The 57,671-nt window shown below is 34.1% G+C and carries 54 protein-coding genes, 3 pseudogenes, 1 riboswitch and 3 other annotated features (1 of these 61 running past the window's edge); of the genes and pseudogenes, 22 read left to right on the top strand and 35 right to left on the bottom strand.

What is annotated here, in order from left to right:
* On the bottom strand, positions 1 to 837 hold the 5' portion of the coding sequence (locus HW423_RS02920) for a helix-turn-helix domain-containing protein (protein ID WP_218930452.1). Its footprint begins 327 nt before the window's first position; the window shows 837 of its 1,164 coding nt (coding positions 1–837); its start codon is at positions 835 to 837; its stop codon lies beyond the left edge, outside the window.
* A 214-nt stretch (positions 838 to 1,051) separates the two neighbouring features.
* Here HW423_RS02920 and HW423_RS02915 point away from each other — a divergent pair, with 214 nt between their 5' ends.
* The 9 genes from HW423_RS02915 (at position 1,052) to HW423_RS02875 (ending at position 13,733) form a co-directional block, all read left to right on the top strand.
* Positions 1,052 to 1,513 (top strand): PTS sugar transporter subunit IIB, encoded by a 462-nt coding sequence (locus tag HW423_RS02915; RefSeq protein WP_218930451.1) that lies wholly within the window; start codon positions 1,052 to 1,054, stop codon positions 1,511 to 1,513.
* A 163-nt stretch (positions 1,514 to 1,676) separates the two neighbouring features.
* Complete coding sequence (locus HW423_RS02910) at positions 1,677 to 2,300, top strand: thermonuclease family protein (RefSeq protein ID WP_218930450.1); 624 nt, start codon at positions 1,677 to 1,679, stop codon at positions 2,298 to 2,300.
* 26 nt (positions 2,301 to 2,326) lie between these two features.
* A complete protein-coding gene (locus HW423_RS02905; RefSeq protein ID WP_218930449.1) occupies positions 2,327 to 5,824 on the top strand; it encodes a pyruvate carboxylase in 3,498 nt (1,165 codons plus the stop codon).
* A gap of 112 nt (positions 5,825 to 5,936) precedes the next feature.
* Complete coding sequence (locus HW423_RS02900) at positions 5,937 to 7,013, top strand: CapA family protein (RefSeq protein WP_328803113.1); 1,077 nt, start codon at positions 5,937 to 5,939, stop codon at positions 7,011 to 7,013.
* Between the two features lie 153 nt (positions 7,014 to 7,166).
* The gene (locus HW423_RS02895; RefSeq protein ID WP_218930448.1) at positions 7,167 to 8,786 is read left to right on the top strand and encodes an LPXTG cell wall anchor domain-containing protein; all 1,620 of its coding nucleotides are present in this window, start codon (positions 7,167 to 7,169) and stop codon (positions 8,784 to 8,786) included.
* A gap of 65 nt (positions 8,787 to 8,851) precedes the next feature.
* Positions 8,852 to 9,214, top strand: a complete 363-nt coding sequence (locus tag HW423_RS02890; protein ID WP_218930447.1) for a thioredoxin fold domain-containing protein — start codon at positions 8,852 to 8,854, stop codon at positions 9,212 to 9,214.
* Between the two features lie 89 nt (positions 9,215 to 9,303).
* Positions 9,304 to 9,510 (top strand) — a binding site (T-box leader).
* A gap of 108 nt (positions 9,511 to 9,618) precedes the next feature.
* Positions 9,619 to 10,266 carry an amino acid ABC transporter permease gene (locus HW423_RS02885; RefSeq protein WP_218930446.1) on the top strand — a complete coding sequence of 216 codons (648 nt, stop codon included), beginning with the start codon at positions 9,619 to 9,621 and terminating at the stop codon, positions 10,264 to 10,266.
* A 91-nt stretch (positions 10,267 to 10,357) separates the two neighbouring features.
* Positions 10,358 to 13,072, top strand: a complete 2,715-nt coding sequence (locus HW423_RS02880; protein ID WP_218930445.1) for a LysM peptidoglycan-binding domain-containing protein — start codon at positions 10,358 to 10,360, stop codon at positions 13,070 to 13,072.
* 64 nt (positions 13,073 to 13,136) lie between these two features.
* On the top strand, positions 13,137 to 13,733 hold the full coding sequence (locus tag HW423_RS02875; RefSeq protein ID WP_218930444.1) for a hypothetical protein: 597 nt from the start codon (positions 13,137 to 13,139) through the stop codon (positions 13,731 to 13,733).
* Positions 13,734 to 13,742: 9 nt separating this feature from the next.
* Here the strand turns inward: HW423_RS02875 and HW423_RS02870 are convergent, their stop codons facing one another.
* On the bottom strand, positions 13,743 to 14,252 hold the full coding sequence (locus HW423_RS02870; RefSeq protein ID WP_218930443.1) for a GNAT family N-acetyltransferase: 510 nt from the start codon (positions 14,250 to 14,252) through the stop codon (positions 13,743 to 13,745).
* 88 nt (positions 14,253 to 14,340) lie between these two features.
* Between HW423_RS02870 and HW423_RS02865 the strand changes: the two genes are divergently transcribed.
* The 3 genes from HW423_RS02865 to HW423_RS02855 all read left to right on the top strand — a co-directional run bounded on the left by HW423_RS02865 (position 14,341) and on the right by HW423_RS02855 (position 16,613).
* Positions 14,341 to 15,015, top strand: coding sequence for a uracil-DNA glycosylase (locus HW423_RS02865; RefSeq protein WP_218930442.1), 675 nt, complete (start codon positions 14,341 to 14,343; stop codon positions 15,013 to 15,015).
* Between the two features lie 70 nt (positions 15,016 to 15,085).
* Complete coding sequence (locus tag HW423_RS02860; RefSeq protein ID WP_218930441.1) at positions 15,086 to 15,553, top strand: hypothetical protein; 468 nt, start codon at positions 15,086 to 15,088, stop codon at positions 15,551 to 15,553.
* A 64-nt stretch (positions 15,554 to 15,617) separates the two neighbouring features.
* Positions 15,618 to 16,613 carry an NADPH:quinone reductase gene (locus tag HW423_RS02855; protein ID WP_218930440.1) on the top strand — a complete coding sequence of 332 codons (996 nt, stop codon included), beginning with the start codon at positions 15,618 to 15,620 and terminating at the stop codon, positions 16,611 to 16,613.
* 34 nt (positions 16,614 to 16,647) lie between these two features.
* On the opposite strand, the gene HW423_RS02850 is transcribed toward HW423_RS02855, so the two are convergent.
* Entirely contained in the window at positions 16,648 to 16,815 is a 168-nt protein-coding gene (locus HW423_RS02850) for a hypothetical protein (protein WP_218930439.1), read from the bottom strand.
* A gap of 190 nt (positions 16,816 to 17,005) precedes the next feature.
* On the opposite strand from HW423_RS02850, the gene HW423_RS02845 reads away from it, so the two are divergent.
* Positions 17,006 to 18,001 (top strand): ornithine cyclodeaminase family protein, encoded by a 996-nt coding sequence (locus HW423_RS02845; protein WP_218930438.1) that lies wholly within the window; start codon positions 17,006 to 17,008, stop codon positions 17,999 to 18,001.
* A 52-nt stretch (positions 18,002 to 18,053) separates the two neighbouring features.
* Here HW423_RS02845 and HW423_RS02840 read toward each other — a convergent pair whose 3' ends face one another.
* Positions 18,054 to 19,010 carry a glutathione S-transferase family protein gene (locus tag HW423_RS02840; RefSeq protein ID WP_218930437.1) on the bottom strand — a complete coding sequence of 319 codons (957 nt, stop codon included), beginning with the start codon at positions 19,008 to 19,010 and terminating at the stop codon, positions 18,054 to 18,056.
* Positions 19,011 to 19,681: 671 nt separating this feature from the next.
* Here HW423_RS02840 and rsgA point away from each other — a divergent pair.
* Positions 19,682 to 19,984: a GTPase RsgA gene (gene rsgA, locus HW423_RS02835; RefSeq protein ID WP_268951458.1), complete on the top strand. Its 303-nt coding sequence runs from the start codon at positions 19,682 to 19,684 to the stop codon at positions 19,982 to 19,984.
* Positions 19,985 to 20,439: 455 nt separating this feature from the next.
* Here the strand turns inward: rsgA and HW423_RS11090 are convergent.
* Positions 20,440 to 20,741, bottom strand: a pseudogene (locus HW423_RS11090) (diguanylate cyclase); the annotation flags it as partial.
* Positions 20,742 to 20,855: 114 nt separating this feature from the next.
* On the opposite strand from HW423_RS11090, the gene HW423_RS02830 reads away from it, so the two are divergent.
* Entirely contained in the window at positions 20,856 to 21,476 is a 621-nt protein-coding gene (locus HW423_RS02830) for a carbonic anhydrase (RefSeq protein WP_218930435.1), read from the top strand.
* Positions 21,477 to 22,047: 571 nt separating this feature from the next.
* Here the strand turns inward: HW423_RS02830 and HW423_RS02825 are convergent.
* The 4 genes from HW423_RS02825 to HW423_RS02810 all read right to left on the bottom strand — a co-directional run bounded on the left by HW423_RS02825 (position 22,048) and on the right by HW423_RS02810 (position 25,705).
* Positions 22,048 to 22,302, bottom strand: coding sequence for a cytochrome b5 domain-containing protein (locus tag HW423_RS02825; protein WP_218930434.1), 255 nt, complete (start codon positions 22,300 to 22,302; stop codon positions 22,048 to 22,050).
* Between the two features lie 364 nt (positions 22,303 to 22,666).
* On the bottom strand, positions 22,667 to 23,605 hold the full coding sequence (locus HW423_RS02820) for an IS30 family transposase (RefSeq protein WP_218930433.1): 939 nt from the start codon (positions 23,603 to 23,605) through the stop codon (positions 22,667 to 22,669).
* A 230-nt stretch (positions 23,606 to 23,835) separates the two neighbouring features.
* Entirely contained in the window at positions 23,836 to 25,011 is a 1,176-nt protein-coding gene (gene gltS / locus HW423_RS02815; protein WP_218930432.1) for a sodium/glutamate symporter, read from the bottom strand.
* 25 nt (positions 25,012 to 25,036) lie between these two features.
* Entirely contained in the window at positions 25,037 to 25,705 is a 669-nt protein-coding gene (locus tag HW423_RS02810) for a 4-carboxy-4-hydroxy-2-oxoadipate aldolase/oxaloacetate decarboxylase (RefSeq protein WP_218930431.1), read from the bottom strand.
* A 182-nt stretch (positions 25,706 to 25,887) separates the two neighbouring features.
* On the opposite strand from HW423_RS02810, the gene HW423_RS02805 reads away from it, so the two are divergent.
* The 3 genes from HW423_RS02805 to HW423_RS02795 all read left to right on the top strand — a co-directional run bounded on the left by HW423_RS02805 (position 25,888) and on the right by HW423_RS02795 (position 29,851).
* Positions 25,888 to 26,811, top strand: a complete 924-nt coding sequence (locus tag HW423_RS02805; protein WP_218930430.1) for a LysR family transcriptional regulator — start codon at positions 25,888 to 25,890, stop codon at positions 26,809 to 26,811.
* Between the two features lie 225 nt (positions 26,812 to 27,036).
* On the top strand, positions 27,037 to 28,389 hold the full coding sequence (gene trkA, locus HW423_RS02800; RefSeq protein WP_218930429.1) for a Trk system potassium transporter TrkA: 1,353 nt from the start codon (positions 27,037 to 27,039) through the stop codon (positions 28,387 to 28,389).
* A gap of 10 nt (positions 28,390 to 28,399) precedes the next feature.
* On the top strand, positions 28,400 to 29,851 hold the full coding sequence (locus tag HW423_RS02795) for a TrkH family potassium uptake protein (protein WP_218930428.1): 1,452 nt from the start codon (positions 28,400 to 28,402) through the stop codon (positions 29,849 to 29,851).
* Between the two features lie 550 nt (positions 29,852 to 30,401).
* Here the strand turns inward: HW423_RS02795 and HW423_RS11390 are convergent.
* From HW423_RS11390 to HW423_RS02755, 10 genes are all read right to left on the bottom strand, one after another.
* Positions 30,402 to 30,587, bottom strand: a complete 186-nt coding sequence (locus HW423_RS11390) for a DbpA RNA binding domain-containing protein (RefSeq protein ID WP_328803115.1) — start codon at positions 30,585 to 30,587, stop codon at positions 30,402 to 30,404.
* Between the two features lie 80 nt (positions 30,588 to 30,667).
* Positions 30,668 to 30,805, bottom strand: a complete 138-nt coding sequence (locus tag HW423_RS11385; RefSeq protein WP_328803112.1) for a hypothetical protein — start codon at positions 30,803 to 30,805, stop codon at positions 30,668 to 30,670.
* A 21-nt stretch (positions 30,806 to 30,826) separates the two neighbouring features.
* Complete coding sequence (locus HW423_RS02790) at positions 30,827 to 31,858, bottom strand: DEAD/DEAH box helicase (RefSeq protein WP_328803111.1); 1,032 nt, start codon at positions 31,856 to 31,858, stop codon at positions 30,827 to 30,829.
* A 122-nt stretch (positions 31,859 to 31,980) separates the two neighbouring features.
* Positions 31,981 to 32,382 (bottom strand): universal stress protein, encoded by a 402-nt coding sequence (locus HW423_RS02785; RefSeq protein ID WP_218930427.1) that lies wholly within the window; start codon positions 32,380 to 32,382, stop codon positions 31,981 to 31,983.
* Between the two features lie 166 nt (positions 32,383 to 32,548).
* A complete protein-coding gene (locus tag HW423_RS02780) occupies positions 32,549 to 33,379 on the bottom strand; it encodes an energy-coupling factor transporter transmembrane component T family protein (RefSeq protein ID WP_218930426.1) in 831 nt (276 codons plus the stop codon).
* Entirely contained in the window at positions 33,379 to 35,106 is a 1,728-nt protein-coding gene (locus HW423_RS02775) for an ABC transporter ATP-binding protein (protein WP_218930425.1), read from the bottom strand. The genes HW423_RS02780 and HW423_RS02775 overlap by 1 nt, the downstream gene beginning before the upstream one ends.
* A gap of 5 nt (positions 35,107 to 35,111) precedes the next feature.
* Entirely contained in the window at positions 35,112 to 35,666 is a 555-nt protein-coding gene (locus HW423_RS02770) for an ECF-type riboflavin transporter substrate-binding protein (RefSeq protein ID WP_218930424.1), read from the bottom strand.
* Positions 35,667 to 35,670: 4 nt separating this feature from the next.
* Positions 35,671 to 36,522: an SAM hydrolase/SAM-dependent halogenase family protein gene (locus HW423_RS02765; RefSeq protein ID WP_218930423.1), complete on the bottom strand. Its 852-nt coding sequence runs from the start codon at positions 36,520 to 36,522 to the stop codon at positions 35,671 to 35,673.
* Positions 36,523 to 36,588: 66 nt separating this feature from the next.
* Positions 36,589 to 36,838: a binding site (T-box leader), on the bottom strand.
* A 127-nt stretch (positions 36,839 to 36,965) separates the two neighbouring features.
* A complete protein-coding gene (locus tag HW423_RS02760; RefSeq protein WP_218930422.1) occupies positions 36,966 to 37,361 on the bottom strand; it encodes a hypothetical protein in 396 nt (131 codons plus the stop codon).
* A gap of 20 nt (positions 37,362 to 37,381) precedes the next feature.
* Positions 37,382 to 37,744, bottom strand: a complete 363-nt coding sequence (locus HW423_RS02755) for a Spx/MgsR family RNA polymerase-binding regulatory protein (RefSeq protein ID WP_218930421.1) — start codon at positions 37,742 to 37,744, stop codon at positions 37,382 to 37,384.
* A gap of 592 nt (positions 37,745 to 38,336) precedes the next feature.
* Here HW423_RS02755 and HW423_RS02750 point away from each other — a divergent pair.
* Positions 38,337 to 39,146 (top strand): MBL fold metallo-hydrolase, encoded by an 810-nt coding sequence (locus HW423_RS02750; protein ID WP_218930420.1) that lies wholly within the window; start codon positions 38,337 to 38,339, stop codon positions 39,144 to 39,146.
* A gap of 170 nt (positions 39,147 to 39,316) precedes the next feature.
* Here the strand turns inward: HW423_RS02750 and HW423_RS02745 are convergent, their stop codons facing one another.
* From HW423_RS02745 to HW423_RS02705, 9 genes are all read right to left on the bottom strand, one after another.
* Positions 39,317 to 40,081: an SDR family oxidoreductase gene (locus tag HW423_RS02745; protein ID WP_218930419.1), complete on the bottom strand. Its 765-nt coding sequence runs from the start codon at positions 40,079 to 40,081 to the stop codon at positions 39,317 to 39,319.
* 4 nt (positions 40,082 to 40,085) lie between these two features.
* Positions 40,086 to 41,042, bottom strand: a complete 957-nt coding sequence (locus HW423_RS02740) for an ABC transporter substrate-binding protein (RefSeq protein ID WP_218930418.1) — start codon at positions 41,040 to 41,042, stop codon at positions 40,086 to 40,088.
* A complete protein-coding gene (locus HW423_RS02735; protein WP_218930417.1) occupies positions 41,029 to 41,790 on the bottom strand; it encodes an ABC transporter permease in 762 nt (253 codons plus the stop codon). Before HW423_RS02735 ends, HW423_RS02740 begins: the two co-directional genes overlap by 14 nt.
* Positions 41,783 to 42,526 carry an ABC transporter ATP-binding protein gene (locus tag HW423_RS02730; RefSeq protein WP_218930416.1) on the bottom strand — a complete coding sequence of 248 codons (744 nt, stop codon included), beginning with the start codon at positions 42,524 to 42,526 and terminating at the stop codon, positions 41,783 to 41,785. The genes HW423_RS02735 and HW423_RS02730 overlap by 8 nt, the downstream gene beginning before the upstream one ends.
* A 13-nt stretch (positions 42,527 to 42,539) precedes the next feature.
* On the bottom strand, positions 42,540 to 43,961 hold the full coding sequence (locus HW423_RS02725) for an acyl-CoA reductase (RefSeq protein WP_218930415.1): 1,422 nt from the start codon (positions 43,959 to 43,961) through the stop codon (positions 42,540 to 42,542).
* Positions 43,948 to 44,997 carry a LuxE/PaaK family acyltransferase gene (locus HW423_RS02720; RefSeq protein ID WP_218930414.1) on the bottom strand — a complete coding sequence of 350 codons (1,050 nt, stop codon included), beginning with the start codon at positions 44,995 to 44,997 and terminating at the stop codon, positions 43,948 to 43,950. Before HW423_RS02720 ends, HW423_RS02725 begins: the two co-directional genes overlap by 14 nt.
* Positions 44,998 to 45,082: 85 nt before the next feature.
* Positions 45,083 to 45,193: riboswitch (TPP riboswitch) on the bottom strand.
* 1,214 nt (positions 45,194 to 46,407) lie between these two features.
* The gene (locus tag HW423_RS11520) at positions 46,408 to 46,488 is read right to left on the bottom strand and encodes a DUF3744 domain-containing protein (RefSeq protein ID WP_218930497.1); all 81 of its coding nucleotides are present in this window, start codon (positions 46,486 to 46,488) and stop codon (positions 46,408 to 46,410) included.
* Between the two features lie 831 nt (positions 46,489 to 47,319).
* Entirely contained in the window at positions 47,320 to 48,198 is an 879-nt protein-coding gene (locus HW423_RS02710) for a MetQ/NlpA family ABC transporter substrate-binding protein (protein ID WP_218930413.1), read from the bottom strand.
* Positions 48,199 to 48,243: 45 nt separating this feature from the next.
* Positions 48,244 to 48,502, bottom strand: a binding site (T-box leader).
* A 185-nt stretch (positions 48,503 to 48,687) separates the two neighbouring features.
* Positions 48,688 to 49,059 carry a hypothetical protein gene (locus HW423_RS02705; protein ID WP_218930412.1) on the bottom strand — a complete coding sequence of 124 codons (372 nt, stop codon included), beginning with the start codon at positions 49,057 to 49,059 and terminating at the stop codon, positions 48,688 to 48,690.
* A 305-nt stretch (positions 49,060 to 49,364) separates the two neighbouring features.
* On the opposite strand from HW423_RS02705, the pseudogene HW423_RS11515 reads away from it, so the two are divergent.
* Both HW423_RS11515 and HW423_RS02695 read left to right on the top strand, forming a co-directional pair.
* Positions 49,365 to 49,409: pseudogene (locus HW423_RS11515) on the top strand (hypothetical protein); the annotation flags it as partial.
* On the top strand, positions 49,405 to 49,950 hold the full coding sequence (locus tag HW423_RS02695) for an MBL fold metallo-hydrolase (RefSeq protein ID WP_235956255.1): 546 nt from the start codon (positions 49,405 to 49,407) through the stop codon (positions 49,948 to 49,950). The pseudogene HW423_RS11515 and the gene HW423_RS02695, both read left to right, overlap by 5 nt.
* A 390-nt stretch (positions 49,951 to 50,340) precedes the next feature.
* On the opposite strand, the gene HW423_RS02690 is transcribed toward HW423_RS02695, so the two are convergent.
* Together HW423_RS02690 and HW423_RS02685 are read right to left on the bottom strand one after the other, a co-directional pair.
* Positions 50,341 to 50,523: a recombinase family protein gene (locus tag HW423_RS02690; RefSeq protein ID WP_328803114.1), complete on the bottom strand. Its 183-nt coding sequence runs from the start codon at positions 50,521 to 50,523 to the stop codon at positions 50,341 to 50,343.
* Between the two features lie 704 nt (positions 50,524 to 51,227).
* Positions 51,228 to 51,821, bottom strand: a complete 594-nt coding sequence (locus tag HW423_RS02685) for an RluA family pseudouridine synthase (protein ID WP_218930408.1) — start codon at positions 51,819 to 51,821, stop codon at positions 51,228 to 51,230.
* A 264-nt stretch (positions 51,822 to 52,085) separates the two neighbouring features.
* Between HW423_RS02685 and HW423_RS02680 the strand changes: the two genes are divergently transcribed.
* The gene (locus HW423_RS02680; RefSeq protein ID WP_218930407.1) at positions 52,086 to 52,499 is read left to right on the top strand and encodes an OsmC family protein; all 414 of its coding nucleotides are present in this window, start codon (positions 52,086 to 52,088) and stop codon (positions 52,497 to 52,499) included.
* Positions 52,500 to 52,544: 45 nt separating this feature from the next.
* Here HW423_RS02680 and HW423_RS02675 read toward each other — a convergent pair.
* From HW423_RS02675 to HW423_RS02655, 5 genes and pseudogenes are all read right to left on the bottom strand, one after another.
* A pseudogene (locus tag HW423_RS02675) lies at positions 52,545 to 53,220 on the bottom strand (metal-dependent hydrolase).
* A gap of 562 nt (positions 53,221 to 53,782) precedes the next feature.
* The gene (locus tag HW423_RS02670) at positions 53,783 to 54,715 is read right to left on the bottom strand and encodes an FAD:protein FMN transferase (RefSeq protein WP_235956254.1); all 933 of its coding nucleotides are present in this window, start codon (positions 54,713 to 54,715) and stop codon (positions 53,783 to 53,785) included.
* A gap of 78 nt (positions 54,716 to 54,793) precedes the next feature.
* Positions 54,794 to 56,041: an NAD(P)H-dependent oxidoreductase gene (locus HW423_RS02665; RefSeq protein ID WP_218930406.1), complete on the bottom strand. Its 1,248-nt coding sequence runs from the start codon at positions 56,039 to 56,041 to the stop codon at positions 54,794 to 54,796.
* Between the two features lie 18 nt (positions 56,042 to 56,059).
* Positions 56,060 to 56,665, bottom strand: coding sequence for an NADPH-dependent FMN reductase (locus HW423_RS02660; RefSeq protein WP_218930405.1), 606 nt, complete (start codon positions 56,663 to 56,665; stop codon positions 56,060 to 56,062).
* Between the two features lie 18 nt (positions 56,666 to 56,683).
* On the bottom strand, positions 56,684 to 57,550 hold the full coding sequence (locus tag HW423_RS02655; RefSeq protein ID WP_408014879.1) for a helix-turn-helix domain-containing protein: 867 nt from the start codon (positions 57,548 to 57,550) through the stop codon (positions 56,684 to 56,686).
* Positions 57,551 to 57,671 lie beyond the last annotated feature (121 nt).

Genomic DNA, 57,671 nt, shown 5'->3' with positions numbered 1-57,671 from the left:
TTCACGCATCGATGTGGTTGGCTTTTCGGTATGATTCGCTTCACCTTGAACAATTTTAAGTAGAATAAATTTTAAGTTTAATAACACTTCATCATCTGTATATCTATCATTGGTTGTAATATTCGATAATTCAATGATTCGTTCAATTAAAGCTGTGTTTTGAGAACCTAAGTGTATGATCTGATTTGTTGCTGTAGGAGTTAAACCCTTTGCATCAAATATAATAGATAAATAAGACGTTATTCCATCTTTCGTAACGCTTTGTTTTCTTACTTGTCCTGGTTGATAGATAAAGCAATCATTCTTTTTAGCAACATATTCCTCATCATCAACATGATGAATTAACTCACCTTGATCAACAATAATAAGTTCGTAATAATCACCTGGAATTGATAGACTTTCGAAAGGCGCCATCTTAATTTGATAGAACAAAGTATGTAGTTTTTCAATTGTTAGTTTTGGTTCGTATTTTCGAATCGCAATTTTTTTTGCTGTAGGAACTGTCTTAGGAGAATCTTTCCCAAGAGGTTCCATAAAAATACTACATTCTTCTGTGATAGCGAGAGTGTTGAAATAGACACCTGGAACTAGATCAATACTATTAGTTAAGATAAATTCTTGGTAACTTGTCTCATCTTCAGGTGTTGTTGTTAACACAATTAATGCAAGTCCTATATCAGAAGTTAATCTCACTGATTGATTAAAACGGAAAAATAACTCAGAATCACTCTTTTGAATTTGCATCCGTCTATTTATCTTTTTAGATTTTAAAATGGAAGACTCATCCATAATTGTGTAAAATTCAGAATGATTATTTGATGTTGTTTTCAAGTACATTTTTTCACCTCTATCCATTTACTTGTTAGTTCAGATAACATTATACCTTAAATATTAATTCTTTACTAATGATTATCTAAATTAGTGATTTCTTTTTATTGATTTCATCAAACTGAGTCATTTTTTTGTGTGTTTTAAATGAAAAGTGTTGCACTTATTTCTTAAGTGGCGTAACATATCCGCTGAATGTAAATTTAGAAAGGAAAGAGATGCGATGTCTAGTGTAAGAATGGCTCTAATTGACGATCATTTTCTCCATGGGCAAGTAGCCGAACTTTGGTGTAGTGAAGTCGAGAGTAATCTTATTATTGTCGTAAATGACAAACTTTCAGAAAATAAAATGCAACAAGGTCTTTTAGATATGGCAGTACCGGATGGGATTACTTGTCGTTATTATAGTATGAGTAAAGCTATAAATATGTTAAACAAATTGAATCCAGAAAAAAATCCATTATTAATCTTTGAAACAATTGCAGATTTGAAAATTATTATGAATCTTGGCTTTTCTATCCCATTAGTCACATTGGCGAGTGTACCTCCTTCAGGTGGAGGAAAAACTATTGCACCTGGAGTCTCATTGAATAGTCAACAAATTAATTGGTTGTCATCAATTTCAGAACAAGGGACAAAGGTAGAGGTGCGCCAAACGCCAGATGAAGAAAGCGTTCAGTTATAATTCATTTTTTATACACCCTCAACAATCTTTTGTTGGGGGTTTTTTGGCTATATCAAACTTTAAACACTTTAAAATTAAAATTTACTAATAAAAGCGTAAATCAGTCTAATAATTATGATATAATTGCTTGTGTATATTTAACTTAATAGAACGGAGGGCTTGCTTGAATAATAAAACACTCTTACGTCGATTATTAAGACAGTTAGGGAATCGAAATAATAAAATGGGCATTGGCTTATCAACCATTATTATTATTTTGGTTATATTCTTTGCACCTGATTTACTAAATTTTGATTCATCCAATACAGTCATTGATAATCAAGACGCCGAAGTAATTTCAAGTGAATTTAATGGAGATAATTTTGAAGTGTTACCGACATTGAAAAAGATTCCAGTTGAACTTGTTTCTGTAAATGACGGAGATACCATGCGAATTGCTTTGAATGGATATGAAATTCCCGTTAGATACTTAATCATCGATACACCAGAAATGAATTATGACAGTGGCGTTCCCGCACCATTTGCTCTGGAAGCTAAAGAAATGAATGAAACTTTACTGGAGGAAGCGGATCAAGTATATATCGAACTAGATGTTGGTCCACCTACAGATAATTACAATCGTATATTAGCCTATGTGTATAGTGATGATGTATTAGTGAATGAAGTATTATTAGAAGAAGGATTAGCTCGAGTGAGATATGTTAATCCGCCTAATAATTCATATGAGAAGCTTTTAAGAGAAGCTGAGCATCATGCTCAAAATGAATCATTAAATATTTGGAATTAAATAGTAAATAAATTGGAGTTGAGTAAATGAATAAAATTAACAAGATATTAATAGCCAACCGCGGTGAAATCGCCATTCGAATTATCCGTGCGTGTAAGGAATTAGGCATTGAAACAGTAGCGATTTATTCTAAAGAAGATATCGGATCGCTCCACAGACAAAAAGCCGACCAATCATATTTGGTAGGCGAAACATTAAGTCCGACGGGGGCTTATTTAGATATTGAAGGTATTATTGCTTTAGCTAAAGAGAAAAACATTGATGCCATTCATCCAGGTTATGGTTTCTTAAGCGAGAACTATGAGTTTGCGAAACGTTGTCAGGAAGAAGGTATTATCTTTATTGGTCCAGAACTGCGTCATTTAGAAATGTTTGGTAATAAAACGCGTGCGCGTGAAACAGCCATCGATGCAGGATTGCCAATCATTCCAGGCACAGTGACAGATGACAATTCATTAGAAGACGTGAAAGCTTTTGCCAATGCACATGGTTACCCGATTATGTTAAAAGCTGTTAGCGGTGGTGGGGGTAAAGGAATGCGTATTGTTTCGTCTGAAGATGAGATTGAGAGTGCGTATGACCGTGCAAAATCCGAAGCAAAAAACTCTTTTGGTGATGACCGCATGTATGCTGAAAGATACATTAATGAACCAAAACATATTGAAGTACAGATTTTAGGAGATACACATGGCAACGTCGTACATTTATATGAAAGAGATTGCTCGATTCAACGTCGTCATCAAAAAGTTGTTGAAGTGGCACCTTCTTTTAATTTAAGTCCTGAAATGCGTGAAAAATTAACAGATGCTTCACTACAATTAATGAATCATATCGAATATCTTAATGCCGGTACTGTAGAATTTTTAGTTTCAGGAAATGAATTTTATTTCATCGAAGTAAATCCACGTGTTCAAGTTGAGCACACAATTACAGAATTGGTGACTGGTTTAGATATTGTTCGGACACAAATTTTAATTGCGGATGGTGAATCATTATTTGATCAAGCGATTGGTTTCCCTAGCCAAGAAGACATTCGTTTAAATGGTTACGCTATTCAAGCACGAGTCACGACAGAAGATCCTTTAAATAATTTTGCACCTGATTCTGGTAAGATTATCGGTTACCGTTCTCCAGGTGGGATTGGTGTTCGCTTAGATGCTGGTGATGCTTATAGTGGGGCGAATATCACCCCTTACTATGATTCATTACTTGTTAAAATTTCAACGTATTCAATTCACAAAGATGGTGCGATTGCTAACTTAAGACGATCTTTAGAAGAGATGAGTGTCGTGGGTCTAAAAACAAACATTCGTTTCATTGAAAACATTATTAAGCACCCACAATTTATCTCTGGTGAATATGATGTATCGTTTATTGATACGCACAAGGAATTATTCGATTTTGTCCCTCCAAGAAACCGTGGGAATAAACTATTGAAGTATATTGCGAATGTTACTGTCAATGGCTTTCCAGGAATTGAAAAAACTGAAAAACCTCACTTTGAATTGAGACAAGTGCCTAAAATCAAAGGTCACCGTACAAATATTCACCGTGAATCGTTCAGTACACCAGGAGAAATTTGGACAAAACCGCACGATGAGAAGACTTTATCATTTAAACAGATATTAGATCAACAAGGACCCGAAGCTGTCTCTAAAGCAATACTAGATACGAAAAACACATTGCTCACAGATACAACACTTCGTGATGCACATCAATCTGTTTTAACTACTCGCTTAAGAACAACAGATATGCGTGAAATTGCGCCATTTATGAATGAAACGATGCGTGATTACTTCTCATTAGAGATGTGGGGAGGAGCAACGTTTGATGTTGCTTATAACTTCTTGAAAGAAAGTCCATGGCAAAGATTACGTGACTTACGTCAATTAATACCAGATATTCCATTCCAAATGTTATTACGTGCTTCAAATGCGGTAGGTTATAAGAACTATCCAGATAATTTAGTAAAACAGTTTATTAAAACGAGTGCTCAAGAGGGCATCGATGTCTTTAGAATTTTTGATTCACTTAACTGGTTAGAAGCGTTAAAATTCCCAATTGAAACAGCGTTAGAGACTGGAAAAATCGTTGAAGGAACAATCTGTTATACAGGCGATATCCTAAATCCACAACGTTCAAGTTTGTACACATTAGATTACTACGTAAATATGGCGAAAGAATTGGAAGCACTTGGTGTCCATACGATTGCGATTAAAGATATGTCAGGTGTCTTAAAACCTGAGGCAGCCTATCAACTTATCTCAGCATTGAAACAAGAAGTGTCGTTGCCAATTCATTTACATACACATGATACAACAAGTACTGGAGTGGCTATTTACTCAAGAGCGATTGATGCTGGAGTGGATATTGTAGATACCGCTAATGCAGCTCTATCAGGTCAAAATTCACAGCCAGATGCGAATGCCTTGTATTATACTCGTCTAGGGCTTGACCGTAATATTAATGTGGACATTGAAGCGAACGATATCATGCAAAATTATTGGAAAGAAACACGTAAGTATTACACGCCTTTTGAAAGTGACTTAACAACTGCTTGGACAAAAGTCTATGATTATGAAATGCCAGGGGGTCAATATAGTAACTTACGTATGCAAGCACAATCCTTAGGGTTAGGTGATCGTTATGATGCAGTTTTAGACATGTATCACCGAGTAAACTTCTTATTTGGTGATCTTGTAAAAGTGACACCATCTTCAAAAGTTGTCGGAGACATGGCTTTATTCATGGTTCAAAACGATTTAGACGAAACCTCTGTTATTGCTCAAGGAGAGACGTTAGACTTCCCACAATCTGTTATTTCTTTCTTTAAAGGAGAGATAGGTCAACCTGCGGGGGGGATGAATAAAGAATTACAAAAAGTAGTTCTAAAAAATGACTTAGCGATTTCAGACCGACCAGGAAATCACTTAGCACCTTTTGACTTCAAAGAAGCGGAAGAGGAATTGAATGAAAAGCTATATAAAGATGTGGATATGAACTCAATGTTGAGTCTGGGAATGTATCCTAAAGTATTTAGAGAATATTTAAACTTTATTGAAGATTTTGGTCAAGTTGATATAATTGATACACCAACCTTCTTTTACGGTATGAAGTTAAATGAACGTATCGTCGTTGATATTGAACCGGGTAAAACCCTCTTAGTAGAACTAACAAGTATTGGACCACTTAAAGAAAATGGTACACGCATTGTTTACTTCAATCTAAATGGCATGCCTGAACAAGTAGAGATTATTGATAATAATGTTGATTTATCTTCAGTAGCTCGTCCAAAGGCAGATCGTTCAAATCTGAATCATGTCGGAGCGCAAATGCCTGGTTCGGTATTTAAGGTAAATGTTAAAGAAGGTGATCATGTGAGACAAAATGATGTATTAATTATTACTGAAGCAATGAAAATGGAAAATGCGATTCAAGCACCTAAAGCTGGAGTAATTAAAAGGATCTATGTGAAAGAACAGGATCAAATTACAGCAGGAGACTTACTGATAGAATTCGAATAAGGATGCGTGAATGTTGAAAAAGAGATTAAATAATATAAAATTAATAAGTTTATTTCTCGGTATAATGCTTCTCCTTTTAGGCTGCCAATTGGCTAGCCAAGAGGGGGAATCGGTGGCTGAATCCGAGGAAGTGAGCAGTGAGGAAGTAATTGACACTTCCAATGAGAATGATTCGGGTAGTGATTATGAAGTCGTTGATTCTGTAACTATACGCTCAATTGGGGATGTTTTAGTTCATGATACGGTTTATTATGATGCGGATACTGGGGATGGTTATAGTTTTGATCATATGTTTGATGGGGTTAGACCGTATTTAGAGAATGCGGATATTACTACAGCGAATCTAGAGATGATTACAGCAGGGAGTGTATTTGGACCTTCAACATATCCAACTTTTAATTCACCAGAAGAGATTGTTGATGCCCTTCAAAACGCAGGTGTTGATATTGTTAATAATGCAACGAACCATTCTCTTGATTTAGGTTCAGACGGAGCATATGCTTCAATTAATGCTTTACAAGAGCGTGATATGATGTATGTTGGCAGTTATGAGTCATGGGACGATTATAATACATCTCGAATCATCGACGTAGGAAATATGTCAGTTGGTTTTCTGTCGTATGCGAATGATGCGAATGGAAACTACTTACCAGAAGATCAAGAATACTTATTATCACTCATTGATTTGGATTTAATCCCACTAGAAGTTGAGCAATTGAACACGGTAGTAGATGTATCAGTTATCATGTTCCATGTGGGGAACGAGTATGATTACTTACCTAATACATGGCAATTAGAAGTTATGCAAACAGCGCGTGATGCTGGAGCAAACTTTATCCTAGGCGGACACCCGCATGTCTTACAACCATTTATTAATTATAATGAGAGCCAAGCAGGTATGTTCTCGCATGGGAACTTTTTAACAGGTCAATATGAAATTGATACAAAAGTAGGTGGTATTACCGAATATACATTTAATAAACTTGGTAATGGTGAAGTTGTCTTAGATTCGATGCGATTCATGCCGACCTTTAATTTCGGTATGCCAGAAACTCCGGTATACTCTGTAGTTCCTTTAGCTGATGCTGATGAATACGGCTTAGCTCAAGCAAGTGAGTTGTATGCGGAATTAGAACAAAGAATGCGATATTATACTAATAAAGTAGAAGTGGTTGAATATTTAGACTAATAGAGATAATTTAAACAGTTAGTGAAAGTAAATCTGTTTCACTAACTGTTTTTTGTTGTCTTAATTAATAATTCGAAAAAATATTAATTAAGTCAATAAATAAAATAATGGAAATGACACTTTTTTACGTATTTATATATGGAGGTGTTATTTATGAAAAAAATTATCATATCAATGACGTTATTAAACTTATTACTTAATTCTTTTGGTTCAGTATTCGCGCAGGAAGCACCAGCCCCTTACATTATTACTCAAGACATCAATTATGAATCGATCTCACTTGAAGATTGTTTAAACATATTACAAAACCCAACAGATGAAACTCTTGAATCCGAATCAATCAATAAAACAATTGAAGAGGTTGAAGCGGAATTACAGTCAGTTCAAGAACAGTATAATGAAATTAATAATCATATTGCTTTGTTAGAAAGCGGGGAGGTGGACTCTCTTGACTGGGCAAATTCACAACTACTCATCGTTATCGAAGAGGTATATGCACTTCAAGCTGAATTGGACCCTGAGTTTATGTATTTAAGTGAAGAAGAACAATTAAAACTTGTAGCAAATCACGAATCAGTGTTGGAATGGCAAGCTTATATCCAAGAAATTCAAGTCGCATTAAATCAATTAATTGCCGATCGTAATGTCGTAGAACAGAACTATTCCAATTTAAATTTTACACTAAATGAATTACAGGCTAATAAAGAAAACACAAGTCAATCTAAAGCCGCTTACAATGAATGTCAGTTATATCCATATTCGTCTGAATATTTATCTATTGATCAGATATTACTGAACAGCCAAACTTCATTAAACGATTATCTCGTTCAAATTGATTCGTATTTAGAAAAGATAATTGCTAAAGCTTATCGGAAAGTTGCTTTCGAAGACATCTATCGATTATATAGTAGACAGTTAGATCAACAAGCTTTGGAAAATGCTCTATCTGATAAACCAAATATCGTTTTAGATAATCTAGCCTATGAAACATATAGTTACGCAAAAGAGTTAAATCTAATTGATATAGAAACCTTGGCCCAATATGCTCAAAGAGCTTATATAAAAAATAATAACAAAGATGAATTTATACAGAGCTATCAAAAAGTAATCAACTTAAAAGAGAATCAATGGAATTATATTAACAGTATTAATACTGAGGCTTTCGAGCTCATAAAGAGCGAACTCGTTAATTATTTAAACTCAAATATGCATACAAATGAAGAAGCCATTGATTTAGTTCGCAGTATTCACCAAAGATATCAAGTGAAATTAGTATTTTTTGATGATAGTTCGCAACAATGGGTTATAAATTCGATGAGTTCGTCTGGCTATTATGATGAATATGTTCAAAAAGAAATTTCACCACAAACGATAGAAGAAACCTTAAGTGATGAGTCGAATTCAGAATCAGAAACTCAAAGTATCGATGATATTACTTTAGATGAAACGTTAGATGAAGTCCCTGATAACTTAGCTGCTCCTAATGATCATTTAGAATCATTAAAAGATCAACTTTCAAACATTCGTAGTAATACAAATATAAAAGACCTTCCAAAACCAAATACAACAAATTCAATGAATAACAATAAAAACAAAAACTCTTCAAGTAATATAACAAACAAAGGTAATATCGAATTACCATCGACTGGTGAGAGAAGTCCGATGACAATTATCGCTATAATTATCCTAGTTTTGGGCTTAATATTGTTATTTTCTACACTTCGTATGAAGCGTAAAAAAAGGGAATCGCTTCAAAATATTGAATTAGATTGAGCAATAAGCTTGGTTTAAAGGCTAGATTTAAGGTAATATTTACTTATGAAAGAGAGGTTTTTAAGATGACAGCAGAAGAAAATGTATTTTTAGAAATTGTAAAAGACTTTACGGAGCTTTCTCCGACTGATGCAGATGAGTTACTATCTAATGAAGAAGGTACTGTGGTATTTATTGGACGTCCTACCTGTCCATATTGTCGCAAATTTGCTCCTAAACTTCATAAAGTAAGTACCGAGCAAAAAATTAAGGTAAACTTTTTAAATTCAGAACATCCTGATTATACCGATGAATTAAAAGACTTCCGTGAAAAATACGGTGTACCGACAGTTCCAGGTATCTTATATTCTGATGGAAACGATGTAAAAGTTCGTTGTGATAGTTCTATGACCGAAGAAGAAATCACATCGTTCGTTCATGCCCAATAAAAGCGGATTAATCTAATAATACTCTTAGTATTAATTAGAATTTAAGTTGACAAACAATTCTCATTCTTTTAATATTATTCTTAATTAAATAGTCGTCGAAGATTTAAGAGAGTAAGTTTATGTGAACTAAAAGCGATGTAGCAAACGGTGAAAGGCTACAAAGATTCACTTTACTGAACCGCACTTAATAGACATATTAGTGAACTTATAGTAGCTAATATCGCATACGCGTTATAAGTAAGTGAATTGATCATGTCAATTAAACAGAGTGGTACCACGGATATTTCGTCTCTATTTCTAATGTTATGCATTAGAAATAGAGACTTTTTTTGTATATTTGTATACAAACAGACAGTTTTATTATTAGTTTGATTATTATTATAAAATTAAGAGGAGAGATACTTATGGATATTATTCAAGAATATTACCCGTTATTTTTAAATGGAGCATGGTACACAATACAATTAGCTTTCGTTACAGTCGTTCTATCATTACCTTTCGGAGCGGCCTTAGCATTAATGCGTATTTCATCAAACAAAATACTTAGCATGATTGCGCGTGTTTATGTAGAGATTATTCGTGGGACACCGTTACTTGTTCAAGTTTATTTAGTTTATTTCGGACTTCCAATGTTCAATATTTATTTGGACGATTTCGTTTCTGCAGTATTAGCTGTAACCATTAACTCTACTGCTTATATTGGAGAAATCATGCGTAGTGGTATTCAATCAATCGATACCGGTCAAACAGAAGCAGCCAGAGCTCTTGGTCTGCCAAAATGGGTAGCTTTTAGAAAAGTACTTTTACCACAAGCGATTAAAAACATCTTACCCGCGATAGGTAATGAGTTTGCTGTATTAATTAAAGAAACATCAATAGTGTCGGTTTTAGGAATCAAAGACTTAATGTTTGCTTCGGATACTGTAAGAGGGGCAACTTATACAACTTTTGCTCCGTTATTATTCGCGGCCTTATTGTATTTCATTATGACATTCACAATTTCACAGCTTATGAATTTACTTGAGAATCGCTTTGCTAAAGCAGATAATTAATCTATTAATAATTGTAATAAATTCAGACGTTTTGGTAATGAAAACATGTTACAATTGAAATATATATTATTAAATCAGAGGAGTGTTCATTTTGGTTAGAAAATTAATGCGCAAACGTAAAGGGGAATGGATTACCGTTTCGCTCTCATTAGCAGCGCTTGTTGCCATTGGTGGATCAGAATCAATCGTAGTAGCCCAAGAAATTTCATCGACTTATGTTGTACAATCTGGCGATACTTTATATTCAATTGCCAGCCGACATGGCCTTTCATTGGGGCAACTTAAAGAAATTAATGGTTTAAATAACGATATTATACTTCCAGGTCAAAGTTTATTAGTGAGTCAAAGCGCACAAAATGAAGAAATTTCTACTCCTTCAAACGAGACACAAAATCCGGATAACACTGAAGTTGAAACAAATACACTACCAGTTGTGTCTAATAACACTAATACAGCAACAGCATCAGGATCAACTTATACTGTAAAATCTGGTGATTCATTATACGCAATCGCTGTTAAACATGGTGTAACAGTACAAAACATTAAAGATTGGAACGGCTTAACTAGCAATTATATTTATTCTGGTGACATCCTGAATGTTTCTGAAGCAGGAACACCTGCAGCAAAACCGACACCAACTGAAAATAATAATAACAATTCAACTGGAAACACTTCAACGACAAATTTTCACTTAGTTAAAGCGGGAGAGTCAGTTAATTTAATTGCTCAAAAATATGGTGTGTCAGCAGCTCAAATTAAGTCTTGGAATAAATTATCATCAAACTTAATCCATCCAGGAGATCGTTTAGTCGTTTCTGCGTCTGCTAATAATAGCGAAAACAGTAACTCTGGGAATTCAAACAATGCTTCTGAAAACACTAATAATTCAGGAAACACAGAATCAGCAAAAACATATACGGTTAAATCTGGCGATTACTTATACTCAATCGCTAGTCGTTTCGGTGTAACTGTTCAGAACTTAAAAGACTGGAATAAGTTATCTAATAACTATATTTACTCTGGTGATGTTTTAAATGTTGCAAAACCAGGTTCAAGCACATCGACACCTGCACCTAAACCAGACGATAATAACAGCAATGAAAATTCTGGAACTAAAAAAGTTCACGTTGTAAAAGCAGGAGAATGGGTAAGTAAGATTGCAGCTCAGTATGGAATTACTGACCAACAATTAAAATCATGGAATAACTTATCATCTAACTTAATCCACCCAGGCGATCGTTTAGTTGTTTCAAATCCAAATAATTCTGGAAATTCAAACACTGGTAATGAAAGTGACAACGAAAGCAATAAACCAGAGACGACACCTGCTAAAACACATACGGTTAAATCAGGCGACTACTTATATTCAATCGCTAGTCGTTATGGAATTTCAGTTCAAAACTTAAAAGACTGGAATAAGTTAACAAGTAATTATATTTATTCAGGTGATGTGTTAGTTGTTTCTAAACCAAATTCAACAACTCCAGCTCCAAAAACAGATGATAAAGAAAAAGAAAAAGAAGAAAATAACAATACAAATAAACCTTCTAAAGTTCATGTGGTTAAATCTGGAGAGTGGGTAAGTAAAATTGCTAGTCAATACGGCATTAATGAAGCTCAATTAAGAGAGTGGAATAACCTTTCATCTAACTTAATTCACCCAGGCGATCGTTTAGTTGTTTCTAAACCATCTAATTCTGGAAATAATTCAGGAAACAATGGTAATAATGACAATAACAACAAACCATCAACACCAGCTAAAACTTATACGGTTAAATCAGGCGATTACTTATACAAAATCGCATCAGCACATGGTATCACTGTTCAAAATCTAAAAGATTGGAACAACTTAACAAGCAATTACTTATACTCAGGAGACGTATTAATTGTTTCTAAACCGTCAGGTTCAAATAATGGTGGAAACAATAATAACAACTCGGGATCTAGCAACCAATCCATTCCAGATTTATCTGGAGTTACTCCAGTATCAGTAAACTATGATGTGAAGTTAAATGGTACAACACAAGCATTAAGAAACACTTTATCTTATACAGGTCGTACTCACAATGTTGTTGATTATTTTGGTCAACGATTTACAGTTAAACGTGAATTTGTTAAAGGCGGAACGAAATATATTGAATTATTAAATTCAAATGGAAGTATCGTAGGATATGTTCCTAAATCTGCTTCTGTAGAAGTGCCACAAGGTAAGAATGTTGTATACCTAGATGCAGGTCACGGTGGAACTGAAACAGGTTCAGCGGCAAATAATCGAAAAGAGAAAGATTTAAACTTAAACATCACTTCTCAATTATCAACAATTTTACGTAATCAAGGATATATTGTTTATGAATCAAGAACTTACGATGAAACAATCCCTTTACATAAACGTCATTTAGAACCAAATAGCATTATGCCAGATGCTTACATTAGTGTGCATCATAATGCAATGCCGATACCTAATACGGCTCACGGTATCGTAACCTTATATCACGATCAATCTATCGATGAAAAAGGTTATGAGACAGTCGATCACCATATCGGAACAAACATTATTCCAGAAGGTAAACGTTTAGCAAACGCAATTCAAAATAGCTTAGTTGCTATTACTGGAGCGAATGATATGGGAACTCGTGCGCAAAACTTACACGTTACACGTAAGACAGACGTTCCGGCTACATTAGTAGAGTTAGGTTTCCAAGATCATGATGCAGAATTTAGAAAATTAATTAACTCTTCCTATCAAAAGAAATTAATTAATGGGCTTGTTAATGGAATCAATGCATACTTCGGTTTAGCTCGCTAATTAACACTCTTTAAATAAAAAATTTAAACGGGCTTCCTGCCCGTTTTTTAATTCAGGTGATTAAATGAATAACCAAGAATGGGACAACTTATTAAACATAGAAACGACTAATGAACGTGACTGGCAAGCAGCAATCTATGATTACCATCGTTTAGAATCAACGGATTATGAAGTATTAAGTCTCTTATTTGATAATCTAACTGTATCAAAAGATGACGTGTTTGTGGATATGGGCTGTGGAACTGGAAGAGCTATGTTCTATGTGCACTATCGATTTGGGATTACGGTTAAAGGCATAGAACTTCATCCAATGACGTTTGAAGAACTAGAGAACAACAAAAAACAGTTTCAAAAGCGCTTTAAAATACCAAATAATGACATATATATCAAACATACTTACGCAGACGAGTATCTAATTGAATCAAACGACTCTATATTCTATTTTTTCAATCCATTTGCATTCAAAATTTTTAAAAATGTTATTAATAATATCTTTTACTCGGTTAAATTGGTTCGACGTCCAGTGAAACTCATCTTGTATTATCCAGAACGGGCTGTAATTAAATTTTTGAAAGAAGAAACACCATTTGAACTTATAGACAAAATAAAAATCCCCGGAACCTATGATTCCCGAGACTTTTTACATATATTTAGTTTATAGAAGGCATTCTTAAGTATTGGACTGAACTGTTTTTGCCATCCATAAGATGTCATGCCATTCATCAAATTTATAGCCGAATTTAGGCATTTGGCCGACAACGGTATAATCATTTTTTTGTAAGAAACGGTAACCAGCAATATTACTTGCAGTTAAATTCGAATAAAGTTGAACAATTCCAATTTGTTTTAATTTCTGTTCTAAGTTCTCATATAATTGCTGGCCTAATCCAGTGCCATAGTAAGAGGGATTGATGTATAAATTTATTATACAAGTGTATTTATACGCTTGACGCTTTTCTTGAAAGTGATTAGCAAAAGCATAACCAATTATTTCTTGATCTACTTCAGCTACAACAAAAGCCAATCGCTCAATAATTTTTTGCATAACTTTTTTATAATTTTCAATGGTAGGCACTTGGATGGCCATTGTTACAGTAGTATTCTCGATATATGGTTGGTAGATTTGTAAAATTTGACTTGCATCCTCTAATGTTGCATTTCTAAATGTTATTTTTGACAATGGTACACCTCTATATTTATATAATGCTTTAAGTTTAACAAATTGAGTAAAATAATGTAAGGTATAGAATAATATTAAGGAGGAGAAAATGATAAAAATACAAAATGATTGGCAACCTATTATGGAAGAAGCTGCTAATACAGAATCTTATCAATCTTTAAAACGATTTTTAATCGATGAGTATGAAGAGCATATCGTTTATCCGCCAAAAGAAGACATTTGGACTGCCTTTGAGTGGACTCCATACACAGATGTCAAGGTCGTAATCATAGGCCAGGACCCTTATCATGGCCCAAATCAAGCACATGGGTTAAGTTTCTCAGTTAAAGAATCGGTTAAAATCCCGCCTTCATTAAGAAATATCTTTAAAGAATTGGAAAACGATTTAAATTATCCGCCAGTAAATCATGGTTATTTAAAAAAATGGGCAAAACAAGGTGTCTTAATGTTAAATACAGTTTTGACTGTTAGAGCTCACACACCCAATTCCCATAAAAACAAAGGCTGGGAAGAAGTAACTAATCATGCTATTGAAGCATTAAATGATTTAGACCATGCGGTTGTTTTCCTGCTTTGGGGAAGACATGCGCAACAAAAGAAAGATTTAATCAATACTAACAAGCATTTCGTTATAGAGTCGTCACACCCGAGTCCATTTTCGGCTAGACATTCTTTCTTTGGATCTAAACCATTCTCTAAAGTAAATGCTCTGTTAGAAGCAGATGGACAAACGCCAATTGACTGGAAATTAGATAATATTTAATGCTAATTATTTGACCTTATTTCATATGTATCATATGATAACGCTATCAAGACAATCTAGGAGGTACACTATGAATCAGACAGTATATACTAATTATTGGGTTAATCGTAGACAAAATATCCGCAAAGAACATGGTAGTTACCAAACCGAAGAAGAAGCAGTCAAAGGCATAGAGACCTGGTGGGAAATCCAAAAAGACAAATATTCAAATGTAACTAAAACAAGAACGAATACTGGTGCATTGGAAATAAACTATGGAGATGATAATTATTTCTACAGAGTTGAAAAAAGAACTATCACTGATAAACTTCCCACTCGCTCTTATAAATTAAAATCTAAAGGTGAGATTGAGTCCCTTAGAAAGCAATTAAACCTTACAGACAAACAATTACTTTTTGATGAACTACCAGAGCCATATCGTGATCGATTAATCGTTGCAATGTCTAACAGTATTACACCTCGTGAGTTTTTATATAGTGAGAACGGTGAACCATCCGTTAAGATAAATGAGTTAAAAGATTTACGTAAATTAGCATAAATTACTAAAATACTTCTTTCTAGAAGTATTTTTTATTAAGTTTTAAAGATAAAGAGGGGTATAAATGAACAAGAATAAACAAATGAGTGCTGTAGTGGTTGAAGAATTCGGAGACTATCATAATTTACTATATAAAGAAGTAACTGAACCAGAAATTGATCGTAATCAAGTAAAAATAAAAATGGAAGCCGTTGGTGTCAATCCTAACGAATCTTATGTCTTAACTGGAAATTACAATTTATATATTCCAGAATTGCCATTTACACCTGGTTTTGATGGGGCAGGAGTTATCGAAGAGATAGGCGATGATGTATCTAATTTTCAAGTTGGAGATAGAGTGTTTGTTGGAACATTCCGTAAAATCAACCAATCTGGAACTTATGCTGAAAAGGTAGTTGTGGATTCAGATATCGTGTTGCCTTTACCTGATAATGCCAGTTTTGAACAAGGTGCTGCCCTAGGCATACCTGGGTTTACTGCCTATCATATATTATTCCAAAGAGCGAATCTAAAACCTGGTGAAACAGTCTTTATCCATGGGGCAACTGGTGGTGTAGGAACGCTTGCTGTTCAGATGGCTAAATCCATTGGAGCAACCGTCATCGGAACTTCAAGCACCGAAGAAGGTTTACAAGCCATCTTAGATAATGGGGCAGACTACGCGATGAATCATTTGAATGACAACAATTTAGATCAGTTAAATGAGTATACAAATGGAGTGGGCCCAGATGTTATTATTGAATTCTTAGCTAATAAAAACTTAGAACTAGATTTACAAGCCATCAAAACAAAAGGAAGAATTATAGTTGTAGGAGCTAGGGACACCATTGAAATCTCTCCTAGACTTATTTTAAGCCGAAATATTAATGTTCTAGGTGCTTCGCTACCAAACTTAACTGAAGAGGATTACACAGAAGTGTCTGCTGGAATTATCGCCATGTTAGAACATGGTGTAATTAATCCTGTTATTGGAGAGTGTGTCCCTTTAAGGGAAGTTCAAAAGGTACATGAGGATTTATTAACACGATCTGGAAACGGTAAATCAATCTTAAAACCGTAATATTATTTAAAAGAAGTAAGACTCTGCTAAGTTCTTAACTAAGCAGAGTCTTTTGGTTTAAAATTTGATATTCGTCTTTGTCTTTGAAGCGAGCAACTGGTTCTGTAGATTCTGGTGTTTCTTTAAGAATATTTGGAGCTGCGTCTTCTTTAACTCTATCAAGTTTCTTAGCTGAATTTGTAGCTTGTACTTCTTGTTTCATTATAAACGTTATCAACTAGTTCATATTTGTTATCAGATGACTATCAGGATGTGTAGAAATATCATCAGATGAGTTACTTTTTAATAAATTCTCAGCAAAAATTTCATTTTTAGTGTAAAATGAAAATAAGAAGTGTTCTTTTTTCAACCACTCAATTAGTAAAAATGACATTAATGTATAGGAGGCTCATATGACAAGATTATTAAATGAAGAGCAAGTGAAGAGTTTAATTTCCGTTTCAGAGATTAATGAAGTCGTTGATAAGACGTTTGAAGGGTTTGGCTTGGGTGAGATTGTCAACCCGACTAAAGTTACCTTAGATTTAGGTGAAACAGGAAACTGGCCCCAAAATGAAGGCTTTATGAATGCCATGCCAGCTTATGTGGACTGGTTAAAAGTTGGTGGACAAAAATGGGTCGGTGGCTTTGCTGGTAAACGAAAAGAAATGAACTTACCATATATTACAGCACTTATTACATTAATTGATCCTGAACTGGGTACATTTACTTCTGTAATGGAAGGGTCTTATATTTCAAATATGCGTACTGGTTCACAGGCAGCAGTAGCATTGAAATATCTTGGTAAAAAGGATTCTATTACAGTTGGAATGTTTGGTGCAGGTATACAAGCTAGAACAGCTACCATATGTATTGCCGATTTGTTTGATATTGATCGATTAGTTGTTTGGAATCATCGACGTTCTACTGCGGAACAATTTAAAGCAGATATGGAACCATTTGTTAAAGGCGAGATTATTATTGCAGACCCAGCTCATCCTGAAGAAGCAACAGATAATGAAGCTTTATTTACTTTTACACCGGCACAAGAACCATTTATAACAAAAGAAATGGTTAAATCTGGAACAATCGTCTTCCCAATGGGATCTTTTGAAGAGGTAAGTGAAGATGTTATCCTTTCGGCGGACAAAATTATCGTTGACCATGTTGATCAAGCTTTACACCGTGGTGTGTTAAAACCACTAACAAAGGCAGGTAAAGTCACTGAAGATGATATTTATTGTACCTTAGGCGAGTTAGCTGCTAATAAAGTGACACTAGAAGATTATTCTAATGAAAGAATTATTTGTATCCCTATCGGTACTGGTGCTTTAGATGTTGCAGTAGCGGAGGTTGTACGCCGTCGCGCTGTTGAACAAAATATCGGAACTGAATTTGACTTCATTTAAAAAATTTAATAATCAAACAAAGCCAGCCCTTAAAAGGCTGGCTTTGAGTATTTTATAGGCTAAAAGCTAGTTCTGGTCCTTTAGGAACAATGCCTGTTGGATTAATTGTCTTATGACTAATATAGTAATGATCTTTGATATGTTGCATATTTACAGTTTCGGCTACACCTTCAATATTGTAGATTTCACGTGTTAAACGCCAAAGATTTGGATAATCTACAATACGTTTAAAGTTACATTTGAAGTGACTATAATAAACCGCATCAAATCGAACTAGGGTAGTAAATAAACGAATATCAGCTTCTGTTAACTGATCACCGACTAGATATTTCCGGTTTTCTAGATGTTCTTCTAGTTCATCTAGTACTTTGAACACATTCGTAACTTCTTCTTCATAAACTTCTTGTTTAGTTGCAAATCCAGACTTATACACACCATTATTTACGTTATTGTAAACTCTATCATTCATGGCATCGATTTCGTCCATTAACGCTTCAGGTGAGTAGTCACCAGGTTTAGCACCAATGTCATCAAAAGCTGAGTTAAGCATACGTAATATTTCTGAAGACTCATTATTAACAATCTTGCCGGTTTGTTTGTCCCACAATACAGGTACCGTCACGCGACCGCTATAATTATCATCTGCAGCTTTGTAAACTTCAAATAAATAATCAGCATTATTAACTGAATCCTTAATGACTCCAGGACCGTCTTCAAATGTCCATCCGTTCTCTAACATTTGTGGGTTAACAACAGATAGAGATATAAAATCCTCTAAACCTTTTAACGCACGCACAATCAACGTACGATGAGCCCAAGGGCAGGCTAGTGATACATATAAATGATAACGTCCTTTTTCTGCTTTAAAACCACCATCACCTGTAGGTCCAGCACTTCCATCTGCTGTTATCCAATTGCGAAATTGCGAATCTTTACGAACAAAACGACCACCGTTTTTTTCAGTGTCATACCATTTATCTTGCCATTGTCCATCTACTAATAATCCCATAATCATGTCCTTTCATATTCAATCGATACTTTGATTATAACATACTTTTTATATTTTACGTAAAATACACCTTATAAAAAATGCGTGAAATAATAGCAATTTATCATCATTCAGTTATATTTAAAAGAATACAGTTTGTACCGAAAAGATTGAGTATTTTTATGATTAAAATGGTAAATGTAATATTTCGGGTGGAGTATACAGACTAAATCGTGTATGGATCCTCCCACAAGTGTTGGTAGTCACTTAAGCACTTTAATGGAGGAAAACATTGAATTAATTAAAAATTAGCAATTAGCAAAGAAAAAATTCGGAAGCAAATCAATATCTGAATTGTTTGTAGGCCGAATTTCTTCACAAACAAAAAATATATATAAAACCATGACAGATGATAATGAAATTACGGCAAAAGTATGTGGAAAGTTTCGATATAACATTGAAAAAATATCGGATTATCCAGCTTTTAGCGATTTTTTTATAGTTGATAAGCTGAGCGACGATGAAGGACATGCAATTATCCATCATGTACTTAGATGCAAGACCGTGATTCTATGTAAGGTAGTAGGAACATCGAATGATGAACACCTTGTAGCAACAAAAGTCGATATTGTTTATATTTGTATGTCACTTAACAATGACTTTAATGTACGTCGAATTGAAAGATATTAAGTATGGTTTGGGATAGCGGGACAATGACACTAATAGTTCTGACAAAAGCAGATTTATGTGAAAATTTAACCGAAAAGCTAATAGAATTGGATGAAGTAGCTATTGGTGTAGAAGTCGTTGTTACTTCTACATATGATCCTCAAAGTCTTGATTATTTAGAAAGCCAGTTATTGGCTGGTACAACTGCTGCCTTTATTGGTTCATCTGGAGTTGGAAAACCAACAATAATTAATTATTTTCTCGGTAAAACAATCTTGGAAACAGATGAGTTAATAAATGATGGTAAAGGACTACATACAAGGTAATATCGTGAATTATTTATAAGTCAAAAGGGTGGAATTGTCATTGATACACCTGGTATCCGAGAAATCGGATTTGAAAGTTTCAGTATTACACGTAATTTCAGTTATATAGATATTTTAGCTCAACAATGTAAATTTAATGATTGTACGCATACAAACGAACCCAAATGTGTTATACTTAATGCTATAGCCGATGTAAATATGCCAGTGGAAAGATATGGCTATTTTGAATTAAGACGAGAAGCAAAATACGCAGGACTGAGTTCAAAAGAAATCGAACGAACAAAATTAAAAGAAATGTTTAGAGATTATGGTGGCATAAAAATGCTCGTAAAGTGCAAAAGTAAAATAGATTCAAAAAACAAAATCACTAGCTACAAGAAAAAGTCAGGGCATATGACCTGACTTTGTTGTTAGAAATAATTATAAAGTATTAATTTATAAGAATGTGCACTATATTATTTATATAATGCAAATCCAGCAGTCCAAATGATTTTTTCACTCGCTGCTAATGTTATTTGTAAGAATCCAACTGATTCTAATTCACGTGCACGTTTTAAGCTACCCGCGTCTAATACATCGATGTTACTTCCATTTAATGCTTCGACAATTTTGTCTTTAGCTTCTTGTGTGTCATATGCTAAAAGAACAGTTGTCGGTGCTTAATTGCAACCTTAGCAGTTGTTAGAGTAGACGCAAAGTTAGTATTAAATCCTTTTACTACAAAGCTATCTGATAAACTCGCTTGGATTTCAGAAGCAGTTTATAACCAGCAAATAAAAGCTTAAGTGTCCTATAAATAATAAAAATTTGCATCTCTAATTTAATATTAGTAAAATTAATATTATTCTAATAAGATTGGATGTTTTGTTAAATGAAAAACTTGTATAAAGCACTGAAACAATTTAAAGAACAAGATTACAAAGAAAATAAGGATTTATACGAATCACTCAGTGAAGTACAGACACCCCATACATTATTTGTAGGCTGTTCAGACTCCAGAGTGAGTCCAGAACGGTTGTTGCAAGCATATCCAGGTGAGATTTTTCACATTAGAAATATTGCTAATATTGTCCCACCGGCGGGGCAGAGCGTGAAATATGCTTCCACTACATCTGCTATAGAATATGCGGTCGAAGTTTTAAATGTAAAAAATATTATTATATGTGGTCATTCAAATTGTGGTGGGTGTGCAGCAAGTATTAACCCTCCTGAAAATATTGAGGAGTTACCATATACTAGTATTTGGATTTCTCAATTAGAAGGCTTAAGTCAACAAGTATCTAAAGAGTTACCAGATGAAAAAAAGACAGTTAAGGCTAATCGACTTGAAAAGTTAAATGTAATTCAACAATTAAGCAATCTAATGACTTATGAAAATATCAGAGATCGGGTTGAAAAAAATCAATTAACTTTAAATGGTTGGCATTATAGTATTGGTGACGGTGTGATCTCAATATTTAATGAAGAAGAGAATGAATTCATAGAATTATAAATAAAAAGAAATCCCAGTCCGATTAAAATTAGACTGGGATTTCTTAATTTTAATGTTATTCAAAACGACCAGCTAGTGGTAAGGCTTCTAAAAATTCTGAATCAAGAGGGGATTCCGATTCAAAAAGATCAGTTGCATCTGTACCAACAGTTATCATACCTTGATGCTCGCCATCTGCACATGCACCAAAGTTTGTAACATTGTATACCGTTCCATTTCAGCAATATAGGCTGGATTGCCATCTTTACCATCAAAATTTGCTAATTCGTCATAAAAAAGACATAATCCACATGTGATCCAACAACCTTTAAAGTATTTTACAGGTCATCTTCATGCGGTGAATCGTTTTCAAAGTTATCAGTTGCGTCAGTTCCACCTCCGATACCTTATGTTCACCATTTGACCAAGCTTCTTCGCCAGTAACATTGTAAGCGATTCCAAAAACTGCAACTAAATTTCGTAATTCTTCATTTTATTATTAAATTAAGCTAATAGATCATCTGAAACTTCCCAGTCATGATAAACTCAAACTTTATCTAATCCCTCAATAGTGTCAATAGCATGAGATGATTCAATGAAAAAAACTCGAAGCATCGGCACCAGCTTGAGCACCAATATGTTCATCATTTTCCCATTCAACAATATCTGTAACGTCATATACATATCCAAATACTGCCACATAAGCTGGATTATTATCTTGACCATTGGCTTCACTTAAATCAGCTTTACTGACTAATGGCAAACCATCAATTGGAGTGTCAGTTTCAGATTCAGAATTTTCAACTTGTTCTGAACTGGCTACAGAGGTGTTTTCAGCTAAAGCCATACGTATGTCAGCACCAAGTAACACGCTAGTGGTTAATGAAACAGTTAAATATTTTAAATGATTTCTTCATATCAAATTCCTCCTTTATAAAATATAAAAGTAACGGAGTGGTTATTTTAATGACAAAATAATTGAAGTTATAATACAATTCATATGCCACGATATTAACCAATAGATTTAGTAATATTGGTATCTTCATTAAATAAGTTCGATAATATATATTATGTAAACTAAAACATAAAATGTATTTTTCCATTATATCCATATTTTTCTCGTCATCCCTACTTTAGTAATTTGAAATTCACTAAATGAACAATCAAGTTTCTTATTTTGAATTGCAATAATTATTGCGACAATTTTTTATTTACTCAATTAATAAGAGTTCGTGTAAAAATACTTCCAAGGGTGTTTGGTAATCTAAGCATTTCCTAGGACGATTATTCATTAACCACAAAGCTTGGTTGAGTTCTTGGTAAATCACTTTAGCGAGGTCTGTTTTCTTAGGAAAAAACTCACGCAGTAAACCGTTAGAGTTCTCATTGGTTCCTCTTTGCCAGGCACTATAAGCATCGGCAAAATAAAAATCAATCCCTGCTGCTTCGACCTCAGGATAACAAGCAAATTCTTTTCCTCGGTCTGAGGTAAAGGACTTTAAAGCTTCCTTAGGTAAGTTTTCTCTCAAATCTTCAATCGCAGTTTGCATAGCAACTTTAGAGCGATTTGGCATGGGTAAAGCAATATACATACGGCTTTTTCGTTCTGCAAAGCTCGCAAAACAACCTTTACTCTTGCCTCGAGAAGAAACAACTGTGTCGAGTTCCCAATGCCCGAACTCTTTTCGATTCTTCACAGATTTGGGGCGTTTTGAGATGGGAGTGCCGATATTAAACTTTCCTCGCGTTTCTTGAGGCTCTCGACTTTTTCCTTTGTGTCTTAAGACAGTTAGGGGCACCTTTAAGATATCTTGGTAAATCCAGTTATAGATGGATTTAAAGGAAAGTTTTCCCTGATAATCTCGTCCAACAATTTGTTCAGGTGACCATGTACGTTCTAATTTATCTTGAATGTCTTTAAGTAGCTCAACCGTGTACTTAGGATTTCTACCCTTAAGACGTGCACGTTGATTGGCACCTTCATGGGTATTCTGAGCTTGGTATTGATCTGAAGGGCATCGTTTAAGTTCTCGATAAATCGTTGACCGATGGCGCCCGATTAATTGAGCAATGCGATTAATTTTATAGCCTTCTTGATAGAGTATTTCTATTTTTGAACGTTCCTCTATGGTAAGATGTGTGTAGCTCATAACAGACCTCCGTGTTTATGTTTTTGTCGTTACTAACATTTTACACGAACCTGTTATGGGTTTCTTTATTTGTCGCACTTAATTTTACAATTCATCATTTAATAATAGAAAACTTCCAAATCACCAAAGTTATAGTGTTTGGAAGTTTTTATATGTTATTACTAAATTCACTTCGTTTTATCTGTTCGTTTCACACTTTTAGTTTGATCATATCCAAGTGATGTATCAAATTAAGAGAACAAATTAATGAATATCGTTATAATGATTGGATTGAAAATGTTTATAAAAACTACTGTAATTATTGGAAGAACGAACCAAGCTGTTGGTGCTGTGCCATGTTCATCGATAATAGCAGACATATTCGCAATCGCATTTGGTGTTTGTCCTAACGCTACTCCACAATGCCCAGCAGCCATTACAGCCGCATCGTAATTTTTCCCCATCGTTCTAAATGTTACAAAATATGCATAAAACATAATTACAACTGTCTGTGTTATGAGAATAACAATCATTGGACCGGCTAAATCTAATAAAGTCCAAATACTTAAATTCATTAAAGCCATCGATAAAAATATATTTAACGATATATTTCCAATGCTATCTATTTCATTAATATTTATTTTTATCATACCTGCATCAGCTAAGTTTCGAACAATTGCTCCAGCAAACAAACAACCAACATAATAAGGGAATGTTAAACCTGTAAGATTTAAAACATAAGAAATTATAGATCCTAGAGCAGCTGTTAAAATAACTAACATTACAGTTCTAAATAAATTGGAATCAGTATCTTTTTCCTTCAGTAATTCTCCAACATTGGAATTTTTTACGGAACTACTTAAATTATATTTATCTATTAATCGTTTTGCCACAGGTCCTCCCACAATACTTCCCATAAACAGACCAAAAGTTGCTGCTGCAGCCCCAACTGTAGTAGCACCTTCTGCACCTAATGATTCAAATGTAGGTCCAAATGCCATTGCTGATCCAACTCCACCAGACATAGATGTTGACCCCATTGCGACACCAAGTAATTTATGTATCCCAAACAACTCTGAAATTCCTACACCAATCAGGTTTTGTATAATTAAGAAAAATACAGATACAACTGCTAAAATCGCACCTAGTTTTCCACTTTTTTTAATTATTGCAGCACTAATCGTGAAACCAACAGTCGTAAAGAAAACATTCATGAAAAAATCTTGTAAAGTGATGTCCATTGTTACATAAAATGATTCAGTTTGATAACCAATAAATAATATTATACTAAATAGTAGCCCCCCTATAACCGGAGCAGGAATAAAATATTTTTGTAGTAAACCAATTTTACTTTTTATATAGTCACCAATCATATACACAGCGATAGATAATCCAACCGTTTGTAATAGATCTAAACTTATTTCCATAATTAACACTTCCTTAATTATCATTTTATATTTCTTCTAATGCATTTAACCTATCTAGATTTTTTTGATATCCATAAATTTCAAATAACGATTCGCCATTCTTAATTCTATTCATAACTTCTTTTTCATATCTATCCCTTTCAATTGCTTTTTCTAAGACCTCTTCAGCAATTTCAAGTGGTACAACAACAACACCATCTTCATCACCTAATATAATATCACCTGGATTAACAACAACATTGCCGCAACTTATTGTGTGATTTATTGTTCCAAGTACAGCTTTTGTTGTGCCGGAAATACTTGTTCCGTTACTGAATACTGGTAACCCTAGTTCACTAATTGCTTCTGAATCACGAATTGGTGTATTTATAACGACACCAGCTGCACCCCTTGCCATACAATTAACTGCCAAAACTTCACCAAAAGGTCCCGTGTTGTCACTTTCTCCATTATTGACAACTAGGACATGTCCCTCTTCAATCATACTAACTGCCTTAATTATCATTAAATTATCTGATGGCCCACCTTTTACGGTTAAAGCTTGACCGCAAAGCTTCATACCAGTCCTTACAGGTTTAATTACAGACAGCATATCGCCTTTTTTTCCCATAACTTCGTGAATAGTTGCTGTTGACTGTTTTTTAAATGCCTCAACCAATTTAAGATTAACTTTATGATTTTTTTTAATATCCATTTAGATCTCCCCTAATAATTTTTTCCACTATTATCATTTACCTTATTTATGTTGTATTTTTCCAATTAATGTAAGCGCTATTAATTATTTGGTAACTTCAGATTATCAATGGGAACTATATTTGTCAAATAGATATGTTTTCTATATAATATCTATAAAATAGATATCAGTAGGAGATAATTATGAATCTTGATTATGTAGAAACATTCTTAACAATTTATAGGCATGGTAGTATATCAAAGGCATCAGAACACCTATATATATCGCAATCAAGTGTTAGTAATAGATTGATGAAATTAGAGAATCAATTGGATACAGAGCTGATAATTCGTGAAAAAGGTACTCAGCATATTATACTAACTACTGCTGGCGAACAATTCTTACCTATTGCTGAAGAAATGATTGCATTGAGGAGTGAATCTGAAAATTTAAAGAACTCATCTATAAAGGAAACGATTAATATAGCAAGTGTGGATGCTGTTAATAATTATACTTTTCTTCCTCTATATAAAGAGGTTTTAAACCAGAGCTCTTACGATCTAAGTTTAAATACATTTCATTCAAAAGAAATTCATGGATTTATAGAAAACCGAACAGCTGATATTGGTTATGTTTACAGTACTTATAAATATCCACACATTATTTCAAAGCCAATTTTCAGAGAGTTAATGTATTTAATTTGTCATAGAGATAGTCCATATTTTGAAAATATTTCTATTCTAGAGTTACCTGCCGAAGAAGAAGTTTATCTGAATTGGAATGATCAATATGAAATTTGGCACAATCTTCATCTCTCAAACGCAAATAATGCACACGTTAAAGTTAACACAGGATCTATGTTAATTAACTATATAAACAATTTAACTCGATGGGCAATAGCGCCAATGTCAGTTATTAATCAATTTATTTCCGATGATAGAATTGTATTCTACTCACTTAAAGAAACACCACCACCTATTATTTGTTATGAATTAACAAATCAATATCCAACTCCAAATCAAATTAATAAAATAAAAAAATTCAAAACATTAGTTGAAAAATATATTTTAACTGATGAAACTATTTGTGCATTTGAGGAATGGATGTATGAAGATATGAATATTTAAATGTGTTTTGAATCTTATGTTTTTATTTTCTCGTTACTTAGTGAATCTATTGTAATATTGCTTTAGATAGTTTAAAATGACAGTCTTATTAACTTTAGAATTTATCCTTATATACCTTGCAATTATACGCTTTTTATTGCATGTTTATTAATGATCAGGTCAAAGTGCTAATATTCAACTATTTTAAATTTTAAAAATATAATGAAAACGAAGGTGAATCGTCAAATGGATATTGTCATTATAGGTGGAGGTAAAGTTGGTGAAATTCTTTGCCAAGAACTAGCATTGGAGAATAATAATGTCGTCCTCATCGAAGCTAATTCTGAAAGATTGAATCGTATTATTAATAAGAATGATATTACAGGCTTAGTCGGTGATGGAGCGGATTATGATAACTTAGTCGAAGCTGGCGTTGAACAGTGTGATATGTTTATAGCTGTGACTCCTGAAGATGAAACAAATATTATAAGTTCTATTATAGCTAAGCAACTGGGTGCCAAATATACTATTGCCCGGGTAAGAAATCCTAAGTATACGAATCATATTGAATTCGTACGTGATAGCCTAGGTATCGACTTGGTTATCAATCCAGAAATGGTGGCAGCTCGTTATATTACCAAAAGTATCGAATTTCCGCATTCACTCAGTATTGAACAATTCGGTAAAGGTCGAGTCAATTTAGTTGAACTAGAAATTAAAGCCGGCAGTCCATTGGTCGATCAGTCTTTAAATCAGTTTAGAAATGAATATGGTGAAGTATTAATTTGCGCCCTAACCCATGATAAACAAACTATTATTCCCAGTGGGCAATCAGTCTTGAGAGTTGGAGATCGTGTTTACGTTACGGGATCTCGAGAAGATTTAGCAAACTTTTATTTCAAAGCTGGTTACCGTGAAGAGAAAACTAAGTCGGTTTTAATTATCGGCGGTGGCCGTGTGACCTATTACACGCTTCATCTGTTAAGTAAAATGGATATCGATATAAAAGTCATCGAATTAAATGAAGAAAGAGCTTTAGATCTTAGTCACCGCTTCCCACAAGTAGTAGTAATTAAAGGTGATGGTATGGAGCAAGAATTGTTATTAGAAGAACGTATTGAAAGCTTTGACGCAGTTTTAAGTTTGACGGGTATCGACGAGGAAAACATTATCAACTCAATGTACGCCCTATCTTTAGGTATAAAAAAAGTTATGACAAAAGTAAGTCGAACTGACTTATTAAAAATATTAGGTGATTCAGACTTACAAGCCATTGTTACACCTAAGAGATTAATAACTAATAAGATTTTACGTTACGTTCGCTCATTAAGAAATGCAACAGCATCTAATGTAGAGGCTTTGATTCGAATTGCTGATAATCAAGTTGAGACCTTGCAATTTCTTGTTAAAGAAAGTAGTCGTGTTGTGAATATCAAGCTAAGAGATTTAAATACAAAAGACAATTTATTAATTGCCTACATAATACGGGGTTCTAAACTGATTTATCCTACGGGTGAGGATGTTATTTTAGCTGATGATCATGTCCTAATCGTGACCAAACATAAAGCGTTTAACGACATTGATGATATCTTAAGGTAAGGAGGCAATAATGAATACACAATTTATCCGCTATACACTCGGAAATATCTTAATGATTCTGGCTGGCCTGATGTTATTACCTTTGATCGTCAGTGTAATCTACCAAGAAAGCTGGGTAAATATAGCAAGTTTTCTTGGTACTTCTCTAGTGACTCTTGTTATTGGTTTTGCCCTATCTCGAACAAAATTGCATCGACGTACTTTTTATGCGCGAGAAGGCTTTACGATAGTTTCTCTATCTTGGATTTTAATTTCTTTTTTTAGTGCGATTCCGTTTGTTCTTAGTCAGCAGATTCCTTCCTTCATTGATGCCTTTTTTGAAATGGCGAGTGGGTTTACAACGACTGGTGCTAGTATTTTGTTAGATGTCGAGGTATTATCACATTCGATGTTATTTTGGCGTAGTTTCAGCCACTTTGTAGGTGGAATGGGAGTCTTAGTTTTCGCATTAGCCATATTGCCAAAAGCCGAGTCTTCCTCTGTACATATCATGAAGGCTGAAATGACTGGACCAACCTTTGGTAAACTTGTTTCAAGATTGTCTTCAACGGCTCGAATTTTATATTTCATTTATTTTACCTTCATGATGATTACACTAGTTTGTTTGTATCTTGCCGGTTTACCATTTTTCGAGTCGATATTATTGGCTTTTGGGACAGCAGGAACGGGTGGTTTCGGAGTGTTGAATGGAAGTATTGCTCCTTATGATAGCTTTACAGTTGAGATGATATTAAGTATCGGCATGATAATATTCAGTATTAATTTCAATTTGTTCTATCTAGTCTATATTCATCAGGCGAAACGAATTCTAAAAAGTGAAGAACTTCGTTGGTTTCTAGCAATTATCGCGATTGCTGTGCTTTTAATATCAATAAATTTAATCTCAACATCTTATGGAGTAAGTAACGCTTTTCGAGATAGTTTCTTTACGGTTGCTTCCATAATATCGACTACGGGTTATTCAACTGCCCTCTTTGATCATTGGCCTTTATTCTCTCAATTAATACTCATTCTTTTGATGTTTGTTGGAGGGATGGCTGGCTCAACAGCGGGTGGTTTGAAGGTCTCACGTATTTTGCTTTTAGTTAAAATAGGTTGGGCAGAAATAAAACAAACAATACGACCTAATCGTGTCGTTGCTATCGACTATGAAGGTCGACGTATTGACTCTAAATTAGCCAATACTGTCTTGAGCTACTTGGTGGTCTATATTATTATTTTTATTGTGGCGGTGCTTGTCATTAGTTTAGAAACTCCAAACCTATTATCCTCTTTTAGTACTGTGGCAGCAACCCTTAATAACATTGGACCTGGTCTAGGCATTGTGGGACCCTCTCAAAACTTTGCTCATTTTAGCCCATTTATCAAAATATTCCTATCATTCATTATGATCATGGGACGTTTAGAAATATTTCCAATGATAATTTTGTTTGCACCTAATACATGGCTGAAACGCTATTAATCAACAATATAATTTTAGCATTATAAAAAACATAGTGAGTGCTCTTAATTTCGAAAGAGTCTCACTATGTTTTTTGTTACTTTCATTTTTAAACGGAAGTGTTATAAATCATTTGTAAAACTTAGTAAATACTTCTTCTAAATCATTAACAGCATCGCTCAGTATTTGCTACTTATCAATGGGGGTTATTGTAATCCCTTGTGCATGTGCAATATGTTTCATTAAACCCCGTTATATTTTCAAACATTTCTTTTTGATAATAATAACTAAATTCCGATGGCTTGTATCTAACATTATTTGTATAGATACTACCACTCGATTGGATTATTAATAGATTTCGATCATTACTCATTAAGCATACAGATTCTGATGCTGATGATTGTAATAAGAAGGCTTAGCGTACGCTTCGAACAGATATCATATAAAAATTAATGATCATGATAGATTTTGAAGAGACTTTAAGTTTGAATGATTAAAAACATTGCAACGAGATACAGATGAAAAAGTTAAATGCATTGCGATTATACTCTGGATATTGGTTTTTTTATATTTATTTTCTCGCTTTATGAACTTTTAATTTTTTACCTTTAACTGTGCGGTTTTGCATCTCAGAGATGACATAAGGTCCCATATTATTCAGTATTTCAACATATGTAACATTTTCTTGAATGGTAATAATTCCGATGTCCTCCGCTTCGACACCTTTAATATTCGTTAATGTTCCAACAAAGTTGATGGCTCTGAGTTTTTTCTTTTTACCGCCATTGAAGTAGACTCTCGTAATATCTTTATTCAGTTATTTATTACGAGTTGTTTTCAACACAGGTCTAGAGTTAATTTTTTCTCAAAAGCTGTCTTACGACTCATTACTTGGCGATTGCTCGGTGCGTTTATCTCCGTAAATTGCATACCAGTTTCTTTAGCATACTCACTTACTTCTTGCCAACGCTTCACCTCATTATCGCTAATTAAAGTTTAGGCAACACCTGTTTTCCCTGCACGACCGGTTCTACCAGTTCTGTGGGTGAAACTTTCATTCTCAAAAGGCACATTATAATTGATAACATGTGTCACGTTATCAACATCGATGCCGCGAGATGCAACATCGGTTGCGACCAAATAACGTAATTTCCCAATTCTAAATTCCTGCATGACGTCCGAACGGTCATCCTGATCCATTCCGCCATGTAATTTATCAATAGGAATCCCAGCTTTTGCTAAATAGCTATCGACTTTATCAACCACCTCGCGTGTGTTACAAAAAATGATACACGTATCAGGATTTTCAATTGTTAATAGAGCCAACAATAACTTTTCTTTAGGTAAATCTTGAACTCGGATATATGATTGCGAAATGTCAGGTGTATTTTCTTCTGATTTTTCCATTTTTATTGTCTTATGATCTTTTTTCATATAAAAGAATGCGAGTCGTTCGATTTCAGACGGCATTATAGCTGAAAATAACATCGTTTGACGTTCTTTAGGTAGATAATCAATAATGTCTTCAACTTGTTGTATAAAGCCCATACTCAGCATTTCATCCACTTCATCAAGAATTAAACTCTTAATTTCATCTACATTCAAAGTACCTTCTTGAAGATGCTCTAAGATACGACCGGGTGTACCCACTACAATATGACTTTTTTGTTTTAATTCGGATTTTTGAGTTTTGAATGAAGATTTACCAAAGGCAGCCGTCACTTTAATTCGTTTAAAACGACCGATATTCATAATATCTTCTTTAATTTGCATCGCTAATTCACGTGTTGGTACTAAGATTAAAGCTTGTGGTTTATTCTCTTCCCAAATAACTTGCTCACAAAGTGGAATGCCGTAAGCCGCCGTCTTACCACTTCCTGTTTGCGATTCAGTGAGAATATCCTCATTATTTAATGCGAGTGGAATAATTTCTTGTTGTACCGGTGTTGGTTGGTAATATCGGAGGCTATCTAGTGCTTTAGTAATTTCCGAGCTGATGCCCATTGATTCAAATGTGATTTTTTTCATATTTTCCTACTTTCTTTACTACGTCGCATCAGTATATCAGATTGTTAGATAAATGGTATGATAAATTATAATAAATCACATAAAAACTGCTCTAAATGATATAGAGCAGTCCCATAAATTGTTTAACGACTAATTAAGACATCACATTGGGCATTTCGAACAACATAATCAGTAATTGATCCAATAAGCATCTTCGCTACACGACCCTTACCTGTCGCTCCTAATACAATTAAATCAATGGACCAACGGTCTACTAATACTTCAGCAATTTGGGTACGGGGATCTCCATAAATTAATTCTGATTCTAAAGAAACCCTTTCATTTCTTGCAAACTCTTTTAATGAGTTTAAAAGCGATTCACGTTGTTCCTTAGGAATATCTTGACCATCATCTTCTTTAACTACGCGAACTAAATACACATTACTATCCCATTGTCTTGCTAAATGGACGCCTTGTTTGAATGAATCGATCGACTGTTGTGACCCGTCAACTGGCAAAAGTATATTTTCATATATTTTTGACATTAGTATCAACACCTCTCTGTATTGTAAGCGTAACCAACCCATCTATATTCATTATAAAACATAAATCAAAATAAGCAAGAATTACAGATAGTAAAATCAAGATCAGCAATATATAACGAAAAAGGATACAACTGTGAGTGAATAGTTGTATCCTCCTAAGTATTTTTTAAAATGGATTATAAAACCTTCCATCATTAACAAAGAATAATAATACTCCAATGACGGTAATTATGATGATCAACGCCAAAGCGATAAAATCTTTTTTGGTAAATGGTTTATATCGGTACCAAGTTCTCGATTTGTTTTTACCAAAGCGACGTAATTCCATCGCCTGGCTTATAGTTTCAATTCGGTTTAAACTACTAAAGATTAAAGGCATAATAATCTGTGCAGATCGCGTTATTTGTTTCATTAGTGATGTTTTCCGACTCATCTCCAGACCGCGTGCTTGTTGAGCTTGTCTAATTTCAAAAAAACTGTCTTGAATATCTGGAATATAACGTAATGCCAATGAAACAGCATAACTAATGCGGTACGAGACTCCAATTCGATTTAGACTTGAAGCGAATTCACTTGGATCTGTTGTGAATATAAAGATTAAAGCTAAAGGAATTGTTGTGAAATACTTGATTGCAACATTGAATTCATAAAATAACTGCTCAGTCGTAATCGTATATCGTCCAATGCCTTCAAATAATACTGTGCGTGAATTATACAATTGAACGCCATACTCGGGTTCAAAAATATATATAGTAAGTAAATTTAAGATAGAAAAGACTAAAACAAAATAGATTAATACTTTAATATTTCTCCATGGGATACGAGCGATATAAAACAAGATTAAACTAAAGATTGTCATCGTTACTAAAAATCGAGTATCAAAGCTAGTCATTACAATTAAGGATAGTAAGATAAAACTAATCAGCTTTGTAGAGCCGCTTAAATTATGTATGATTGTTTTATTAGGTATGTAACCAAATAAATTCTCTTGACTCATCAGCGTATACCCCTCTCATAACGCATAAAGCGCCCAATAAAATCTTCTGAAGTCATCAAAGGTAAAAGACTACCTAATTGGTATAGACTTGACTCAGTAAGATGTGCGGCTTTTAATAATTGAGCATTAGAAAATAACTCTGAAGGATTCGTATCAGCTAATAATTTGCCCGCATCAAAAACCAATGTTCGATTTGTATACTCTTGCATTAAATGCATATCATGCGTAATCATTAAGATAGTCATATCTCTTTCATGGTTGAGTTGATTTAAAAATTGCATCATTTCAGTATAATGAGCATAATCTTGTCCAGCCGTTGGTTCATCTAAGATAAGAATGTTAGGGTCTAAAACGAGAATGCTCGCAATGGTCACCCTTCTCTTCTGTCCATAACTTAAAGCCGAGATTGGCCAATTTCGATACGGGAATAAGCCACATATTTTTAAAGTATCAAATACTTTTTCTTCAATATCGTTTTCATTCCATCCTCGATTGATTAACCCCAATGCAACTTCTTCATAAATCATTGTTTTAGAGATCATATTATTTGGGTTTTGCATAATGAAACCAACTGTATCTGCGATTTCTTTAATGGATAAATCATTAATATCTTCGGAATTTACGATAATTTTCCCAGAAATTGGTTTAATAAACCCACTAATTGCTTTAGCTATGGTCGATTTCCCGGCACCATTTGTCCCAACAATACTTATCATTTCGCCTTGATTCACTGAGAAGTTTATATCTGACAACGTCTGGACATCATCTTCTAAATTATATGAGAAATTAAAGTGGTCTACAGTCAATATAGTATCTTTTTCATTAGAATATTCATCGTGTGACACTTGACTAGCCCATTTTTCAATAAGCTTTATATCCTCAGTGAATAGATTCATTTGGTTAAAATTGTTAACAAAATCATATTTAGAAATATCGATCCCAGCGTACTTCATTGCTGTTAAATATAAAGGTTCTCTAACTCCGACTTCTTGTAAGATACTACTTTTTAATAGTTCCGTCGGTGTTGAATCTGACACAAGTCTACCTTCATCAATTACCAAAACACGATCAATATCTGCTAAAAGAGCTTCCTCTAAACGATGTTCGACTATTATCGTTGTATAGTTATGCTCTTTACTTAACCGGTTGATTAAACGCATTGTCTCTGCGCCTGATGCCGGATCTAAGTTTGCTAATGGCTCATCAAATAATAAGATTGGTGTATTATTGACTAGAATACCACTTATTGAAACACGCTGCTTCTGGCCACCAGAAAGTTTATTCGGCATGCTTTGAAGTAAGTCATCAATTTCTAGAGTTTCACTCCAATTTTTAACAATGGATTGCATCTTTTCTTGTTCTACACCATCATTTTCCAATGCAAATGCAATATCTTCAGCCACAGTTAAACCAACAAATTGACCATCCGTATCTTGCAGTACGGTACCCACTTCTAACGACAAGTCAAAAATAGAACTTGTTTGTACTTCTTTTCCATTGACTGAAACAACTCCGTCAAGTTGTCCTGGATATGTATTTGGTATTTGTCCATTAATACAACGAGCGATTGTCGACTTCCCGGATCCACTCGGTCCAACAATTAATATCGTTTCACCGGCGTAAACGTCAAAGCTTATATCGATGAGATTTTTTTCTGTCTGACTATCGTATTGAAAATTCACTTTTTCAAATTTGATTATCGGCGCTCTTTTTTCTTGAAAGTCCATAAAAATTACTCTTTCGTTAAACTTCCACTTTTAGTTCGAGTTTTTGTATAAGCTGTAATCAGTAACGTCCCTAATACTCCGACGGCAATTGAGTTTATAGCAGCTGATACAAATCCTTGGACAAACACTTTATTAGCAGGTTCTGAATAAATTAGAATATCTAGAAGTGGTGCAATAATTCCCCATGCAAGGACATTAGTAATAACTTGTCCGATATTAAAAGTAATCATATCTTTTTTTGTAAATTCACCTGAATGAATATTTAAGCGTTTAGAAATCAATCCATAACCAAAACCAGTTACTCCTGAAGAAAGCACCCAACTCCACCATAAACCATAAGTAAGTAAATCTTTGATTGCATGTCCAATTAAACCAATTAATAAACCCGCTACTGGTCCGTAAATGACAGACATTAAAGCTAAAAATGGATATGTCGTTTCAATACTTGTGTTTGGAACGCCAGTTGGAATTGAAAGAAAACGCCCAAGAATGAAAAAGACTGCTGCTCCAATACCAACGGCTACAAGTTTAATTATAGATGAATTATTGTTATTATTCATAAATCTATTCTCCTTTTACTTTTTTAATTTGAATTAACCAGTCATTCCCTGTCCCGATATTATATGTTTGAGAGAAGTTCTGTTGGTTAATTGCTATACCTAAACGAATTAATGAGTTAATATATCCAACTGTCTCCCCAACAGCAACATCAGCAAAGCTGTGTCCAAATAATAATTGGTTATCGTATTTTTTAATATCATCATGATAAATTTGAACACTAATTTTGTCACCTGTTTGAATTCCAGCTTCTTCAACGAGTTCTAATGGAATATTTGTCCATAAAGATCCAAAGCGAACATCTAAAATGTCAATGACACCGTGAATAACACCATCACGTAATTCAGGTTCTGTGATCTCTAATGTCTTAACGGAATCAACACTCACTTCTTTAGATAAATTATCATAATATGATTCATTATCCGCAATCATTGCACCATTATAAACATAAACATCACGCCCATGGAATGTATGACTTTTCTCAGAATGTGGTAGACGATCAACTTCTTCATTAATTTCTTTAACACTTTCTAAACCAACAAATTTTGCAACATGTGATAATGATCCATTATCTGGAGTGACAATGTATTGTCCAGCAGTTGTTTTTGCAACGACACTTCTTCTGCTACTACCAACACCTGGATCTACTACAGACACAAAAACAGTTTTTGCTGGCCAATATGCTACTGTTTGTAACAATCTATATGATGCATCATTAATATTATAAGGTTCAATTTCATGTGTTAAATTACTAATTGTAACTTCTGGAGCAACGGTGTATGCCACACCTAGCATGGCTGAAACTGCACCATCCACTAATCCAAAATCTGTCTGTAATACTAAATGTTTATTATTCATTTTGTCCTCCATCATGTAAGATATATTTAAATTTCTTCATTAAAAAAACCCTGCGTAAAAAAATTACGCAAGGACGAGAATATATATTCACGTGGTACCACCTTCATTTACAAGAGCGATGAACTCATTGTCTTATTCAGTAAACAAGGTATTCATTTACTGTAACACTGTAACGGGTGCCTACGTATACCTCTCAAGTCCTACTCTCAATATATCCACTCAAAGACCATATTCTATCTATCCTAATTACCTTTTTTCAGCTACAAGGCTCTCTATAAATTATGAATAAATATACTTTTCTTATCAAGGTGTTTAATATTCTCATTGTTTTTTCATGATATAATTTAAGGTTAATATAACAGCAAATTTTATTAATGTCAACGTTATTTGAAACATGTCCATCCCTACGATATTGATGTTCGTGTCGTCTCAGGATTACGCGATTATAAAATCTTTCGATTTCGAATAAAGTATAATAGCGTTTCAATCATTAGAAATGGCAAAGTATATAAGAATAAGTAAGCTGAGAAAGATTCTAAGAAACTATCGGAGAAAATAAAGAGGACAATTGATAATAAAAGCAAACCTAAGATGATAGAAAGCGTTACGATCAACTTTTGGCTAAAACGAGTTAATCTATTAACGGCATAGACAATGAATTGAAATATAGCCGTATTTATAAGAGTTGAAAAAATTGCTGTGAAAGGAATCATTGGAATCAACTCAATGATCGAATTCGAAGAATCGATCGCTCTTATTCCCTCAATGACAGCATACTGTCCAAGACCTGTGAATATTAAACGGAATATAAATTGTTTTAAGATAGATGTTGTTGTCATAGGCACCTCTTATGTTTGACTTATTGATCTAACCAAGCTGCTTTCAATACACTTTCCTTTGCGCCATTCGTTAGTGTCTTACCATCTGTAATTAAAGGGCGTTTTATTAACATACCGTTTTTCGAAAGTAAATCAATAATTTCCGATTCATTCATTGTGTCCAACTTATCTTTTAAACCCATTTCCCGGTACAGATTTCCAGACGTATTAATTATTTTGCGAACTTGACCATTCGCTGATACAATTGCTTTTTGAATGACTTGTTTACTAGGTGGATTATCACGAATATCGATAATATCATCCACACTGACACCTTTATCTTCTAAATATTTCTTTGCTTTTTGCGTAGTTGTACAATGACCTAAACCATAAATTGTTAACATAAAAAACTCCTTAATTAAATATTTCGTTTGTTACCATTTCTGTTGCCCTTGTTCAGTTTTAAGACAATTATCAGCATTTCTAACAATAGTAAAGGTAAAGACAAGATTGCGTATAATGTGATGATATATATTAAATTAAGGGTTGAAACAAGCAACAGTAAGTATAATACATAAGTAATGATTGCAATTATTATGAATGGAATGATACTTTATATTCATTTAAACCGAGTGTGCCATATTACGTTGATTTTCAGCACTTTTATTACCCAATTTGAAATCGTCCTATCTGGAATCGCAAATAGTATCAGAAGAAATAGATAACCAGCTGCTTCTTGTCCAGGAAACTGCATCTGTAGCGTAATTAATAAAATTTGACCAATTCCTTTTATTTATTAGCGAGTTTACAATCGTCTTAACCAATTTTCTGGCATCGCTACTCTCCTCCTCTTTAACTTTTAGTTGATAATATTCAAGGTTATTATGATTTAATATAAACAAGATAATTGAAAACTCTTTTTACTTAGTTTATATTAGCATATGTGAATTTACAAATCCTATCTATATATTACAAGTTTCAAAGGAAGGAATTAATATGGAATTATTTAAAGTAGAACCGGTAATTCCGGGAATTACTCGAATCAAGATGCCTTATGTGTGTTCCTATATCGTCAAAGGATCAGATCGAGCTGTTTTAATCGATACTGGTTTTGGTTATGGAGACTTAAGGTCCGTTGTAGATGAATTAATTGACCTACCTTATGATGTTATCTGTAGTCACGGTCATCCCGATCATGCTGGCGGTAATGGACAATATGATACTGTATATTTACCAGAAGGTGAATTTGAGTTAGTAAAGCACGGATCAAAGATTGAAACAAGACACTTAACTATGAATAATGTGTTGCGTCGCTTTAACAAATCGTTCCCTAAAGAGAATTTCTTACCGCAAGGTGACGTGAAATACATCTCATATAATGAAAAGGATATATTTGATTTAGGTGGCGTAACAATCCGCCCTGTCCACTTGCCAGGTCATACAAAGGGAATCATGGGTTTTATCATCCCCGAATTAGAAGTCGCAATGCTTGGTGATGCTTGTGCGAATCCAACATTATTAAATTTAGATTCTAGTGCTTCAATTCAAGAATATCGTGATGCTTTAGTGAAATTAAGTAAATTACAGAACAACTTTAAAGTTGTTTTAACTCAGCACAATTCGTTTTCAGAACCGATTGACGTCGTTAAAGATAACTTGTATTGGGCTGAACGCATCTTATTAAATTCAGATGATCGCTTAGCTGTTAGAATGTCAGGTAAAGAGTCTTTTGTCGCTAGAAACCGAAACATCTTTCATTACAGAGGGAATGCCGGGAATTTAGTCTATACTTCTCAAAGTCTATAATAGATGTTAAAAAATCCACAGTTAACTTGATGATAGACAATTTAATGTAGCGCCTCCCTAAATCCGAACATGGATTTAGGGGGGCACTACATTATCTTATTAATAATATAAAAGTAATTAGGTTATTTTGGCAATATGCTTTTACAATAAGATTCTACAATCCTGATATTTTATCTCATAACTAAACCACCATCAACATACAGTGTCTGACCTGTCATAAAGCCGCTCCAATCAGAAGCTAAAAATAAAACTGGTCCCACAATATCTTCAGGTGTTGCAATTCTTCCCAGTGGAGTAGCATCTGCTAACATTTCTTTTTGTTCTTCTTTGGTTGATTTAGTTGCTGCGGTTGGATAAACTAGCCCGGGTGCAACAGCATTCATACGAATACCTATACTACCTAGATCTTTTGCCATACTTCTTGTGTAACCAATGATTGCTGCTTTAGCCGTTATATAATCCTGATATGGTATAACTGGATGTTCCACTAAATTGGAACTAATATTGATAATACTTCCCTTCCCATAGTTTGTCATGTTTGGCAACACTTTTTGCACCAATAAGTGCGCAGCTTTCAATCCTCCTTGTAATTGTATCTCATAATCTTGCCACTCCATTTCCCATGCCTTTTTTCGATTTTCTGCATCAAATATATAGGGTGCAAATACATTATTAACCAACACATCGATTCTTCCAAATGTCAGTAGCGTCTCTTCTACCAACTGATTCACACCTTCTTCTGTGGTTACATCTGCTTTAATAGCTATTGCCTGGCCACCTAATTTTTCACATGCTCTTGCTACTTCTTCGGCCGATTCCTTGCTATGATTATAATTAACAACCACATAAGCACCCTGACTTGCGAAGCCTTTAGCCAAGGTGGCACCAATTCCACGACTTGAACCACTAACGATAACCACTTTACCTTCCAGCATATTTTCACTCCTCAATTACTTCAATGTACTGGCTCATTTCTAATTTTTTTGGAATGAGACCTAATTCAAAATACGTATCGGCACCTTCTTGTATGATATCAATATCCACTTTACCTATCTGACCATTCTCATCTAAACTCGCAGTATTTCTTAAATTGATAATTTCTCGGTTAATTTCTGGATCACGCCCATCGATGGCTAACTCTACGGCTAATTCTGCTGCTCTATCTGGATTTTCAATCATCCACTGGGTACTTTTTTTATAGGCGAGAATGAAATCTCTTAAAAGCGCTTCTTTTTCTTCGAAGGTTGATCGTTTTACTACAAAAAAATCACTCGGTATATTCAAAGAGTCTCGCACTTCAAAAATATTTGGAGCACTTAAACCCGCCCTTATGGCCGGAACTAAGGCTGTATCGGTTGCGGCTGTTGCATCCACTTGTCCCTGAATCAACGGTGAAAAATTAGCAATACCTACATCTAATAATTCTACATCTGATTCTGATAAACCTGCCTGATGCAATAATACTAATAAATTTTGATATGTTCCACTTGACCGACTATATATACCAATGTTTTTTCCTTTCAAATCTTTTGGAGATTGAATCTGATCATCCATCGTAACTACATTAAAAACATTTTGTGGATATACCGTATATAAAATAACTAAATCTTCGCCATTAGCGAGAGCACTATAAACTGCACCAGGATCGGTGAATGCGATATCAGCTTGGCCTGTTAACATATTTTTTAACGCATCTTGTCCGCCATTTCCCGGAATAATCGACAAGTCTATACCAGCTTCTTTAAAGAATCCATGTTCCTCTTCTGCCAATAAATTCGTCTGTTCAACAATTAATTGACTCCAATTGGCTATCGTCAATGAATTCGTCGTTTGAAAACTGCAAGCACTTAACACAGTTATAAAAATTAACACTAGCCCTTTTTTAATTTTTCTCATTTCTATTCTCCTTGCTATACCATAATTGATTTTCCAAAATATTAACTAATCCATATAGTATACAGCCTAATACTGCTAATAGAATCAGAACAGCAAACATTAAAGTTGTATCCATCATTCCTTGTGATGCAATAATCAATGCACCTAGCCCTTTTTTTGCGCCGATAAACTCCCCCACTAAAGCACCTACTAGCGAGAGAACTACTGCAACACGAAGTCCTTGAACAATCGTAGGCAAACCAGCTGGAAGCTTTAGATACCATAATGTTTGCCATCGCGAGGCATTCATCAAGCGAAACAAAGTTAATTGATCTGAGTTAACATGTTGAATCGCACTGGCAGTTGCTTCTAGTAATGGAAAAAAGCAAATCAAAGCAGTAATAACAATTTTCGACATCATACCATATCCAAACCACAACATGAATAATGGAGCCAAAGCGATTTTAGGAATAGCTTGTGAAATGACGATATACACAGAGAATACATTTTTCAAAAACGGGCTTTCCCCGATGATGATTCCTAGTAATACTCCTAAAAATCCACCCATTAGTAATCCAATGATTAGTTCAACGACTGTAGTCAATATATGAGAGAGAAAATAGCCATCGAGAATCCCTTTCCAAAGGACGGTAAAAACAGTAAGTGGGCGTGGTAAAATCAGCTCAGATACCTGTCGAGCACTCAATTCCCAGATGAATAATAAAAACACACCCATTAACAGTGATAGTAGCGAAGCTCTCTTATTCATGTTCCACCCCCAACAAGTGACGAATATTTATACAATATTCTCTAAATTTTTGAGTATCTCGGCGATTTATCTCTGTCTCTTCCCAAGATGGAGATTTTTTTTGAGAACTTATTTCACCCTGACTAATCACCCCAATTTGATCTGCCAAAAAAGCAGCTTCAGTTACATCATGGGTAACAAAAAGCATCGCGATCTTTTCTCTTTTATTTAATCTCAATAATTCATTTTGTAACTCCTCTCTCGTTATGATATCCAAAGCAGCGAATGGTTCGTCTAGAAATAGAAGTGTGGGTTTCTTAATTAGTGCTCTTGCTATCGCTACTCGACTTTTTTGTCCGCCAGATAAGGTAGATGGTATTCGCTCCGCAAATTCTGAGATTTGAAGAATCTCTAATAATACTTCTGCATAATTAATATCTTCTGTCGTAATTTCGCGTTGTAATTGAATCGGCAGCAATACATTATCTAAAACTGTCTTCCAATTGAGTAAAGTAGCCTCTTGAAACACAAAGCCAATCTTATTCGATGGCTTTGTAACTATATGTCCTTGATGGTAAACTTTTCCTTTCGTTGGATTTTTTAGCCCTGCTGCTAACTCTAGTAAAGTTGACTTACCACTCCCACTACGACCCAACCAGCAATGAATCTCACCCGTTGGTAGCTGCCAATCAATTCCTTTCAATGCAAAATTTTTGTCTTTATACTGATAAGAGACTTTTTGTAGTTCTAATTCCATGATATGTCCACCTCTAATCCATGTAGTCATTGAATAATTCTGAAGAACAAACAACCGAAGGGTCGATATCGACCATCCGAACCTGTTCTTTCAGAAATGAATAACCATCCTGATGCCAACCGGCATGTAACTGTACCATATTTTCCAAGCTAGTTACGCGCGTAATGCCTAAAGCACCCCAATCGGAAGCAATTTCAAATAATTCATCAGTCGGCGCAGCGATTCCTACTGTTTGAAGAAATTGCGATTTGTCACGAATGATTGCTGCTAAACTTTTCCAATGATCAATAGCAATAACTTGTACCACCCGTGACAAGGGAGTTGGTTCAAGCAAAGGCTTCTCACTGTAGCTTACTATCCAGGAGCGATCCTCAGGAACAATTACTTTACAATGATCGTCCCACATTTTTGATTCATAAAATTGTGAGCGATCATATGCTTCTTCAATTGATAAATTTCTTAAAGGATAACGATTCTGATAAGATTGAAGTTTTCCTGCTAATAGTAATGCCCATTCATGTGGACTTGTTTGTCCATTCTTTTCTACGAAAAAGAGTTGGGGAGAATAACATCCTTGCTGATCGTAGTAGATCACTGACTTTGCAGCTTGTTTAGCCAAGTTTTCTGCTTTTTGCTTATCTAAAACTAGCTTGTGTAGAAAACCAAAACTTAATTTATTACCAAAACCAATGAAATGTGTATTGTGGCCTATTTGTTGCTGCAGTTTGGATATAGTCCGATTACTACCATATCCAACTACTACTTCAGCTTCATTCAATAACATCTTTTCACGACGGGTATCTCCCCCCTTCCAAGAAACAATCGCAAGACTATCTGCTAACCGAGGCTCAATTTCAACCAATAGTTGACAGAAAACACCAATAAATAAAGGTTCGCTACTAGAAACTTTTCCAATCACTTTTCCTTTAACTAATAGACTTCCTACTAAACTCCAAAGAGGCAGAACTGGTACATTCCCCGCCCAAATATGTGCCGTTAATTTTGGTCCAACAGCCTTGGTAAATCCCCCATGAGAACTTGCTATAAATTGATCAAGTATTAGAGGATTTTCAAAATTCACAGATAACCAACGCATCAATTCATGTTCTCTAAAAGTCTTCAATGAATGAGTCAGACTTAATCGAATCGTTTCATGATTAAAGCCAGTAATTAGTGGCAGAAGTTTTTCTAGTTTACGACGTAAAGGATGTTTTCGATCTAATAACACCGCGACCGCCTTAGTAATTGCTGTGATAATTTCATTTGTAGTCAAGTGATTTCCTACCGTTTTCATTCGCTGTGATAAAATTTTCAATTGATCTTCATCAGGATGTGGCACTGAAATTGATACATCCTGAAAATCAATCTGTCGATTCTTAATCTTTAAATCTTTTGCCATCGGTGGTAAATAACCACTTTTTTCAATTTGAACCATTTTGATACTCCTCTATCCATTGTTGAGCAGATAATGAACAACCTCGTGATTCAATCAATGGTTGCCTTCCTACTAATTCAAAGCCACCCTCTCTTTCAATAGCTAAGTCCCCTGTTTGAATAGCTGGTACAGAGTTGATATTGGCTAAATCAACATGTACTAATAAGCCAATTTCTCCTTTTGGAACTTCTTGCTCAGTGATTGGATCAATAATTTTAAAGCGAATCCAATGTGGTCCTCGCTTTATATTTTTTCCATCCAATTCAATCTTCGAATAGTATTGCGAAGATAATTCTGTCATACCATACATATTTACTATTTTTGTCTTGACTTTAAACCTATCTTTTAATAATTTATAGAATTCATTTTCTGAATAAGACCTTGAGAAATTCTTAAATCCTCCTGTATCAAAAATTAAGCTATCCTCATGCAAATGAATCGATTTTTTTTTGTCTTCTAAGCTATCAAGTAAATGAACATAATTGTAACTCGCACCCAAAATCATTACGGGCGTATGCTCATGTTTTTGAGTCCATTCAATCAACTTTTCTAACTCTAAACCATCTTTTGACACAAAATGTGCGGAATCTTTTGTTCCATCAGCTTTTAATAGCGATAAATAATGGCTTAATGAAGAGTGAGGCATATTTTTTTCATCTGGAAATAAGATTGCCATGGGAAATTTTTTTGCACTTACAAAATTTTTAAAACTTTCCTTTGCTGATAGATCATAGACGTCTAGATCACGGTGATAATGCTTTCCTTTATTGCCACTGGTAGTTCCACTCGTCATAAAAACATATGAGCATTCCTCTTCAGGTGTTACACTTAAAAAGCTGGACTTAAATGCCTCTGTCGATACACTTGGAATGTCCTTCCAATGTCTAACTTGCTTAAGACCGATCCCTTTTTTACGACAATATTGTTGATAGGCCAGATTATTTTGGTAAAGATATCTGAATAATTGTATGGCTATTTCATCGAAACTTTTACACTCTTCTGGATTACAAATAAATTCTTGAATGATTGTTTTCATATCTTCTCTTTCTCCTTAATATTGACACAAAAAAGCACCCTAGACTGATTCTAGGGTGCACATACGCATTATTATTTACTGTTCTTCATAATCGTTATATGTTCCCTACGCTAGTGTCAACTAGATCAGGTTCTAAGGGTCATTATCTTCACGGATAATATCTCAACCAGCAATACTGGTCCCCCTACATGGAATCGCTATTTAATTGTATTATCATTTGTTCTCGCTTAAGAATAAGCTAAAGTTTTCTGCTTGTCAAGAAATATTGAGTAACCTGGTATGTAAACTTACTTCTACTTGTAATCGTTTATTGGTTGATAACATATAACATGACTTTGACAAAACCTGAATGTACGTACCTTTAAAAGTAAAAAATAACAACAGGCATTTCATTAAAGGATTGAATGTAATGTAAAAATCATTTCGTTACTTAGATGAAGTGTCAATGAGTATTAAAAAACTATAATAAATACTAAATTATTAAAGCCAACGTTTATGGTCGCTAACTCATGCTTTCTAAACGGGATATGAAAAATAAAATGATGTTTTATTTTCTAGCTTTTCTCACTTTTAAATGGTTTCCCTTTATCATGCGGTTTTGCATCTGTTCAATGATATATTGCCCTCATAACAACCAGATCAATGGACCATCGATCAAATAATACAAGAGCAATTTGTGTTCGTAGAACTCCATAGAGTATCTCTTTATGCAGACTAACGCCCTCATTATTTACATAATCTTCAGTGAGTTTAACAACGACTCTCTATGTAAAACAAGAATATCATCACTATCTTCCTTTAGTACATGAACAAAGTATACCTTACAATTCCATTGTTTACCTTCTGATATCCTCCGTTAAAATGTATCAATTGATTGTTGTGATCCATCAACTGGAAGTAAAATGTATTGGTACTCAATTATCATAAGTTTCACTCATTATGGAACTGTAAGCGCATCTAATCTTTCTACTTTAATTAGATACCATAAATGGGATTATGCACGTTCCTAACTCTACAGCTAAAAAAAAAGGACGGTCACAAGTAGTAACCATCCGCTGCTAAATTAAATGGATTAAAAACCATCCTTTATTGGCAAATAACAAGGATAACTCAACTAATGTTTTACAATTATAATGCATAGTTATCCGCAATAATTCGGTCAGCATCAGGTATAATAAAACCAATCATCTTGCTAAAGTTGCCTTAGCAACCCATTAGATCCTATAATACTAATATAATTGGTCTATCATTTTCTGTGTCATAGTTAAAGTATACTTGTTCCACTTGTAGTATATGGTTGTCATGCGGCGTTTTTACAAATTCAATAAAGGAATTTGCCCACTATTCCATCCGTTGAATGTCTAATTTGGATACATCTACTTGCTTCAACGTTCCGAGTGTAACATATGATTACATATACACGCCAGCATACTTCTTAGCAGTTAGATATAAAGGTTCTCTAATACCAGTCTCAGTAAATAGGTTACTTATTTACTAACTCAGTGAGGGCGGATCAGAGGTAAGTCTTCCTTCAGCTATAACTAAGATGTGATCAACATCTGTAAGCAACGGTATTCAACAATAATCGTTATATAGTGATGTTCTTGACACAGACAATTGATAAGTTTTATAGTCTTCACCCCTGCTTCAGGATCTACTACAGAGACAAATACTGTCTAAGCTGGCCAATAAGTCACTTTTTGTAATAGACAATATGACGCATTATTAATATGATACAGTTCGTTCTCAAGCGTAAGATGACTAATTGTAACTACGGGTGCAACAATATAGGTTACACTTTGCATAATAAAATTTATAAGATTATATGGATTCTTAAATCATTCAATATACTCAGTTTTTTTAATCAACATAGTAAATTGATTCACTATAACGGGTAATACCGAATGTATCTATCAATTTTACTCAACGCATCCATTCAAAGGCCATCTACGTTAATTGCTTACATTCGCGTATTCATTATCGAAGCATCTTGTGACTCGAAGGTTCGCACATTGCTTTGAGAAATTTGCTTATTTAAAATTTCAATACGTATAAAGTATGAAATAATTACGAAAAAATCAAAAATAAAGTAAGTGGAAGACTGATGTTAATTTTCCACGGATTATGCGAATTTATTTAATATAAAGGACATTAACGAGTAAAAAGGCTAAAGAATGATTAACTAACGCGTTCCATCAAAAGTTTAGACAAATCAAATAACTTTTTGACGTCCATTATTTTTAATTTCTCTCATATAACAAAAAATACTAGTATCAACGGACACTAGTATTTTTTGTTATATTAATGTTCAAGTAATTACTCTTAATCTTGAGTTTGAATTTTTTGAGCCTCTTTTACGATATCCCAAGCTGGTATGCTTCCGCCTTGTGTAATTTCTTCAATCTTTGCTGCAACATCATCTTGTTGAAATAGCTCCACAACTTTTAAATAAAGTGGGTTGTCCGAATCTTCGGAACGTGCTGCGATATTATTAACGCGGTCAATATTGATGGTCTCTGGCGTATCGCCAAATACATAGATAGCATCTGATGGTACAAAATTAGTACCACCTAAGAAAGAATTGTCAATAAAAGCTGCATCTACATCTAATACAGCAGCAGGAATTTGAGCGCCATCTAATTCAATCAATTCTAAGTTTTTAGGATTATCAGCAATATTTGAAGGTGTGGGTAGTAATTCTTCACTATTATCTAAAGTAATTAATCCTGCACGCACTAATGTTTGGATATTATAGCCTAAGCTTGTTGGAGCAGCGTTCACTGCGATTTTTGCACCTTCAGGTAATTCATCTAAAGAATTGTATTTTTCAGAATATATTCTTGTAGGTACAGCGTAAGTATAGCCAATTGTAACAATATCACCGTTATTTTCTTGATTCCAATTGTTTAAAAATACATCATGTTGGAAGGAGTTTAAATCAATCGATCCATCTCGGAGAGCTTCATTAGGAATATTATAATCCGTTAATAGAACAACTTCGATTTCTATACCTTCTTCTTCCAACGCTTTTTCAGCTACAAATTGCCAAATTTCTTCATACTCCGTCCCAACAACACCAACAGAAACAGTCTCCCCTTCAAATTTGCGCTCCTCAGCAGATACTTGTAAAGATGCCGTTGAACCAAATAATACGCTACTTAATAACCCAACCAAAGTTAATTTCTTTAACCATTTGTTCATATCTATTTCTCCTTCTTTTTTTATAACAAAATTAAACCCCCTTCCGAAAAGGACGAGAGTTTACTTCGTGTTACCACCTTAATTTATTATTTCATCGCTGAAATAACCTTATTCAATACACGTTTTCATTGATATAACGTATACTGAAGCACGTTTAACGGATGCGTCCGTTCTTTCTTATTGCGTTAACATTCAGAAAGACCACTCTGTGACCATTTTCAACTAATTTCTACTTACTCATTCCCACCATCTAAGAGCTCTCTTTATAGTTAAATTAGTTTACTTTCCACTTCAATGTGTTTATTTTAATGAAATTATAATATAATATCTTTTTATTTTTGTCAATTAGAACATAAATTTCATTACAAAAACTAATCTGTATCCTTTAATTCTTTTCCCATACAGTTTCCAGTTCCTTTTTCACTCCTCCAGTTGTTGCAATTTTTACATCTGTAATAAGAGATCGTTTTATTAACATACTGACTCTATCTACTCTTTTAATTGAGTCCAATTTCGTATTATATAGAATAGCATTTCAAGTAATAATAATGGTAGCGACAATACAAAGACAAAAATCAAAAGAAAGAATAAATCAAAAATGTTCAAGTTTGTTATGACAATAACAGTGATAAATAGACCAAAGATAATTATAAAGGGGTATGCTATTTTTAAAGCAAATGAATCTGATTCATTCATTAACTGAAAAATCCATTTCTTTAAGATGAGATTTATTATTGTTCCCACGGGGGCTGACATTAAAATTAAGAGTAAGAAATAAGCAATGGCCTCTTGACCTGGAATCAACATCCATAAATAAATTAAGCTAACTTGACCAACCGCGGTTAACAATAAACGGAGCATTACACTCCATAATTTAGGCTGATGTATTAACAAATGATTCACGTCCTTATTAGATTAGATATTTATTACGTGGCATGCCCTTTACTAATTACATTTTCTCATGTTTTCCAGAATTTTTAAAAGAATATGTTACAATATTCTTTAGTTCACTTCTCTTTAATCCAAGATTATAATGGATATTAAATAATCAAGTAAAGGAGTGCATTATAAAGATATTTGAAAGCGAACAAATTAACGACGCCATAATCCGTATTAAAATGCCTTAAGTCTGTGCTTATGTTTTCAAGGGGTGTGACAGAGCCGTTTTGATTGATACAGGTTTTGGGGATGGGGATTTGAGGCAATATGTTGATAACTTACTTGATATGTCCTATGATGTCATCTGCACACATGGTCATCCAGATCATGCGAAAGCAAGGCCTATCGTTCTCAACGGAGCACTTTATTGCTCAAAAAGAAATGAATTATCATTCTTATAAAGACTACGATGTGTTTAACTTAGGGGGAGTCACTATCATTCCCACACACTTACCAGGTCAAACTTCGGGGATTATCGGGTTCCTTATTCCTGAACTTAGGACCGCAATTCTCGGTGCCGCTTGTGCCAATCCAACAATTATGAATCAAGATTCAAGTGGAACCGTCGAATCATACCGAGAAGGTTTATTTAATTTAAATCAACACCGTTCTGAATTCAATTCAGTTTTAACGCCACATTCGAACTTTGGTGAGCCCTCTCTTTTAGTAGACCATAATTTATATTGGACAGAGCTAATCTTATTAAACAAAGACGATGGTTTTAGAATTCGTTTAGGCGGTAAAGAGTCTTTTGTCTCTCGAAATAAAAGGTTTTTCCACCAACAAGGCTACTCAGGTAACATTATCTATTGACTAGACAATATTCAAAATAAATAAATAAAGCGTTACTTACCCTAATGAGGGGGTAAGTAACGCTTTATTATTGGGACAAATTAAATGTTGTCCAAGGTTCTAATTGTGGTGGATTTGATTGAATTTTTATCAATTCTTGTAACGTAGGATGTGGAATTTCCATTTCATAAGCCGATATGAATTATATATTCAAATGTAGTTTTAAAATCATAGTTCTAAATAGGAATTATTGTTTAAAGGATTACGCGATAAAGGACTATAAATCCTGGTTTCTTTTGAATCATCAATCAACTCAATGTCGATTTTATTCAATTGACATTGATACTCTTATATTTCGAAACCATTTCGCATGAGACAACTTTTATTCAAAGTGACAATCTTGCTGATTTCTTACTGGTTAATTATTTTCAAGAGATTTAATAAGCCTTTTCGCTGATAGTTAAGTTCGCCACCAACTTCTGAAATGATTTCAGAAATATAATCAAGAGCTTGCATATATTCTTCAACAAGCTTAACTTGCGACCTTATTTCAGTCATTTGTGTCGAAGTGCTAACTCTACAATAACCAGTAATAAGTTTACCATCGTTATTGATAGTCTCGGTAGATAATCCTTTAATTGCTCCGAGTAATTATAGCGAGTTCCTGCATTAGTTATATGATGGGGAATCAACTCGCCATTTTGCTACAACCGTCTTAAAATATATGGAGTCACCCCTGTTTTTTTAAAAAACTTTCCGATAGACAATAATTCTATATTTTAAATTCCCTTCTATATATTATATTGATTATATCAGAGAGGATTCCTACTATAAATGGATTTTATATTTTTTTGATTTTTTTCGTGTTCATATTAAAGCGCAACCTTTAATACAGTCTTTCTCTTGCGAGTAGACTTCTATATGTTTCCATATAGCGCAGACTATTTCTTCTACCACATGGGTAGCCACATTTTTCTTCCGCCATTTGCTTGCGGCTTTACTCTCCCTCAAGGAGATAGTCGTTGAACGTCCCTCATATTCATTCATGAACTTAGAGTTTTCGCTGCTAAACAACCATTTAATTTATCCTTAGCGCTACTTATTTACATATTGTCCTATAATAAGTAGTTTTTATTTCAGCTTAGATTATCCTTATTATTTTTTCTGCTTTCGCACCTTGACGTTTATTTTTTAAAATTCCGCTTTGGTCATAAGGCTTTAGGTATTCTTAGCAATTAAAGTGGAGTACGCACCAATTACTTGATACGCAGGGTATTATAATTGAAATGTAGTCAATCTCACAATATTAATGTTACCCATAAAGCAATTTGGCTGTGAGGCTTTATTCGATGATCTCCATATTTTTGATCACCATATAAAGGTGAGCCAATTGCTTGAAACTGCACCCGAATCTGATGTGATCGGCCAGTATGCAATTGAACTCGTACTAATGACATACCGTGCTGATAAGCTAAAACTTCATAACTCAAGTAAGCCTTTTTGGCCTGGTTATGATTTTTATCAACAGTGTAAACTTGATTCGTTTTACGATTCTTCCAGAGGTAATGTGTCAATGTCCCCTTCGTCCTAGGCAACTTCCCCATTACTACGGCTAGATAATATCTTTTCAAGTCATGTTTTCTTAAGGTATTCGATAATCTGGATCCCGCTTTTGATGTCTTGGCAAATACCATCGCACCCCCGACAGGTCGATCAAGTCGATGCACTAGTCCTAAGTAAACATTACCTGGCTTCTTATCTCTGACTTTTATAAATTGCTTTAGATGATTGAATACATCTAAATCTTTACTACTATCTTCTTGTACAGGAACATTAACCGGCTTCTCAATAACTAAAAGATGGTTATCTTCGTACAAAATTGGCACATTCATAATAGCCTCCTATAAATATAATGTATCTATCCTAACATGGAAAAATAAAAAGGCAATAGGATGCTGTTTAAATAATATAAGTATTATTTTTATAATTGCTTATGTTAAACAAAATGAATCTATTGTGTATGGTCATTAGATATCCCTCTTTTATTTAAAGCGATAATCTCTTTCATTAGTATGAACTAAATTCTGTGATATAATTTAAACTATCAAAGAATTCATTTATCACCTAATTATTTTCAATGAAAGAAGGAATACATCATGGCAGAGAAAGAGACAAAAGCAAAAGTAATTGATCGTTATATTGTGCAAGCTGATATCGAAGGTTTTTCATATACTATGGATTATACTGATCGAATGCCTGAATTTACTAGTCAGGGCACTTCCCCAACTGGACTATTACTAGTTTCTTTATCTGGGTGTCATTTGATGACAGCAGTATCATACTTGAATATGAAAAAGATAGAATTTTCACAATTAACTGCTCATGTGGCAGGTGATTTTATTGATGAGAACAAAGAGTGGCGATTAGATGCATCTGTTGAACTTGTAACTGATGCTATATTGAATGAGGATCAATTAGCTGGGTTAGAACGTTTTATTCACCGCCATTGTAAAGTTTCAAGTATTTTAAGCAAAGGCAATAATATCAACTTAAATATTAAATTAGTATAAAAAATAGAAGTGGATAGATTACCTATCTCACTTCTGTTTTTTACTTTATAACTCAATCGTCTCACCAATTTCTGGAACATAACCCACCCCATCAGCTAATAATTTGGTAAATTGTGCCGGATCTTGTTCAATTATTGGGAAAGTTTTATAATGAATTGGTACAACTTTCTTTGCCATTAACCATTTGGCTGCATCTTCTGGTCCCATCGTAAAATTATCACCAATTGGAATAAATGCTAAATCAATGTCATTGAACTCGCCAATTAATTTCATATCTGAATATAAGGCTGTGTCACCAATGTGATAAAATGTTTGCTCATCAGCTGTTATCAAAATCCCAGTGGCTAAGCCAAGTGTAAAAGGCTTTCCATCTATTTCAATTGATGATCCATGGATAGCTGGTGTTAACTTAACTCGGCCAAAGTCAAAGTCATGATCACTACCAGGTTGCATACCGTGTAAATTCGCTAAACCTAATGAATTTAAATAGCCAACAATTTCAACAGTGGTTACAACCAATGCGCCAGTTCTTTTAGCGATAGCCATTGTATCTCCAATGTGATCCGAATGTCCATGGGCCACTAATATAACGTCTGCTTCCACCGTATTCGCATCTAAATCAGTCAATCTAATTCCACTAATAAAAGGGATCAATTAATATTTTTATGCCATCTTGAGTCTCTATACTAACCACAGCATGTCCGTGAAATTTTGCTTTCATAAGAATTGGTACCTCCTCAAAAATAAGTCATGTAATCGCTCCATACTATTTAGTTATATGATCTCATAGAAACGATTCAATCAATACACTTGTTAGACTTACTCATCTTTTCAAATTAAAATGCTAAATTAACCAATTCCTGTTTCAAAAAACAATCTGCAAATCGAAAATATAATTGAGTAATCCAACTTTCAGAATGACCTTTTGAACAAATTTTAAATCTTCACCACTGAACATCTATATCACACCAATGGGATCTTTGAACATGACGAATAATTCTGATCATTCTACGGGGCTTAAAGGCATTTCTACTTCTTCAAAACTAAGTGCATCGCTAAAACTAAAAGAATCATCGACACCCGTGTCTAAATCCATAATCATCTTCATTGTCATCTCATTTACCTCCACCGTCATTTATTTTTATCTTATCAAAAGTATAGTTGACTCATCCAATGATAGTTAGTTATCGTTACGTTTAAACACTCTTCAAAATAAAATGTTCGCATTCATAATTATTTCAAAATTCAAAAACAGCTCCTACTTGAGAGTAAGAGCTGTATACTTAGTCTACTTTTATAAAATCATTCACTAATCCATGCGTGATTAAAATTTCGCTTTCTTTTGTAATAACAACTGCTTCTACATCTTGTATTTGATTTATTTGTTTTATAATATCATGCGCTTCGGCTTTATAATACATCGTTGTATATAGTTCCCCTGTTAAAGATTCTTTAGAGACTATTGTTAAACTTGCGATATTATTTTTGACTGGATAACCTGTCTTACTATCAAATATATGATGATATTCTTCGCCATTATAGACAAATGTTCGCTCATAAATACCTGAAGTAACAACCGATTTATCTTTAACATTCAATAATCCAGCTAAATTATTCCGTGTCATGAAAGGATTTTGAACCCCGACTCGCCATAACGTGTCTGGATTTATTGGATGACTTCCTAGTAATAAGACATTGCCGCCTAAGTCAATGATCCCCTTTTTAACGCCTGCTTTTTTCAAGAAGTGTTTGATTTGATCAGCAAAAAATCCTTTAGCTAATGCACCTAAGTCAATTTCCATCCCTTTTCTTTCTAAATAAACTCTTTGTTTCTCGTCATTTAACTGAATCAAATTAGGGTCTATGAGTGTTAAGCGTTCGTCTATTTCGGCTTGAGTTGGAACTTTCGCATCAGAAAAACCAATCTTCCAAAGTTTGATTAAGGGGCCAATCGCAATATTCAATGTATTCGATGAATCTACACTATAGGCTTTGCCTATCTTAATGAGTTCAAATATATCAGGGTCAACAGCAACAGCTTCGATGCCAGCGGATTGATTAACCTTCATCAATAAACTGTTCGCATCATTCGCGCTAAAACGTTTTTCGTAATCTAACAACCGTTTTTTAGCTTCATTTAACAAATAGTGAGAAAATTCATGTTCGATTTGTAAATTAATCGTTGTACCCATTGCTTTAAAAGTAATACTTTCCATACTTAAAACCCCTTAAATCATTATTTAGCCAAAAAAGTTCGAAGATTTACCTCCGAACTTCTACTAAATTATATCATATTAATGTGAAGATGCACCTGATACTGTATCCACTTCTGGTTCTGCTGCATTACTTTGTGATGCACCTGAAACTGTATCAGCTTCTTTATTATCGCTTTGTGAAGCGCCTGATACTGTATCTTTTCCTCCTACTAATTCTTGACCTGTTTGTTGTAAGTACCAATCAACTGTTGGTTTAATATCCATAATATATTCATTAATTCCCATGTAATTACCTTCATCATCACGTATTGCTTGATAATTGTGAACCACAAATTTATCTGGCCCATGTGTTGGTACGTGAATACGGACAATATCTTGTTTTCCTGAACGTAATTGTGAGATAACCCATTTCACATTTTTGTGTGTATGGTCTGGGTGACATGCACCAAGAGGGTTTCCTGGTTGTTCTGGATAACGTTTGGCAAACATTTCTTCTGGTGGTAGAACGCTGTTGTAGTATAAGAATTGGTTGTTACTATCAGCAAACGTTAATTCCATTGGCATTGATCTTAAGAATTGATCAATTTGGTTTACTGTCAGGATACCTCTATTAAGTTTGACATAGTCATTTCCAGTAGCAGGGTTTACTTTTTCAGCTGCTTGTTCTACCCAGTCTGGAGCCGTCATCTCTACATCTTCAATTGTTGTGTCAATCTTTCCATTAGCAAATAAATCTTCTTCGATTGGTTTCACCACTTCAGTTGCTCCCCCTTTACCTTCTAAATCTGAAACAACTTTAATAAATCGGATGAATTTTTCTAAGCAAGTTGCTAAGAAGTTTATTGTTCCTTGATCTTTTAAATTATTCTCTTCGTCAAATGCTTCTTTCACATTCCCTAATAAGAACTCATTCCCTGGTAGTACAATCGCATTGACACCTGGTGAGTCTAATATTTGTCTTAATGAAAGTTGAGCACGTGAAGATCCTTGTGAAAAGTATGATGCACCAACAATCATGACAGGTTTATTTTCTAATGGGTGAATTTTAAATGATAGCCACTCAATTAAGCTTTTTAAAGCTGCTGGAATAGTATGATTATGTTCTGGTGTTGCGATAATCACACCATCAGACGCTTCAATTCTTTTAGCGATATCTTGAATAACGGGTGATTGAGTTTGGTCATCACTTTGATTAAATAATGGCACTTGATCAATCTCAACAATATCTAAATCAATTAATTTATTAAAATGTTTTTGGATAAACTGTAATAATAAACGGTTGTACGATCCAACAGCATTTGATCCAACGATTCCTACTAATTTCATATTATCTTATCTCCTTTATTAATCTTCCCAAGTATAATTATCTGCTTCTCTAACATTAACAGCATGTGCTTCCATTAATTGCCCAGTAATCTCAACGAAAGTTAAGAAATCTGTGAATAAGCCCTCAAGTAATTCAATTTTTTCTTTTGAAATTAATTGTCCTTGTTCATCAAATGCTTGTAATGAATGATCTAATAAGTATTCTGAACTTGGCATAATTCTAGCTTTTAATTCAGGTGAATCCAGGATTTGACGGGCATGCATTTGAGCACGTGATGAGCCTAATGTTCCATATGATGCACCTACAACCATAACAGGCTTATCTACGAATGGATGCGTTTTAAATGATAACCAACTTAAAGCATTCATTAATGCAGCAGGTACCGAATGATCATATTCAGGTGTACTAATGATAACTCCATCAGCTTGTTCAACTTTATCTGATAACTCTTTAACACTCTCTGGTAATTCGATACTTTTATCTTTGACAAACATTGGTAATTCTTTAATCTCAACTAATTCAATATCGGCTTTATCTGAAAAATGTTTTTCCATATATTGTAGTAACTTACGGTTAGTTGAATTATTTGAGTTTGTCCCAACAATTCCTAATAATTTCTTCATTTAAATATCCCCTCTTATTTAATATTCATTTTTTATATATTTTTCCATTGCATCAAGTTCTCTTAAGGCAATTTTATTTCGATTAATTTTTGAATAGGCCCGGGCGTCATAAATTAAAGCTAAAATTGTATCTTTAGACGCTTTTATGGTAATCGCATTTTTTGCTAACTGGATTGCCGCCCTTGCAAGATAATATGTCACATGGTTATCTGAGCAAATAGAAACGGCATGTTCAGCTAATGCATTACTAATATCTATCTCATCGATATGTGCATAAAACTTACTGCATTCAAATACGATATGTAAGACACGCCAAACTTCTTCCATGCGATTGGTCGGAAAATCATAAATCCGATCTAAGACTTTCGCAAAGTAAAACTCCGCTTTTTCTAACTCGTCTAATTTCTTAAAGATAATACCACTGCCTGTATAAGCAAGTAATTTATATAATTCATTCTCGTTGATATGATTATCAAGTAATATCTGATCCAACTCATACAACGTATCAATAGTAGAATGCTCATTATAAATCATCACAAATGCCTTTAAATAATGATATCGCATGGTTAATTCTGAGTTATCAATCAGGTTTAAATCAATCTTTTCCAGCAAATTACCCACTTTCTCATACTCACTCAAGATGAGAGAGAATTCGGCTTCTTCCATTAACTCTTTTAACTTAGAATGTTTTACACCGACTTTAGGAAATAATTCACTAAGGGGTAATTCTAACCGGTTGCATAATTTAATTAATATTTTTAAACTGGGCACTTGACCGTGGTTTTCAAAACGACTTAAAGTTGCTTGGGTGCAGATACCTTCAGCAAGATCACTTTGAACTAAGCCCTTTTGTTTTCGTACTTCGATAAATCTTTCTATGTTTATGATATCACCCCTTAAACCGATTTCTACACATTGTGATTATATTCACTATTGAATAATTTTATTATACATATAACGAATATTAATATCAAGTATTTATATAAAGTTTCATATAATTATTATT

This window comes from Ruoffia halotolerans (assembly GCF_014049385.1).
Taxonomy (GTDB): domain Bacteria; phylum Bacillota; class Bacilli; order Lactobacillales; family Aerococcaceae; genus Ruoffia; species Ruoffia halotolerans.
The sequence above is the reverse complement of the archived record's forward strand: the minus strand, read 5'-3'. Positions and strand labels throughout refer to the sequence as shown.

What these genes read in the sequence shown, in the direction of transcription:
- HW423_RS02915 (WP_218930451.1), top strand. Translation starts at nt 1,052, where the DNA reads ATGTCTAGTGTAAGAATGGCTCTAATTGACGATCATTTTCTCCATGGG.
- HW423_RS02905 (WP_218930449.1), top strand. Translation starts at nt 2,327, where the DNA reads ATGAATAAAATTAACAAGATATTAATAGCCAACCGCGGTGAAATCGCC.
- HW423_RS02895 (WP_218930448.1), top strand. Translation starts at nt 7,167, where the DNA reads ATGAAAAAAATTATCATATCAATGACGTTATTAAACTTATTACTTAAT.
- HW423_RS02890 (WP_218930447.1), top strand. Translation starts at nt 8,852, where the DNA reads ATGACAGCAGAAGAAAATGTATTTTTAGAAATTGTAAAAGACTTTACG.
- HW423_RS02885 (WP_218930446.1), top strand. Translation starts at nt 9,619, where the DNA reads ATGGATATTATTCAAGAATATTACCCGTTATTTTTAAATGGAGCATGG.
- HW423_RS02875 (WP_218930444.1), top strand. Translation starts at nt 13,137, where the DNA reads ATGAATAACCAAGAATGGGACAACTTATTAAACATAGAAACGACTAAT.
- HW423_RS02865 (WP_218930442.1), top strand. Translation starts at nt 14,341, where the DNA reads ATGATAAAAATACAAAATGATTGGCAACCTATTATGGAAGAAGCTGCT.
- HW423_RS02860 (WP_218930441.1), top strand. Translation starts at nt 15,086, where the DNA reads ATGAATCAGACAGTATATACTAATTATTGGGTTAATCGTAGACAAAAT.
- HW423_RS02855 (WP_218930440.1), top strand. Translation starts at nt 15,618, where the DNA reads ATGAACAAGAATAAACAAATGAGTGCTGTAGTGGTTGAAGAATTCGGA.
- HW423_RS02850 (WP_218930439.1), bottom strand. Translation starts at nt 16,815, where the DNA reads ATGAAACAAGAAGTACAAGCTACAAATTCAGCTAAGAAACTTGATAGA.
- HW423_RS02845 (WP_218930438.1), top strand. Translation starts at nt 17,006, where the DNA reads ATGACAAGATTATTAAATGAAGAGCAAGTGAAGAGTTTAATTTCCGTT.
- HW423_RS02840 (WP_218930437.1), bottom strand. Translation starts at nt 19,010, where the DNA reads ATGGGATTATTAGTAGATGGACAATGGCAAGATAAATGGTATGACACT.
- rsgA (WP_268951458.1), top strand. Translation starts at nt 19,682, where the DNA reads ATGGTTTGGGATAGCGGGACAATGACACTAATAGTTCTGACAAAAGCA.
- HW423_RS02830 (WP_218930435.1), top strand. Translation starts at nt 20,856, where the DNA reads ATGAAAAACTTGTATAAAGCACTGAAACAATTTAAAGAACAAGATTAC.
- HW423_RS02825 (WP_218930434.1), bottom strand. Translation starts at nt 22,302, where the DNA reads ATGGCTTTAGCTGAAAACACCTCTGTAGCCAGTTCAGAACAAGTTGAA.
- HW423_RS02820 (WP_218930433.1), bottom strand. Translation starts at nt 23,605, where the DNA reads ATGAGCTACACACATCTTACCATAGAGGAACGTTCAAAAATAGAAATA.
- gltS (WP_218930432.1), bottom strand. Translation starts at nt 25,011, where the DNA reads ATGGAAATAAGTTTAGATCTATTACAAACGGTTGGATTATCTATCGCT.
- HW423_RS02810 (WP_218930431.1), bottom strand. Translation starts at nt 25,705, where the DNA reads ATGGATATTAAAAAAAATCATAAAGTTAATCTTAAATTGGTTGAGGCA.
- HW423_RS02805 (WP_218930430.1), top strand. Translation starts at nt 25,888, where the DNA reads ATGAATCTTGATTATGTAGAAACATTCTTAACAATTTATAGGCATGGT.
- trkA (WP_218930429.1), top strand. Translation starts at nt 27,037, where the DNA reads ATGGATATTGTCATTATAGGTGGAGGTAAAGTTGGTGAAATTCTTTGC.
- HW423_RS02795 (WP_218930428.1), top strand. Translation starts at nt 28,400, where the DNA reads ATGAATACACAATTTATCCGCTATACACTCGGAAATATCTTAATGATT.
- HW423_RS02790 (WP_328803111.1), bottom strand. Translation starts at nt 31,858, where the DNA reads ATGAAAAAAATCACATTTGAATCAATGGGCATCAGCTCGGAAATTACT.
- HW423_RS02785 (WP_218930427.1), bottom strand. Translation starts at nt 32,382, where the DNA reads ATGTCAAAAATATATGAAAATATACTTTTGCCAGTTGACGGGTCACAA.
- HW423_RS02780 (WP_218930426.1), bottom strand. Translation starts at nt 33,379, where the DNA reads ATGAGTCAAGAGAATTTATTTGGTTACATACCTAATAAAACAATCATA.
- HW423_RS02775 (WP_218930425.1), bottom strand. Translation starts at nt 35,106, where the DNA reads ATGGACTTTCAAGAAAAAAGAGCGCCGATAATCAAATTTGAAAAAGTG.
- HW423_RS02770 (WP_218930424.1), bottom strand. Translation starts at nt 35,666, where the DNA reads ATGAATAATAACAATAATTCATCTATAATTAAACTTGTAGCCGTTGGT.
- HW423_RS02765 (WP_218930423.1), bottom strand. Translation starts at nt 36,522, where the DNA reads ATGAATAATAAACATTTAGTATTACAGACAGATTTTGGATTAGTGGAT.
- HW423_RS02760 (WP_218930422.1), bottom strand. Translation starts at nt 37,361, where the DNA reads ATGACAACAACATCTATCTTAAAACAATTTATATTCCGTTTAATATTC.
- HW423_RS02755 (WP_218930421.1), bottom strand. Translation starts at nt 37,744, where the DNA reads ATGTTAACAATTTATGGTTTAGGTCATTGTACAACTACGCAAAAAGCA.
- HW423_RS02750 (WP_218930420.1), top strand. Translation starts at nt 38,337, where the DNA reads ATGGAATTATTTAAAGTAGAACCGGTAATTCCGGGAATTACTCGAATC.
- HW423_RS02745 (WP_218930419.1), bottom strand. Translation starts at nt 40,081, where the DNA reads ATGCTGGAAGGTAAAGTGGTTATCGTTAGTGGTTCAAGTCGTGGAATT.
- HW423_RS02740 (WP_218930418.1), bottom strand. Translation starts at nt 41,042, where the DNA reads ATGAGAAAAATTAAAAAAGGGCTAGTGTTAATTTTTATAACTGTGTTA.
- HW423_RS02735 (WP_218930417.1), bottom strand. Translation starts at nt 41,790, where the DNA reads ATGAATAAGAGAGCTTCGCTACTATCACTGTTAATGGGTGTGTTTTTA.
- HW423_RS02730 (WP_218930416.1), bottom strand. Translation starts at nt 42,526, where the DNA reads ATGGAATTAGAACTACAAAAAGTCTCTTATCAGTATAAAGACAAAAAT.
- HW423_RS02725 (WP_218930415.1), bottom strand. Translation starts at nt 43,961, where the DNA reads ATGGTTCAAATTGAAAAAAGTGGTTATTTACCACCGATGGCAAAAGAT.
- HW423_RS02720 (WP_218930414.1), bottom strand. Translation starts at nt 44,997, where the DNA reads ATGAAAACAATCATTCAAGAATTTATTTGTAATCCAGAAGAGTGTAAA.
- HW423_RS02710 (WP_218930413.1), bottom strand. Translation starts at nt 48,198, where the DNA reads ATGAACAAATGGTTAAAGAAATTAACTTTGGTTGGGTTATTAAGTAGC.
- HW423_RS02705 (WP_218930412.1), bottom strand. Translation starts at nt 49,059, where the DNA reads ATGCTCCGTTTATTGTTAACCGCGGTTGGTCAAGTTAGCTTAATTTAT.
- HW423_RS02695 (WP_235956255.1), top strand. Translation starts at nt 49,405, where the DNA reads ATGTTGATAACTTACTTGATATGTCCTATGATGTCATCTGCACACATG.
- HW423_RS02685 (WP_218930408.1), bottom strand. Translation starts at nt 51,821, where the DNA reads ATGAATGTGCCAATTTTGTACGAAGATAACCATCTTTTAGTTATTGAG.
- HW423_RS02680 (WP_218930407.1), top strand. Translation starts at nt 52,086, where the DNA reads ATGGCAGAGAAAGAGACAAAAGCAAAAGTAATTGATCGTTATATTGTG.
- HW423_RS02670 (WP_235956254.1), bottom strand. Translation starts at nt 54,715, where the DNA reads ATGGAAAGTATTACTTTTAAAGCAATGGGTACAACGATTAATTTACAA.
- HW423_RS02665 (WP_218930406.1), bottom strand. Translation starts at nt 56,041, where the DNA reads ATGAAATTAGTAGGAATCGTTGGATCAAATGCTGTTGGATCGTACAAC.
- HW423_RS02660 (WP_218930405.1), bottom strand. Translation starts at nt 56,665, where the DNA reads ATGAAGAAATTATTAGGAATTGTTGGGACAAACTCAAATAATTCAACT.